Annotated in this window: 55 protein-coding genes and 2 pseudogenes (1 of these 57 cut by a window edge); 29 read left to right on the forward strand and 28 right to left on the reverse strand. The window is 73.6% G+C overall.

All coding sequences use genetic code 11. From position 1 onward, the window contains the following. From JNW98_RS12160 to JNW98_RS12170, 3 genes are all read right to left on the reverse strand, one after another. On the reverse strand, window positions 1-1866 hold a 1866-nt coding region (locus JNW98_RS12160; protein ID WP_223768176.1), incomplete at its 3' end, for an ATP-binding protein. 22 nt (window positions 1867-1888) lie between these two features. After that, window positions 1889-3487, reverse strand: a complete 1599-nt coding sequence (locus tag JNW98_RS12165) for an acyl-CoA carboxylase subunit beta (RefSeq protein WP_223768177.1) — start codon at window positions 3485-3487, stop codon at window positions 1889-1891. Further along, entirely contained in the window at window positions 3484-5115 is a 1632-nt protein-coding gene (locus JNW98_RS12170) for an acyclic terpene utilization AtuA family protein (RefSeq protein WP_372459225.1), read from the reverse strand. The genes JNW98_RS12165 and JNW98_RS12170 overlap by 4 nt, the downstream gene beginning before the upstream one ends. A 420-nt stretch (window positions 5116-5535) precedes the next feature. On the opposite strand from JNW98_RS12170, the gene JNW98_RS12175 reads away from it, so the two are divergent. The 5 genes from JNW98_RS12175 to JNW98_RS12195 all read left to right on the forward strand — a co-directional run bounded on the left by JNW98_RS12175 (window position 5536) and on the right by JNW98_RS12195 (window position 8671). After that, window positions 5536-5730, forward strand: a complete 195-nt coding sequence (locus tag JNW98_RS12175) for a DUF397 domain-containing protein (RefSeq protein ID WP_223768179.1) — start codon at window positions 5536-5538, stop codon at window positions 5728-5730. A gap of 431 nt (window positions 5731-6161) precedes the next feature. Next, window positions 6162-7013 (forward strand): Scr1 family TA system antitoxin-like transcriptional regulator, encoded by an 852-nt coding sequence (locus JNW98_RS12180; RefSeq protein ID WP_223768180.1) that lies wholly within the window; start codon window positions 6162-6164, stop codon window positions 7011-7013. Between the two features lie 11 nt (window positions 7014-7024). Beyond that, on the forward strand, window positions 7025-7222 hold the full coding sequence (locus JNW98_RS12185; RefSeq protein ID WP_223768181.1) for a DUF397 domain-containing protein: 198 nt from the start codon (window positions 7025-7027) through the stop codon (window positions 7220-7222). A gap of 303 nt (window positions 7223-7525) precedes the next feature. Further along, window positions 7526-7969 carry an NUDIX hydrolase gene (locus tag JNW98_RS12190; RefSeq protein ID WP_223768182.1) on the forward strand — a complete coding sequence of 148 codons (444 nt, stop codon included), beginning with the start codon at window positions 7526-7528 and terminating at the stop codon, window positions 7967-7969. A gap of 405 nt (window positions 7970-8374) precedes the next feature. Continuing rightward, window positions 8375-8671, forward strand: coding sequence for a hypothetical protein (locus tag JNW98_RS12195; protein WP_223768253.1), 297 nt, complete (start codon window positions 8375-8377; stop codon window positions 8669-8671). A 103-nt stretch (window positions 8672-8774) separates the two neighbouring features. Here JNW98_RS12195 and JNW98_RS12200 read toward each other — a convergent pair. Continuing rightward, window positions 8775-8873, reverse strand: a pseudogene (locus tag JNW98_RS12200) (IS5/IS1182 family transposase); the annotation flags it as partial. 134 nt (window positions 8874-9007) lie between these two features. Here JNW98_RS12200 and JNW98_RS12205 point away from each other — a divergent pair. Then, window positions 9008-9505, forward strand: a complete 498-nt coding sequence (locus JNW98_RS12205; protein ID WP_223768183.1) for a hypothetical protein — start codon at window positions 9008-9010, stop codon at window positions 9503-9505. 181 nt (window positions 9506-9686) lie between these two features. On the opposite strand, the gene JNW98_RS12210 is transcribed toward JNW98_RS12205, so the two are convergent. Both JNW98_RS12210 and JNW98_RS12215 read right to left on the reverse strand, forming a co-directional pair. Continuing rightward, the gene (locus JNW98_RS12210; RefSeq protein ID WP_223768184.1) at window positions 9687-10844 is read right to left on the reverse strand and encodes an ABC transporter substrate-binding protein; all 1158 of its coding nucleotides are present in this window, start codon (window positions 10842-10844) and stop codon (window positions 9687-9689) included. A 169-nt stretch (window positions 10845-11013) separates the two neighbouring features. Beyond that, window positions 11014-11193: pseudogene (locus JNW98_RS12215) on the reverse strand (VOC family protein); the annotation flags it as partial. A 135-nt stretch (window positions 11194-11328) separates the two neighbouring features. Between JNW98_RS12215 and JNW98_RS12220 the strand changes: the two are divergent. After that, a complete protein-coding gene (locus tag JNW98_RS12220) occupies window positions 11329-11802 on the forward strand; it encodes a carboxymuconolactone decarboxylase family protein (protein WP_223768185.1) in 474 nt (157 codons plus the stop codon). Window positions 11803-11855: 53 nt separating this feature from the next. Here the strand turns inward: JNW98_RS12220 and JNW98_RS12225 are convergent, their stop codons facing one another. Continuing rightward, window positions 11856-12308: a winged helix-turn-helix transcriptional regulator gene (locus tag JNW98_RS12225; protein WP_223768186.1), complete on the reverse strand. Its 453-nt coding sequence runs from the start codon at window positions 12306-12308 to the stop codon at window positions 11856-11858. A gap of 97 nt (window positions 12309-12405) precedes the next feature. Between JNW98_RS12225 and JNW98_RS12230 the strand changes: the two genes are divergently transcribed. Further along, complete coding sequence (locus JNW98_RS12230; protein ID WP_223768187.1) at window positions 12406-13671, forward strand: MFS transporter; 1266 nt, start codon at window positions 12406-12408, stop codon at window positions 13669-13671. A 97-nt stretch (window positions 13672-13768) separates the two neighbouring features. On the opposite strand, the gene JNW98_RS12235 is transcribed toward JNW98_RS12230, so the two are convergent. The 5 genes from JNW98_RS12235 to JNW98_RS12255 form a co-directional block, all read right to left on the reverse strand. Then, a complete protein-coding gene (locus JNW98_RS12235) occupies window positions 13769-14050 on the reverse strand; it encodes a peptidylprolyl isomerase (RefSeq protein ID WP_223768188.1) in 282 nt (93 codons plus the stop codon). Window positions 14051-14139: 89 nt separating this feature from the next. Beyond that, window positions 14140-16482 (reverse strand): NACHT domain-containing protein, encoded by a 2343-nt coding sequence (locus tag JNW98_RS12240; protein ID WP_223768189.1) that lies wholly within the window; start codon window positions 16480-16482, stop codon window positions 14140-14142. 63 nt (window positions 16483-16545) lie between these two features. Next, entirely contained in the window at window positions 16546-17562 is a 1017-nt protein-coding gene (locus JNW98_RS12245; RefSeq protein WP_223768190.1) for a hypothetical protein, read from the reverse strand. Further along, window positions 17559-17924 (reverse strand): PadR family transcriptional regulator, encoded by a 366-nt coding sequence (locus JNW98_RS12250; protein ID WP_223768248.1) that lies wholly within the window; start codon window positions 17922-17924, stop codon window positions 17559-17561. The genes JNW98_RS12245 and JNW98_RS12250 overlap by 4 nt, the downstream gene beginning before the upstream one ends. Before the next feature lie 59 nt (window positions 17925-17983). After that, a complete protein-coding gene (locus tag JNW98_RS12255; protein ID WP_223768191.1) occupies window positions 17984-18127 on the reverse strand; it encodes a hypothetical protein in 144 nt (47 codons plus the stop codon). A gap of 361 nt (window positions 18128-18488) precedes the next feature. Between JNW98_RS12255 and serC the strand changes: the two genes are divergently transcribed. Beyond that, entirely contained in the window at window positions 18489-19610 is a 1122-nt protein-coding gene (serC, locus tag JNW98_RS12260; protein ID WP_223768249.1) for a phosphoserine transaminase, read from the forward strand. Between the two features lie 67 nt (window positions 19611-19677). Continuing rightward, complete coding sequence (locus tag JNW98_RS12265) at window positions 19678-20202, forward strand: DinB family protein (RefSeq protein WP_223768192.1); 525 nt, start codon at window positions 19678-19680, stop codon at window positions 20200-20202. 88 nt (window positions 20203-20290) lie between these two features. Here the strand turns inward: JNW98_RS12265 and JNW98_RS12270 are convergent, their stop codons facing one another. The 3 genes from JNW98_RS12270 to JNW98_RS12280 all read right to left on the reverse strand — a co-directional run bounded on the left by JNW98_RS12270 (window position 20291) and on the right by JNW98_RS12280 (window position 22743). Next, window positions 20291-21739 carry an amino acid permease gene (locus JNW98_RS12270; protein ID WP_372459226.1) on the reverse strand — a complete coding sequence of 483 codons (1449 nt, stop codon included), beginning with the start codon at window positions 21737-21739 and terminating at the stop codon, window positions 20291-20293. A 199-nt stretch (window positions 21740-21938) separates the two neighbouring features. After that, entirely contained in the window at window positions 21939-22259 is a 321-nt protein-coding gene (locus tag JNW98_RS12275; protein ID WP_223768194.1) for a DMT family transporter, read from the reverse strand. An 85-nt stretch (window positions 22260-22344) separates the two neighbouring features. Continuing rightward, a complete protein-coding gene (locus JNW98_RS12280; RefSeq protein WP_223768195.1) occupies window positions 22345-22743 on the reverse strand; it encodes a DMT family transporter in 399 nt (132 codons plus the stop codon). A 139-nt stretch (window positions 22744-22882) separates the two neighbouring features. On the opposite strand from JNW98_RS12280, the gene JNW98_RS12285 reads away from it, so the two are divergent. The 4 genes from JNW98_RS12285 to JNW98_RS12300 all read left to right on the forward strand — a co-directional run bounded on the left by JNW98_RS12285 (window position 22883) and on the right by JNW98_RS12300 (window position 25326). Next, the gene (locus JNW98_RS12285) at window positions 22883-23350 is read left to right on the forward strand and encodes a MarR family winged helix-turn-helix transcriptional regulator (protein ID WP_223768196.1); all 468 of its coding nucleotides are present in this window, start codon (window positions 22883-22885) and stop codon (window positions 23348-23350) included. Between the two features lie 145 nt (window positions 23351-23495). Further along, window positions 23496-23834 carry a deoxyxylulose-5-phosphate synthase gene (locus JNW98_RS12290; RefSeq protein WP_223768197.1) on the forward strand — a complete coding sequence of 113 codons (339 nt, stop codon included), beginning with the start codon at window positions 23496-23498 and terminating at the stop codon, window positions 23832-23834. 214 nt (window positions 23835-24048) lie between these two features. Next, complete coding sequence (locus JNW98_RS12295) at window positions 24049-24858, forward strand: putative protein N(5)-glutamine methyltransferase (RefSeq protein ID WP_223768198.1); 810 nt, start codon at window positions 24049-24051, stop codon at window positions 24856-24858. A 162-nt stretch (window positions 24859-25020) separates the two neighbouring features. Continuing rightward, entirely contained in the window at window positions 25021-25326 is a 306-nt protein-coding gene (locus tag JNW98_RS12300) for a cupin domain-containing protein (protein WP_223768199.1), read from the forward strand. Window positions 25327-25359: 33 nt separating this feature from the next. Here the strand turns inward: JNW98_RS12300 and JNW98_RS12305 are convergent, their stop codons facing one another. After that, window positions 25360-26376 (reverse strand): helix-turn-helix domain-containing protein, encoded by a 1017-nt coding sequence (locus JNW98_RS12305; protein ID WP_223768200.1) that lies wholly within the window; start codon window positions 26374-26376, stop codon window positions 25360-25362. Between the two features lie 444 nt (window positions 26377-26820). Between JNW98_RS12305 and JNW98_RS12310 the strand changes: the two genes are divergently transcribed. Then, window positions 26821-27468: a DinB family protein gene (locus JNW98_RS12310; protein ID WP_223768201.1), complete on the forward strand. Its 648-nt coding sequence runs from the start codon at window positions 26821-26823 to the stop codon at window positions 27466-27468. On the opposite strand, the gene JNW98_RS12315 is transcribed toward JNW98_RS12310, so the two are convergent. Both JNW98_RS12315 and JNW98_RS12320 read right to left on the reverse strand, forming a co-directional pair. Continuing rightward, window positions 27431-28540 (reverse strand): RNA polymerase sigma-70 factor, encoded by a 1110-nt coding sequence (locus tag JNW98_RS12315; RefSeq protein ID WP_223768202.1) that lies wholly within the window; start codon window positions 28538-28540, stop codon window positions 27431-27433. The genes JNW98_RS12310 and JNW98_RS12315 overlap by 38 nt on opposite strands. Before the next feature lie 80 nt (window positions 28541-28620). Continuing rightward, window positions 28621-29343 carry an ArsR/SmtB family transcription factor gene (locus tag JNW98_RS12320; RefSeq protein WP_223768203.1) on the reverse strand — a complete coding sequence of 241 codons (723 nt, stop codon included), beginning with the start codon at window positions 29341-29343 and terminating at the stop codon, window positions 28621-28623. 64 nt (window positions 29344-29407) lie between these two features. Between JNW98_RS12320 and JNW98_RS12325 the strand changes: the two genes are divergently transcribed. Continuing rightward, a complete protein-coding gene (locus tag JNW98_RS12325) occupies window positions 29408-31105 on the forward strand; it encodes an isocitrate lyase/phosphoenolpyruvate mutase family protein (protein WP_223768204.1) in 1698 nt (565 codons plus the stop codon). Window positions 31106-31167: 62 nt separating this feature from the next. Here JNW98_RS12325 and JNW98_RS12330 read toward each other — a convergent pair whose 3' ends face one another. After that, window positions 31168-32541 carry a glycosyltransferase family 2 protein gene (locus JNW98_RS12330; protein WP_223768205.1) on the reverse strand — a complete coding sequence of 458 codons (1374 nt, stop codon included), beginning with the start codon at window positions 32539-32541 and terminating at the stop codon, window positions 31168-31170. A gap of 240 nt (window positions 32542-32781) precedes the next feature. On the opposite strand from JNW98_RS12330, the gene JNW98_RS12335 reads away from it, so the two are divergent. Beyond that, window positions 32782-33759 (forward strand): aldo/keto reductase, encoded by a 978-nt coding sequence (locus JNW98_RS12335; protein ID WP_223768206.1) that lies wholly within the window; start codon window positions 32782-32784, stop codon window positions 33757-33759. Window positions 33760-34104: 345 nt separating this feature from the next. On the opposite strand, the gene thpR is transcribed toward JNW98_RS12335, so the two are convergent. After that, window positions 34105-34671, reverse strand: coding sequence for an RNA 2',3'-cyclic phosphodiesterase (gene thpR / locus JNW98_RS12340; protein ID WP_223768207.1), 567 nt, complete (start codon window positions 34669-34671; stop codon window positions 34105-34107). Between the two features lie 19 nt (window positions 34672-34690). Here thpR and JNW98_RS12345 point away from each other — a divergent pair, with 19 nt between their 5' ends. Further along, a complete protein-coding gene (locus JNW98_RS12345) occupies window positions 34691-35227 on the forward strand; it encodes a GNAT family N-acetyltransferase (protein WP_223768208.1) in 537 nt (178 codons plus the stop codon). Window positions 35228-35274: 47 nt separating this feature from the next. Here JNW98_RS12345 and JNW98_RS12350 read toward each other — a convergent pair whose 3' ends face one another. Both JNW98_RS12350 and JNW98_RS12355 read right to left on the reverse strand, forming a co-directional pair. Then, the gene (locus JNW98_RS12350) at window positions 35275-36654 is read right to left on the reverse strand and encodes an MFS transporter (RefSeq protein WP_223768209.1); all 1380 of its coding nucleotides are present in this window, start codon (window positions 36652-36654) and stop codon (window positions 35275-35277) included. Between the two features lie 24 nt (window positions 36655-36678). Then, complete coding sequence (locus JNW98_RS12355) at window positions 36679-37185, reverse strand: MarR family winged helix-turn-helix transcriptional regulator (protein WP_372459224.1); 507 nt, start codon at window positions 37183-37185, stop codon at window positions 36679-36681. A 209-nt stretch (window positions 37186-37394) separates the two neighbouring features. Between JNW98_RS12355 and JNW98_RS12360 the strand changes: the two genes are divergently transcribed. Both JNW98_RS12360 and JNW98_RS12365 read left to right on the forward strand, forming a co-directional pair. Further along, window positions 37395-37676, forward strand: coding sequence for a hypothetical protein (locus JNW98_RS12360; protein WP_223768210.1), 282 nt, complete (start codon window positions 37395-37397; stop codon window positions 37674-37676). Further along, window positions 37673-38065, forward strand: coding sequence for a type II toxin-antitoxin system VapC family toxin (locus JNW98_RS12365; RefSeq protein WP_223768211.1), 393 nt, complete (start codon window positions 37673-37675; stop codon window positions 38063-38065). Before JNW98_RS12360 ends, JNW98_RS12365 begins: the two co-directional genes overlap by 4 nt. 76 nt (window positions 38066-38141) lie before the next feature. On the opposite strand, the gene JNW98_RS12370 is transcribed toward JNW98_RS12365, so the two are convergent. Then, a complete protein-coding gene (locus JNW98_RS12370) occupies window positions 38142-39608 on the reverse strand; it encodes an NCS2 family permease (RefSeq protein ID WP_223768212.1) in 1467 nt (488 codons plus the stop codon). Window positions 39609-39844: 236 nt separating this feature from the next. On the opposite strand from JNW98_RS12370, the gene JNW98_RS12375 reads away from it, so the two are divergent. Together JNW98_RS12375 and JNW98_RS12380 are read left to right on the forward strand one after the other, a co-directional pair. Beyond that, window positions 39845-40147: a DUF2530 domain-containing protein gene (locus tag JNW98_RS12375; RefSeq protein WP_223768213.1), complete on the forward strand. Its 303-nt coding sequence runs from the start codon at window positions 39845-39847 to the stop codon at window positions 40145-40147. Between the two features lie 20 nt (window positions 40148-40167). Further along, on the forward strand, window positions 40168-42651 hold the full coding sequence (locus JNW98_RS12380; protein WP_223768214.1) for an HAD-IC family P-type ATPase: 2484 nt from the start codon (window positions 40168-40170) through the stop codon (window positions 42649-42651). A 61-nt stretch (window positions 42652-42712) separates the two neighbouring features. Here JNW98_RS12380 and JNW98_RS12385 read toward each other — a convergent pair whose 3' ends face one another. From JNW98_RS12385 to JNW98_RS12405, 4 genes are all read right to left on the reverse strand, one after another. After that, a complete protein-coding gene (locus JNW98_RS12385) occupies window positions 42713-42907 on the reverse strand; it encodes a DUF1059 domain-containing protein (protein ID WP_223768215.1) in 195 nt (64 codons plus the stop codon). Window positions 42908-43247: 340 nt separating this feature from the next. Further along, a complete protein-coding gene (locus JNW98_RS12395) occupies window positions 43248-44168 on the reverse strand; it encodes a trypsin-like serine peptidase (protein WP_223768216.1) in 921 nt (306 codons plus the stop codon). Window positions 44169-44555: 387 nt separating this feature from the next. After that, window positions 44556-45236 (reverse strand): DUF6585 family protein, encoded by a 681-nt coding sequence (locus JNW98_RS12400; RefSeq protein ID WP_223768217.1) that lies wholly within the window; start codon window positions 45234-45236, stop codon window positions 44556-44558. Window positions 45237-45475: 239 nt separating this feature from the next. Next, window positions 45476-48604, reverse strand: a complete 3129-nt coding sequence (locus tag JNW98_RS12405) for a sacsin N-terminal ATP-binding-like domain-containing protein (RefSeq protein WP_223768218.1) — start codon at window positions 48602-48604, stop codon at window positions 45476-45478. A gap of 295 nt (window positions 48605-48899) precedes the next feature. On the opposite strand from JNW98_RS12405, the gene JNW98_RS12410 reads away from it, so the two are divergent. The 3 genes from JNW98_RS12410 (at window position 48900) to JNW98_RS12420 (ending at window position 49958) form a co-directional block, all read left to right on the forward strand. After that, a complete protein-coding gene (locus tag JNW98_RS12410) occupies window positions 48900-49199 on the forward strand; it encodes a hypothetical protein (protein WP_223768219.1) in 300 nt (99 codons plus the stop codon). A gap of 133 nt (window positions 49200-49332) precedes the next feature. Then, window positions 49333-49587: a ribbon-helix-helix protein gene (locus tag JNW98_RS12415; protein ID WP_223768220.1), complete on the forward strand. Its 255-nt coding sequence runs from the start codon at window positions 49333-49335 to the stop codon at window positions 49585-49587. After that, window positions 49584-49958: a PIN domain-containing protein gene (locus JNW98_RS12420; RefSeq protein WP_223768221.1), complete on the forward strand. Its 375-nt coding sequence runs from the start codon at window positions 49584-49586 to the stop codon at window positions 49956-49958. The genes JNW98_RS12415 and JNW98_RS12420 overlap by 4 nt, the downstream gene beginning before the upstream one ends. Before the next feature lie 159 nt (window positions 49959-50117). Here JNW98_RS12420 and JNW98_RS12425 read toward each other — a convergent pair whose 3' ends face one another. Then, on the reverse strand, window positions 50118-51014 hold the full coding sequence (locus JNW98_RS12425) for a DUF3027 domain-containing protein (RefSeq protein ID WP_223768222.1): 897 nt from the start codon (window positions 51012-51014) through the stop codon (window positions 50118-50120). A 478-nt stretch (window positions 51015-51492) separates the two neighbouring features. Between JNW98_RS12425 and JNW98_RS12430 the strand changes: the two genes are divergently transcribed. The 4 genes from JNW98_RS12430 to JNW98_RS12445 form a co-directional block, all read left to right on the forward strand. Next, window positions 51493-52956 (forward strand): MFS transporter, encoded by a 1464-nt coding sequence (locus tag JNW98_RS12430; protein ID WP_223768223.1) that lies wholly within the window; start codon window positions 51493-51495, stop codon window positions 52954-52956. 108 nt (window positions 52957-53064) lie between these two features. Continuing rightward, the gene (locus tag JNW98_RS12435) at window positions 53065-53520 is read left to right on the forward strand and encodes a DUF2771 domain-containing protein (protein WP_223768224.1); all 456 of its coding nucleotides are present in this window, start codon (window positions 53065-53067) and stop codon (window positions 53518-53520) included. A gap of 2 nt (window positions 53521-53522) precedes the next feature. Beyond that, on the forward strand, window positions 53523-54350 hold the full coding sequence (locus JNW98_RS12440; protein WP_223768225.1) for a futalosine hydrolase: 828 nt from the start codon (window positions 53523-53525) through the stop codon (window positions 54348-54350). Continuing rightward, window positions 54350-55126 carry the 5' portion of a 1,4-dihydroxy-6-naphtoate synthase gene (locus JNW98_RS12445; protein ID WP_223768226.1) on the forward strand. The gene runs 78 nt beyond the window's last position, so the window shows 777 of its 855 coding nt (coding positions 1-777); it begins with the start codon at window positions 54350-54352; its stop codon lies beyond the right edge, outside the window. Before JNW98_RS12440 ends, JNW98_RS12445 begins: the two co-directional genes overlap by 1 nt.

Genomic DNA, 55126 nt, shown 5'->3' on the forward strand with positions numbered 1-55126 from the left:
GGCCAGGGCGGCGGCGAGGGCCGCGAGCCGGGCGCCGGCGTCGTGCGCGGCACCGCCGGTGGCGGTGAGGGCGGCGAGCCGGCGGTCGTAGAAGTCCGTCCCGGCGCCGCCGGCGGCGAACTCCGGGTCCCGGAGCGTGCGGACGAGGAGGCCGCGGTTGGTGACCGGGCCGTGGATCCGGGCACGTTCGAGGGAGCGGGCGAGCAGCCGGAGGGCCGCGGGCCGGTCGGCGGCATGGGCGACGACCTTGGCGAGCAGGGCGTCGTAGTACGGACTGACGACGTCACCGGCCCCGACGCCGAGGTCGACGCGCAGCAGACCACTGCCGCCCCGGAACGCCACACCCGCATCCGCGCGCAGCCCGTTGCCTGCCCCAGGCCCCACACGGCCGTCCGCGCGCGGACCACCGCCACCCACGGAACCGACGCCGACGCCCCCGTCCTGACCACTGCCCCGCCCGGAGCCCGCACTCGCCTGCGCGCGCATCCCGCTGCCGCCCCCGAAACCGACGCCGCCACCCACCCCGACACCAGCACCCTCGTCCGGACCGCTGACCCGCCCGGGGCCCGCACCCGCCTCCGAGCGGAGCCCGCTGCTGCCCCCGGAACCCGCACCGGAATCCGCACCGGCATCCGCGCGCGGGCCTCCGCCGGGCGCGCCGCTCGCATCCGCCGCCCATGCCCCGCCCCCAGCCCCGACGCTGCCTGCCTCCACACGGCGCCCCGCAGCGCGGCCACCCCCCAGACCGACGCACAGTCCACCCCCGCCCCCGAGCCCGTCGCTCGACCCACCCCCGACGGCCTCCCCCGCCACCCCCTCGAAAGCCACCCCATGCACCCTCCCAACCCACGGCCGCCACTCCCGCGCCGGGTCCTCGGCGTACAGCCGGGCCTCGACGGCGTGGCCGCGCGGTGCCGGAGGGGGGCCCTCCAGCCGGCCGCCCTCCGCGATCCGCACCTGTAGGGCGACCAGGTCGACGCCGTACACGCACTCCGTGACCGGATGCTCCACCTGGAGCCGGGTGTTCATCTCCAGGAACCACGGCCGCCCGTCACCCCCGACCAGGAACTCCACCGTCCCCGCCCCCTCGTACCCGACGGCTCGGGCGAGCCCGGACGCGTACGCGCACAGCGCGTCCTCCAGGCCGGCGGGCAGACCGGGCGCCGGAGCCTCCTCGATGATCTTCTGGTGGCGGCGCTGGAGGGAGCAGTCGCGCGTCCCCAGGGTCCACACCGTGCCGTGCGCGTCGGCCAGGACCTGCACTTCCACGTGCCGTCCGCCCACCACGTACGGCTCCACGAACACGGTCCCGTCGCCGAACGCGGCCGAAGCCTCCGCCCGTGCCGCCTCCAACGCCACGGCCAGTTCGGCCCGTTCCCGGACCACCCGCATGCCGCGCCCGCCCCCGCCCGCCGCCGCCTTGACGAGGACGGGCAGGTCGGCGGGGCGGACGACGGACGGGTCGAGGGGCGCGAGGACGGGGACGCCGGCGTCGGCCGCGATCTCCTTGGCGCGGGTCTTCGACGCCATGGCCTCCATCGCCTCGGGAGGCGGCCCGATCCACACCAGCCCCGCCGCCCGCACCTCCCGCGCGAACGCGGCGCTCTCCGACAGGAACCCGTACCCCGGATGCACCGCGTCCGCCCCCGCCGCGACGGCGGCCCGGACGAGCAGGTCGCCCCGCAGGTACGTGTCGGCGGACGCGCTGCCCGGCAGGCGGACGGCCGTGTCGGCCGCGCGGACGTGCGCCGCCCCGGCGTCCGCGTCCGAGTGGACGGCCACCGTCGCGACGCCGAGCGCGCGGCAGGTGCGGACGACGCGGCAGGCGATCTCGCCCCGGTTGGCGACGAGCACGGTCTCGATCACGGTCACCCTTTCCCAGAACGGGTCACATGCGGAAGACCCCGAAGCCGCCCCGGACCCCCTCCACCGGCGCGCCGTACACCGCCTCCAGGCACAGGCCGAGGACGGTCCGGGTGTCGCGGGGGTCGATGACCCCGTCGTCGTACAGCCGCCCGGAGAGGAACATCGGCAGCGATTCCGCCTCCACCTGCCGTTCCACCGCCTCCCGCAGCCCGGCGTCGGCCTCCTCGTCGTACGGCAGCCCCTTCACGGCCGCCGACGCGCGGGCGACGATCGAGAGGACGCCGGCGAGCTGCTTGGGGCCCATGACGGCGGCGCGGGCGCTGGGCCAGGTGAAGAGGAACCGGGGGTCGTACGCGCGCCCGCACATCCCGTAGTGCCCGGCGCCGTAGGACGCGCCGAGGAGGACGGACAGGTGCGGCACCCGGGAGTTCGCCACCGCGTTGATCATCATCGCGCCGTGCTTGATGATGCCGCCGCGTTCGTAGGCGCGGCCGACCATGTAGCCGGTGGTGTTGTGCAGGAAGAGGAGCGGGATGTCCCGTTGGTTGGCGAGCTGGATGAACTGCGCGGCCTTCTGTGACTCGGCGCTGAACAGGACGCCCTGCGCGTTGGCCAGGATCCCGACCGGCCGGCCGTACAGCCGGGCCCAGCCGACGGTCAGCCCGGCGCCGTACAGCGGCTTGAACTCGTCGAAGTCCGAGCCGTCGACGACGCGCGCGATCACCTCACGCGGGTCGAAGGGCACGCGGAGGTCCCCGGGGACGATGCCGAGCAGCTCCTCCGCGTCGTGAAGGGGCGGCTCGGACGGCCAGGGGGCGGCGGGCGCGGGCGGGTGGTGCAGGCGCGCGACGATGCGGCGCGCCTGCCGGAGGGCGTCGTGCTCGTCGACGGCGTAGTGGTCGGCGAGGCCGGACTCGCGCGCGTGCAGGTCCGCGCCGCCCAGCGACTCGTCGTCGGCCTCCTCCCCGGTCGCCATCCGCACCAGCGGCGGGCCGCCGAGGAACACCTTGGCGCGTTCCTTGACCATGACGACGTGGTCGGACATGCCTGGGACGTACGCGCCGCCGGCCGTGGAGTTGCCGAAGACGACGGCGACGGTCGGGATGCCGGCGGCGGAGAGGCGGGTGAGGTCGCGGAACAGGGCGCCGCCCGGAACGAAGATCTCCTTCTGCCCGGTGAGGTCCGCGCCGCCCGACTCCACCAGGCTGATCACCGGCAGCCGGTCGGCGCGGGCGATCTCGTGCGCGCGGAGCGCCTTCCGCAGCGTCCACGGGTTGCTCGCCCCGCCGCGTACGGTCGGGTCGTTGGCGCTGATCAGGCAGGTGACGCCGGAGACCGTGCCGATGCCGGTGACGAGCGAGGCGCCCACCGCGTACTCGGTGCCCCAGGCGGCCAGCGGGGAGAGCTCCAGGAACGGCGTGTCCGGATCGAGCAGCAACTCGACGCGCTCGCGCGGCAGGAGCTTCCCCCGGGCGCGGTGCCGGGCCGCGTACTTCTCGCCGCCGCCCGCCACCGCCTGCGCGTGCGCGGCCTCGACCTCGGCGAGCCGGTCGAGCATGGCGGCGCGGTTGGCCGCGTAGCCGGGCCCGGCGGTGTCGAGCCGGGAGGTCAGGACGGTCACAGCAGCACCTCCGGTATCTCCACGTACCGGGCGCGCAGCCACTCGCCCACGCCCTTGCCCTGCGGGTCGAAGCGCACGTTCTCCGCGACGCCGCGTCCGAGGAGGCCGTCGATGACGAAGTTGAGGGCGCGAAGGTTGGGGAGGACATGCCGGGTGATACGCATCTCGGCGGCCTCAGGCAGGAGTTGCCGGACCCGGTTGACGGTGAGCGCGTGGGCCAGCCACCGCCACCCCGCCTCGTCCCGCGCCCAGACGCCGACGTTGACACTCCCGCCCTTGTCGCCGCTGCGGGCACCCGCGACGCGCCCGAGGGGCGCGAGGCGCACGGGCCCGGCGGGCAGCGGCTCGGGGAGCGCGAGGTCGGGCGGCGGGGGCACGCCGTCGGTCCGTACGGGCGGCGGGAGGACGGGGACGCGCGTCCCGTCGGGCAGGACGGCGACGTGCCGTACGGTCTCGGGGTCCACCGGCACCGCCTCGAACGTCCCGTAGGGGGAACCCGGCCCCGGCGGCGCGGTGAGGTGCAACCCCGGGACGCTCGCCAGGGCCAGCTCGACGGCCGCGGCGCCGACCGCCCGGCCGACGGTCTCGGGGTCCGGGTCGTGCACCACCAGGCGCAGAAGCGCGCTCGCCTCCTCCTGGACGCCCGCGTCGGGGTGGTCCGTACGAGCCAGGGTCCAGCGGACGGAGGCAGGCCGGCGGCGGGCGAGCGCGTCCTCCATCTGCGCGCGGACCAGGCGCGCCTTGGCCTCGATGTCCAGGCCGGTGAGGACGAACACGACCTCGTTGCGCAGCCCGCCCAGGCGAGTCAGCCCCGCCTTGAGCGCGGCCGGCGGCGGCTCGCCCCGGACGCCGCCGATCCGTACCCGGTCCGGGCCGTCCTGCGTCAGCCGGACGGTGTCGAGCCGGGCCGTTACGTCCGGGCCGGGGTAGCGGGCGCCGTGCGTCTCGTACAGCAGCTGCGCGGTGACGGTCCCGACGGTGACGGCGCCGCCGGTGCCCGGGTGCTTGGTGATCACCGAGCCGCCGTCCGCGTCCAGTTCGGCGATCGGGAAGCCGGGCCGTCGGACGTCGTGCTCGCCGAAGAAGGCGTAGTTCCCGCCGGTCGCCTGCGCCCCGCACTCCAGCACGTGCCCGGCGACGACCGCCCCCGCGAGGGCGTCGTACTTCCGCGGCTCCCACCCGTAGTGCGCCGCCCCCACCCCGCTTACCAGCGCCGCATCCGTCACCCTGCCGGTCACGACGACGTCCGCCCCGCCCCGCAGGCAGGCGGCGATCCCGCCGCCGCCGAGGTAGGCGTTGGCGGTGAGCACGCCGGGCCCCCAGTCACGGGCGGGGAGCAGGTCGTCGCCGGTGACGTAGGCGACACGGGTGTCGATACGCAGCCGCTCCGCCAACTCTCTGATGTCGTCCGCTAGTCCGGCCGGATTGAGCCCGCCCGCGTTGGCGACGATCCGCACCCGGCGGTCGGCGGCCGTCCCGAGGCACGCCTCCAACTGGCGCAGAAACGTCCGGGCGTACCCGCGCTCCGGGTCCTTCAGCCGATCCCGGCCGAGGACGAGCATGGTCAGTTCGGCGAGGTAGTCCCCGGTGAGCACGTCCAGGGGGCCGCCGGTGAGCATCTCCTCCATCGCGTCGAAACGGTCACCGTAGAAGCCGGAGGCGTTCCCGATCCTCAGCACGTTCGGGAGCGTGACAGCGGCTCGCGAAACAAGCAAGCGTGCTTGCTCGCTTTCCGGCCGGTCCGGGACCGGAGTTCGCGGCCCTCCCCGTGGACCTGTGTGCCGGTGAGCGGGCACCGGCCCAACGTGTGCGGACTCCGCGCCTGGCGTGAGAACGTCCGGTTCAGCACCTCCGACTGGGTCGGCGGGCCGGCATCAGCCGTGTCCCACGCCATCCGGAGCACTCACAGCGCTTTGTTCCTTGGCGCAGAAACTCAACCGAGCGGACGCCCGACGCCGCTGTAAGCAGTGAGGAGACCTAGCCTGAGCGGGGGTGGACTGCCGGGTCTCATCGGTTGAAGTCCCATACATCTCGCAAAGGAGGAGAGGATGCCGGGAACGGATTGGCAGAGGTCATCATTCTGCGGTGGCGGCGGCAACAACTGCGTGGAGGCACGCCTCGTGAACGATGCGGTGCATCTGAGAGAGTCGAGTGAGCCCGACACGGTGGTAGCCATGACTCGCGAGCAACTCGCCGCCTTCGTCGCGGGGGTCAAAGCAGGCGAGTTCGATCACTTGCTCTAGCGCGCGACCGGTCGGCGGCGCGCTCCAGGTGAGTGACGTGACCAGGCGGCCTTAACGACTGCCCTATACAGCCTGTTGGTGGCCGGCAGCGAGCTTGGCCGATACCGCCGACGGCGGAGCGGCGCCCGAGCGGGTGCTGCGGTGTGGGCCCTCTGGTCATACAGGGGTTGAACGGGGCTGCGCTCACGAGCTCACCTCTCTCGGATCGGTCCTGCGCACACCCGACGCCATCCGTGGCTCGACCACCTCGCGGGATGCCCCAAGGGGCAAGCGGGCGGCTGCACTTCGGCTCTTCCAGGCGCTGTGAGCGGTGCCGGGAGGACAGTAGCCGACCCGTATCACTAGTTGTACTCAAGTAGCTCAATCGGGTGACGAGGTGGACCCCCATAGGGACACCGGACAAACTGTGGCGCGACAGGGAGGGGAGGCGGATGCCACCAAGGAAGGCCCCAACGGCGCGGCAGCGCCGGCTGGGTTCGGAGCTGCGGAAGCTGCGCGAGCACGCGGGGCTGTCGCTGGTCGAGGCCGCGACGTTGCTCAGCACGGACCGGACCAGCATCAGCAACACCGAGAGCGGACGATTCGGCGTCAGCGCACAGCGCGTTCGCACGTGGGCGAGCCATTACGGATGTCCGGACGCCGCGTACGTCGACGCCCTCGCCGCCATGGCCGAGGAACGCGGGAAGGGATGGTGGGAGGATTACCGGAACGACCTGTCTGCAGGCGTCCTGGACCTCGCCGAGCTGGAACACCACGCCGTCTCGCTCCGCGCGGTGCAGATCATGCACATGCCCGGGCTGCTCCAGACCGAGGACTACGCTCGCGCGGTTTTCGAAGAAGCGGTACCTCCCGTCAGCCCGATGCTTCTCCGCCGCCGTCTCTCGCATCGATTGCGACGGCGCGACGTCCTCGACACACACAATCCGCCGGTCTGCACATTCCTGATCCACGAAGCCGCACTCCGTCTGCGGTTCGGCGATCGAAAGGTCGCACTGGCCCAACTGCGCTACCTGGCCGATCAGTCGGAACGTGACAACGTGACCGTCAGGATCATTCCGTTCAGCGCAGGTGGTTTCACGAACGCGGGAAGTTCGACACTCTACGTGGGAGGGCCCGTGCCGCAGCTCGACACGGTGCAGACGGACAGCCCGAACGGGAGCGCGTTCCTGGACGCGGAAACGCGTCTCGCGAATTACAGGGCCGCCCTGGATCGGATCGAAGACAGGTCACTCGACCCTGGGCGGTCGCGCGACTTCATCCTCGAAACGGCACGACAACTGTGAAGGCGTGAGACGTGGAAAACACCATCGCATGGCGGAAGTCCTCGCAGTCGACGGACGCCGAGGGCAATTGCCTGGAAGTGGCCAGACTCGGGGAGGACATCCTCATACGGGAAAGCGATGACCCTGAGGTCGTCATCAGGACAAGCCCTGCCAAACTCCGGGCCTTCCTCGCAGGGGTGGCCCAGGGCGAGTTCGACGACCTCGCCTGAACGTCAACAATCGAAGCCCTCTCACTCTCGCGAGCGAGAGGGCTTCGCCGTACCCAGAGGTGGCATATGCCAGTCTCACTCGTTAGACGTCCAATGGTTGGTACAGGTTCGTATCTAGCGCTATGTTCGCTGCGCGCCGCCGCTTCCAGCGAGCAGGCGGCTCATCGCTACGCGCCTGCCAGAGCAATCCGGCGCACCCGCCCGGCCGTTGGCGCCCGTTGGGCGCACCCGCATCCGCGCTGCCGTCGCGTGCCACGCCGCACCTACGGCCCCCATCCGCCCTCTACCCTCAGGAAGAGAGCCATGCCGTCGACCCCCCACATCACCGGCCTCGCGCACATCACCGACGCCGACGGGCGTCTCCTCATGCTGAAGGGCAGCGACAACAGCTGGCGCCTGCCGGGCGGGCCGGCCCTCCGGGAGGAGTCGGCCCGGAACGCCATGGCGTACTACGTCCGCCGCGACCTGCACATCCGCGTCGAACCGCGGTTCGTCCTCGGCATGGAGCCGATTCACGAAAGCCGCTCCACCGCCTACCTGTTCGCGTGTGAACCACTGCACCCGGACGACATCGCACGCATCAAGCTGCCGCCCGTCCGCACGGACATCACGGCGTTCGCGTTCGTGGACTACCCGGGCATCACCGAGGGCGTCAGCGCACACGAACACCGCCTGATCACCGAGGCGGCCCGAGCGCTGCGGGGACCCGGCCCGGAAGGTGTTCCGGCTACCGGACCGCGCTCCTGAGGAACGTGCGGAGTTCGACGGCGAGGTCGCCCGCCGCAGTCCCCACTGTGAGGGCGATATGTGAGCACGTCGAAGCAGCACCGGCCCATCGCGGTTCGCCCCGCCATGACAAGCGCGACCATCTCTTCTGAGGCACGCAAGCCGGCCGCAGCCGCCATCGCCATGCGGCAGGCGCCGCGACTTCGCCGAAGAGTCGTCGGCCGCTGCCTACGGCTTGCCCCGGATAAACAGGTGAGCTGGGGCTTTGCCTGAGGGTACGGTCGTCGGGTGGAGTCGGAAGAGTGGGATGGGTGCCCGCTGCACGGGGCCCGTGTGCGCCCTGATTACCTCGTGGGGCGGCGTCTCGAGGAGGTAGTCGCTTCGTGGCACGTGTACGGCTCGGAGGCCCCGCCCGACCCGTTGGACGTGTGGCTGATCGACAGCGAAGGGGCCTCCACCCACGTGACGGCCGGGTCGGACTGGTGCCTGGTGGTGGACAGTTCGGCGCCCCGCGCGGGCTACGACATGGCGGAGTGGGGTCGTGTCGAGGTGGCTCCGATCCGCAGTGAGACCCCGTTCGCCGACCACCTCGGCGAGACGGTGTCAGCCGTCGGCGAGGAGAGGGACCCGGACACCGGACGGATCGCGCTGGAGATCACCTTCGCCTCTGGCCGCGTCCGATGCGATGCCCGGTCCGGGGATCTCCGCCTGTCCGGCACGTGATCTGCGCGACCGTGTCGACGGAAGTCGTGTGAGGATCGCGCACACCCACTTGCCGCCGCAAGGTCGGAGCCCACGTCGAGCATGGCTTCGCCAGTATGAAGAGCTTGGCTCCGAGCTCGTCCAGGACCAGGCGCTTCGGTTCCGCCCACACTCGTCCCTCGGGCCACTCGGCCAATCGTCGGAAGGCGGTGGTGGCCGAAAGGCGGCGCGAGACCGCCGCCGGGCGCACCCATCACACGCCTTCACCACCCGCCCTCCTCGCAACTTGTCCGGAAGACGCCGACGTCCGTTGTGGCATCTGCAGCCGATCGGCCGCAGCTGTGGAAGGGGGACCCCATGAAGGCAACGATGATGAGGCGTCAGGTGCTGTTCAGTGCGCTGGCCCTGGCTACCGGCGCTGGGGTGGCACTGGCCGCGATGCCGGGCACAGCACAGAGCGCGCCACCCGGAGCAGCGGCCGTCTTCAGCGGCTACAAGGACTCCTACAAGCTCAACACCGGGGCCAACGGCCTGGCAGAGGTCGGCAGGCTCTCCCTGCCGGAGGGCTCCTACACGATCTCCGCGAAACTGAACCTGGACGTGCCCGACGGCGGTCACCACCAGACGATCCGTTGCTTCCTCCGGGCCGGCAACGACTTCGACCGGCTCTACGCCAACCACGACGGGACCCTCGCGCACGTCCCGATGTCGCTGAACGTGGTCCACACCTTCACCGCGTCCGGCAACGCGGTGCTGACGTGCGGCCACTCCTACACGGCAGGCGGCACGGACATATCGTTCGTCAAGATCACCGCCGTCAAGGCGTCCTCCCTGTCGAACCACCGCATGCCATAACCGACTGGCACACCGGCACCGGCGACCGAGGCGGCCGGGGGGTCTCACCCCTCCGGCCGCTCTTCCGTATCCGGTGGCGGGTATACGCACCGCCCGCGAACCCCGCGGCTGCCACGCTCGGTACACCGGCGTCTGTCCGCGGGGTCCGGCTGGGGCGATCCGCCGGACGAAACGACGTCTTTCAGCCCTGCGTGCCGTTCTGGTCCACCGGGTACAGACCCAGCTTCCCCTCCGGGTCCGCCGGGTTCGCGCCCTTCACGTCACCCACGAAGAGGTTGATCTTCGCCTTGAAGCGGTCGAGCCCCGCACGGTCGCCCATGAACCGGCCGAGGCCGAGGGGGTTCATGTTGTCGTAGTCGAAGATCCCCTTGCGGCCGGCCGGCGCGGGGACGTCCGTGCGGGCGCTCCAGCCGTACGACTTCTCCTGGTAGCCCTTCGACAGGATCCAGCTCAGGTACAGCTTGGCCGCCGCCTTGTGCGGCGCGTCCTTGAGGATCGCGCCGGTCTGCGGCCAGGCGACCCACGGCGACTTCTCGGGGATGCTCGTCTTCGACAGGCCGCTGGAACTGCCGGAGCTGCCGAAGTTGGCGACGTAACCGTCCTTGCCGACGGCCGCGGACGCGTCCGCCGTGCCGCGCACGAACTTCGGGTTCTGCGCCATGAGCTTCTTCAGGTAACCGGTGCCGTACTTGTCGGTCAGCTGCTTGAAGTAGTAGAGAACGGCGTCGTCGTCGTTCGGGTACGTGAAGACGAGCTTGTTCTTGAACTCGGGCTTCAGGAAGTCCCCGGCCTCGACGGGCGCCTTGTCGCCGAGCGTCGTGGCGGTGACGTTGGCGAAGCCGATGAAGAACAGGCCGGTGTAGTACCCGTCCTTGTCCTTGACCTTGTCGTAGACCTTGTTCCAGCCGACGGGCTTGTACTTCTCCAGCGCGCCTTCCTTCTTCCAGCGCGGGAAGTCGTCGAGGGTCTGGAGGTGGACGACGTCGGCGACGACCTTGTGCTCGGCTATCTGCTGGTCGAGGCGCGCGTCGTGGTTCTTGCTGAAGTCGACGACCGTGTCGACCTTCATCTTCGGGAACTGCTTGAGGAAGGCGTTCTTGAGGTAGTCGGCCTGGCCCGGCTTGTCGCCGCCGGCGTAGACCACCAGCCGGCCGCCCTCGGCCAGCGCCTCCTTGTAGAGCTTCTGCAACTGCGCGTCCTCGCTCGCCGCGGCGGCCTTCGAGGCGCGCGGGGAAGCGGCGGGAGAGGCGGACGGGGCAGCGGCGGCGACGGTGGCACCGCTCGCGGCGAGAACGCCGAGGGTGGCGGCCGCGGCCCAGACCTTCCGGGTGGACTTCACGAGGACTCCTTCGTGGGGGGCGCATGGGGAACGCATGTGGGGATGCGATGCGGCGAGTCACGTTTGAACTTTCAAGGACTTGCCGAGCCCACCCTAGGCCCTGAGTACTTAAACTTTCAATAAACTCGGGCCCTGAGTGCCCGGGCCCCAGACCTCGAGCCGGACGCGCTTACGAAGCCCAGCCGCCGTACGGCACGGTGATCAGTTCCATGGCGTGGCCCGCCGGGTCCATGAAGTAGACGCCCCGGCCGCCGTCGTTGTGGTTGATCGTGCCGGGCCGCTGCTTGCGCGGATCGGCGTAGTGCTCGATGCCGCGCCGCCTGATCCGTGCGTACGCCGCGTCGAACTCCAGACGCGCGTCTCATCCGGCCGCGGCCGCGTCACAGGCGGCGGGGCCGCCTCGTCTCAAGGGCGTACCCAGTGACGAGCACTGATGACCACTGCCAACCACTGCCGACCACTGACGACCACGAAGGAGCCCACCATGGACGCGCGACTGAACTACTTCGCCGACCCGGCCGCCGGCAAGATCATGAAGCACCTCATGTCGGCGGGCAAGGCGCTCAAGGAAATGCCGCTGCCGGCCGTGACGCAGGAGCTGGTGGCCCTGCGCGTGAGCCAGATCAACGGCTGTGCCGTCTGCATCGACATGCACACCAAGGAGGCCGCAGCCGCCGGTGAGAGCCCGGTGCGGCTGAACCTGGTCGCGGCGTGGCGGGAGGCCACGGTCTTCACCGAGGCCGAGCGGGCGGCGCTGGAGTTCGCGGAGGCGGGGACCCGGGTCGCGGACGGGGCCGGGGGCATCGGCGACGCGGTGTGGGCGGACGCCGCCGAGCACTACGACGAGGAGCAGCTCACCGCCCTGGCGGTCCTGGTCTCCATCATGAACTCGGTGAACCGGCTGAACATCATCGCCCGGCAGCCGGCCGGCGACTACGTGGCCGGGCAGTTCCACTGAGCGGGAGCGTCCACTGAGCGGGAGCGCCCCCGGCGGCCGGCGCGCGGCTCGGGTCACCGGGCCGGAAGCTTGTGGACGACCGTGTCGTCCGGGTCCACCCGCCGCCCGTCGGCCGACAGGACTTCCAGCGGACGGAGGGGCCGCTCGCGGCGGCGGTCGACCAGTTCGGAGTGGGGTTCGCCGGGCGTGAAGGCGTGCTGCTCACCCCACTGGCGCAGGGCCACGATGACGGGGAAGAGCGCCTTCCCCTTCGGGGTCAGGACGTACTCGCGGTAGGCGCTGCCGTCCGAGGCGGGGACGGACTCCAGGACGCCGCCGGCGACCAGGGTGCGCAGCCGCGCGGTGAGGATGTTCTTGGCGACGCCGAGGCTCCGCTGGAACTCGCCAAAGCGCCGGCTTCCGTCGAAGGCGTCGCGCACGATCAGCAGGGACCACCAGTCGCCGATCGCGTCCACCGACCGGGCGACGGGGCATTCGCTGTCGTCGAAGCGGGTCCTGGTCACCATGGCGTCCCTCACTCTCATTTTGGTTGCAACATGCTACCAACGCGGACTACCGTCCCGATCGGTAGCAAGTTGCAACCGAATGGGTGGGAGGGGTTTCATGCCCTGCAGCAGTGACGCCACGGCACGACCGAACGAGGCCCGGGGCGAAGGGGATCGCGAAGGGGGGCGCGAAGGGGATCCGCCCTTCGTCCTGTCGCGCCGCCTCGTCGTCCTCTTCGCCGTGGCCTGCGGCGCCGCCGTGGCCAACGTCTACTTCTCGCAGCCCCTCCTGGTGACCATGGGCCACGACCTCGCCATGAGCCCGGCGCTCGTCGGCAGCGTCGTCACCCTCACCCAGGCCGGCTACGGGCTGGGACTCTTCTTCCTCGTGCCGCTGGGCGACATCGCCGACCGCCGACGGCTCGTCGTCGTCCAACTGCTGCTCCTGGTCGGGGCGCTGGCCGTGGTGGCCGCCGCCCGTTCGGCGGCGGTGCTGCTCGCGGGCATGGCCGCGACGGGGCTCCTCGCGGTCGTCACGCAGACGCTGGTGGCGTTCGCGGCGTCGCTGGCGCCTCCCGCCGGGCGCGGGCGGGTCGTCGGCCTGGTGACCAGCGGCGTCGTCACCGGCATCCTGCTCGCCCGCACCGTGTCCGGCCTCCTCGCCGACCTCGCGGGCTGGCGCTCCGTCTACGTCGCCTCGGCGTCGCTCACCGCGCTGCTCGCGCTCATCCTGTACCGCGTCCTGCCCCGCCGTACCCCCGCCCGGCCGGCGCCCCTGCCCTACGGGCAGCTCCTGCGCTCGACCCTCACCCTCTTCGCGCGGGAACGGCTCCTGCGGCTCCGCGCCGCGTTCTGCCTGCTGGTCTTCGCTTCCTTCAGCACCCTGTGGAGCAGCGTCGCGCTGCCGCTCAGCGAGGCGCCTTACGGGTTCTCCCACAGCGCGATCGGGGCGCTGGGCCTGTTCGGCGTCGCCGGCGCCCTCGCCGCGACCGTCGCGGGCCGGCTGAACGACCGCGGCCTCTCGCAGCGCACCACCGGCATCGCGCTGGCCCTGCTCACCGTCTCCTGGCTGCCCCTGGCCTTCACCCGCGACTCGCTCTGGGCCCTGGTCGTCGGGGTGGTCCTGCTCGACCTGGCCGTGCAGGCGGTACACGTCACCAACCAGACGCTGATCTACGCGCTGCACCCGGACGCGGGCAGCCGGCTGATCGGCGGGTACATGGTCTTCTACTCGCTCGGCAGCGCCGTCGGCGCCCTCGCCGCGACCGCCCTCTACACGGCCGCCGGCTGGGGCGCGGTCTGCGCGCTGGGCGCCGGGTTCGGCTCCCTGGGATTCGTCCTGTGGGTGTGCACGCGCCGCGGCGGCACCCCACCGACCGCCTAGGAGCCGTCCGGCCGCCCACGGCGCGGTGTGCGCAGCGCGATCACGCCGGTCAGTGCGCGGGGACTGTCCCGGCCGTGATCACCTGCGCGAGCCCTGCCTAGTCCCGCCGGCTGGTGACCTCGACGAGGTGCATGCCGAACTGCGTCTTCACCGGGCCCTGGACCTCGCCGACCGGCGCGCTGAAGACGACCTGGTCGAACTCGGGAACCATCTGTCCCGGACCGAACTCGCCGAGGTTGCCCCCGTCACGAGAGGAGGGGCACGACGAGTGCTTCTTGGCGAGCTCGGCGAAGTCGGCGCCGCCCTCGATCTGCTCCTTCAGCTGCAGCGCTTCGGATTCCGTCTTCACCAGGATGTGGCGAGCAGTGGCCCGGGCCATCGCTTTTCCCTTCGATTGAACCGATTGAACCGATCACGAAATGAAACCGACTCGAATGCTACAGAGCGCTGCCCCGGCGCCGTTCCGTCCTAGCCGGAGGCGGAGCCGGAGCGGCGAGGAGACGCCCGGCGCGTGGTCCGCGTGGTCCGCGGAGCCGGACGCGTCTGAGGGCCGGCGGCGAGGCGGTTCCGCAGCCGGGCGTGGCGGAACTGGTAGACGGGGCCGACCCGGCGCAGGATGCCGAGGCGGTGCGCCTCGGCCAGGAACGCCTGGAGCCGCCAGGGGAGTTCACCGCGCAGCGCGAGGAGCAGCCGGGCGAGGGTGTAGTGGGGCCAGGCATGGGCGGCGAGAGCGATGACCGTGCCGATGAAGCCGCCGGTGAACAGCCCTTCGGCGACCAGGAGCAGGCTGCCCGCCAGCGGACGGGAGGGGAACCAGACGGCCGCCTTCAGGGCGGCGTCGGGCAGGACGAAGACGAACGTGCAGGCGATGCCGCTGACGAGGGAGATCAGGCGGTCCGCGCGGAGGGAGGAGACCGGAGTGGCGGGTTCGTCCGGGGCCGAGGGGACCCGCAACCAGTCCAGGACGGCCAGTCCGACGCCAAGGCCCCCGCCGACGAGCAGGCCGCGCGGCACGACGCCAGGCACCGACACCCGCAGATCTCCGATCACGGCGTAGCAGATGTACGCCCCCTGGCTGCCCATGGTGACCCCGGCGACGACGGCGAGGGCCCGGGCCAGTCGCCGACGCCACTGCCGGAGTGACGGGCGGCCGCGGCTCGGTATGGAAGGCGGAGTCGGCATCCCTGTGCCCAGCAGGACGATCCAGAGGCTGAAGCCGAAGAAGACAGCGGCCGCTGTGAGCACGGCCGGGTGCCGGAAATCGGCCGAGAACACGAAGGCCGCCGGCAGCGCTGTGAGAACACCGGATACGGCAACCACCGCGGCACGAGCTCCCCCGCGCCCCAAGGTGGCGAGCAAGCCGCCGACCGCGACAGTGGGAAGGATCGCCACCGCTTCCAGCGCCGGCCTGAGGTACTGGGACAAGTCGGAAGCCCCGGCCCAGGGAACGATGCCGGCTGGGGCCACCCAAAGCGCCGTGGTGACAATGACGCCCACCGCCGCGATCAGCGTCCAGCTCAGGGCCCGCCGCCACGTCCCCGCCAGCGCCGGGGTCCAGCGGTGCATCCGCCACCACGCCAGGTCGTGCGTCCCCTCCGCCCGCATCCCCGCCGCGATCCGCACCAGGTAGCGCACGGCCCGCTCGGGGTCCCAGCCGCCGCCCGGCCGCTGCCGCCGGGCGCGCGCGTACAGCGTCGGCACCAGCGCGTCGAGCAGGTGCCGCTCGATGGCGGAGGCCGTCGGGAAGCGGACGGTGTCCGCCAGTTCGGCGGGGTCGTTGTCCGCGTCCGCGTAGACGGAACGCGCCAGGGCGACCATCAGCGGGCTCGCCAGCGCCAGGGCCGCGGGGGCCTCCGGACGCCGGGCGACGTGCCGGGCCACCGCTTCCCAGCCGTGGTGCCGGGGGCCGGGCGGGGTGGCGAGCCGCAGGAGGGCGAGGGCGTCGTCGAAGGCCACCGGCGCCGGCTCCAGGACCGCGGCGCCGGTCAGCACGCCGCTTTCCGACACGGCGCGCACGTAGTCGTCCGTACGGCAGGTGAGGACGAGCGGGGCGTGCGAGGGGAGCGTGTCGTTGAGCGCGCGCAGCACCGCCGCCCGGCCGGGGGCGGGGAGTTCGTCGAGTCCGTCGAGGACGGGGATCAGGCGGTGTTCGCAGAGCAGTTCCTCGACCGCGGTGGCGCCGTACCGCTCGGCGTCGGCCAGCAGCGGGTAGTCGGCCGTGATCCGGCACCGCAGCCAGTCCCACGCGCTGTGCCGCGCGGGATCGAAGGACGACAGCGAGCACAGCACGGGGACGGGGTCCCCGGCGGTCCGCGTCCGCAGCAGTGCCAGCATCAGCAGGACGGCGAACGTCGTCTTGCCCGAGCCGCCCGGCCCCAGCAGCACCAGCCTGCGCCGGGTGAGCCCCCGGTAGGCGTCGGCGAGTTCCACGGCCGCGTCGGCCCGGCACACCACGGCCACGCCCACCAGCCGCCGGTGGTCGGACACGCCCGCCAGGTCGGAGTCCGCCCAGACGACGGGCAGCGGCGCCGGGTCGAACAGCTGCCGGAGGACCGCCTCGTTCTCCCACTGCCTGCGCACCGCGCGGGCCAGCGCCTCGCCGGCCTCGGTGATCTGGTCGCCGGTGGACTGGCCGCGCCGCCCCCGGCCCCGCCAGGCCCACATGGACAGGACGGCGAAGAGGCCGAAGGCCGTCCCGAGCACCGACGCCACGGTGGACGCCTGCTCGTGGTCCCCGCGCAGCCCGACGACCGACAGGCCGCAGACCAGCACCGCGCACAGAACCCACGTCGCGATCCACCGCCACCGCATACCCGGCCAACGATACGCCGCCGAGACCGTCACGGGGCCCAACGCCGCCGTACTGTCGGCGACTTATGAGCGGACGGCTCCGCGCAGCGGCCGGACGACCTCCACGACCGCGAACCCCAGCGCCGCCGCCGTCAGCCAGAACCAGAACGACGTCAGGTCGGCCGCGCGCAGCCTGTCGAAGCCCGCGACGCCGACGGCCAGGGCGAAGCCGGCGGCGCCGAGGGCCTTGCGCCGTTCGGCGCGGCGGGTGCGCCGCGGGCCGGCGGCGAGGCCCGCGGCGTACGTCTCGACGTCCCCGAAGTCGACCAGGGCTTGCGGGTCTTCGCGGACGTGGGAGCGCGCCTCGGCCACGTGCTCGTACGCCTCCTTGCGGGACATGCCGTGCCGTCCGCGCAGCAGCCCCTCCAGGCGCCGCAGCCACGCCTCGGCGTTCCGCGGCCGGGGCGGGTCGAACCAGGCGTCGACGGTGTCGGCGGACAGGCGGTGCGCGCCGGCCGCCAGGGCGGCGCAGGCCGCCATGAGCAGCGGCGCGGGCAGCGCGAACAGGCGCTGTCCGGGGAGGACGGACATGACGAAGGACCCGCCCGCGACGGCCGCCGCGGCCGCGCCGAGGGACGCCCACACGGCCCGCACCCGGCCCGCCGTGCGGAGCGCGACCGCGCCGCAGACGAGCAGGACGGCGGTGACGACCGTGGCGAGGGCCGTCAGCGACACCCAGGAGAAGGCGAGCCACAGCCCGTCCTGGAACCAGTGCAGCGCGGCGAGGCCGCCACCGATGAGGGCGGCCACCAGCAGGGTGTGGGCGAAGCGTTCGCCCGCGGTCACGCCGTCGACCCCGGCCTTGGCCGCGTGCTTCTCATCCGTCGCCTCCGCCGCGACGGCATCGGCGTACGCGGCCGGGTCGCCGAACAGGTCCCGCGCCGAGCCGCCCGCAGCCGTGACCGCCTCGTGGACCTCGGCGAGGGCCCGTTCGGTCACCTCACGGGGCGGGAGGTGCCGCATCACGAGGTGGAACTCGAAGGCGGCGGCCCACTCCTCGTCGGCCTTCCGCTGCCACCGGATGCCCGCGGCCGTCGTCATGTGCCCTCCCCTTCCTCTTCCGCTTGCGCTTCCGTTTCCTTCGCCGCTCCCGCCAGTTCCGTCACCGTGGCGTGGAACTCCGCCCACGCCGCGCGCTGTTCGGCGAGGCGATGCCGGCCTTCCGCGGTGAGGGCGTAGTACTTGCGGCCGGGGCCCTGCTCGCCCGCCTGCCACCGCACGTCGACGGCACCTTCCTCCGCCAGCCGGGTCAGCGCCGGGTAGAGGGTGGCCGGCTTCACCGCGTCGAGGCCGGCCGCGTGCAGCCGGCCGAGCAGCGCGTAGCCGTAGCTCGGCCCCTCGGCGTCCAGGACACCCAGCAGGCACAGGGTCAGCACCGCGCGGGCCCACGCCGCCTGCGGCATCGTCAACGGGACCGGCCTCCTCGGCGCGTATCGACTCTCCGACTATTACGAGACTCAGACTAGTCCGTCGGCCGGCAGCTCGGCCAGGGGCCCGGCGCGTTCCCGGAGGCGGCGGCCGGGCCGTCGCCGGAGGCGGCGTGCCGGTGGCAGTGGGGCCGGCCGACGACCGGACGGACGAGGCGGACGACGAGCGCTGCGGCCACGTCGTCCGCGGCGCGACGACAGCCGGCGGGACGCGGCGGTGGTTCGAGGCGTCCGCGGTCACGGTGGTCACGAGCGCGCGGGCGCCGGAGGAGACGTCGACGCGCCCGCGCACCGCCCGGCCCGACGCCTCGGCCGGTTCCCCGGCCGGTTCCCCGGCCGGTTCCCCGGCCGGTTCCCCGGCCGGTTCCCCGGGGCGGTGGACCGTCGGGGGTCACCCCCGCCCCCGACCCCGTACGCGCCCCCGCCCACCCCCTCGGCACGCCCAACCGTGCGTCCCCGCCTGCCCGAACGCACGTCTCATCCGCTGGACATTCCTCCACCGGCGGCCGTCCGACGGATTAGGCTGCCCCCGTGGCTGACATCCAGGCTGATATCCAGATCCCCGCCGACATCAAGCCCGCCGACGGCCGTTTCGGCGCCGGCCCGTCCAAGGTGCGCCCCGAGGCGCTCGCCGCCCTGGCGGCGACCGGATCCTCCCTGCTCGGCACGTCCCACCGCCAGGCGCCGGTGAAGAACCTGGTCGGATCGGTCCGCGAGGGCATCCGCGCGCTGTTCTCCCTCCCCGACGGCTACGAGGTGATCCTCGGCAACGGCGGGTCCACCGCGTTCTGGGACGTCGCCACGCACGGCCTGATCGAGTCGAAGTCTCAGCACCTCTCCTTCGGCGAGTTCTCCTCGAAGTTCGCCAAGGCCGCGAAGCTCGCGCCCTGGCTCCAGGAGCCCACGGTCGTCGCCGCCGACCCCGGCACCCATCCCGAGGCGCACGCCGAGGCGGGCACCGACGTCTACGCGCTGACCCACAACGAGACGTCCACCGGCGTCGCCATGCCGATCCGGCGTGTCGCGGGCGCGGACGAGGGGGCGCTCGTCCTCGTCGACGCCACCTCCGGCGCGGGCGGTCTGCCCGTGGACATCGCCGAGACGGACGTCTACTACTTCGCGCCGCAGAAGTCCTTCGCCTCCGACGGCGGCCTGTGGATCGGCGTCTTCTCCCCCGCCGCGCTGGAGCGCGCGGCCCGGGTGCACGCCTCCGGCCGGCACGTCCCCGAGTTCTTCTCGCTGCCCACCGCGATCGACAACTCGCTGAAGAACCAGACCTACAACACCCCGGCGCTCAGCACCCTGTTCCTCCTCGACGAGCAGCTGAAGTGGCTGAACGGGCAGGGCGGTCTGGACTTCGCCGTCGGCCGGACCGCCGCCTCGGCCCGCGCCCTGTACGGCTGGGCGGAGGCGTCCAAGCACGCCACCCCGTTCGTCACCGACCCTGCCAAGCGGTCGCAGGTCGTCGGCACGATCGACTTCTCGGACGACGTCGACGCGGCGGCGGTGGCCAAGGTGCTGCGCGCCAACGGGATCGTCGACACCGAGCCGTACCGCAAGCTGGGCCGCAACCAGCTGCGCGTGGCCATGTTCCCGGCGATCGACCCGGCGGACGTCGAGGCGCTGACGGTGTGCGTGGACTACGTGGTGGAGCGACTGTAGGACCCCGGCTCGCCCAAGGGGCCGACGGCCGGAGGCGATTGTCAGTGGTGCGTGGGAAGGTGGCCGCATGACGACGACACCCGACGGCCGTCCCGTCCCGCCCCCGCTCGCCGGCGAGCGCGAGGCGCTGGAGAGCTGGCTCGACTTCCAGCGCGCGACGCTGGAACTGAAGTGCAGGGGGCTCGACGACGAGCAGCTGCGCCGCACCTCCGTGTCCCCTTCCACGATGTCCCTGCTGGGCCTGGTACGGCACATGGCGATAGTGGAACGCAACTGGTTCCAGCGGGTCTTCGCCGGCCGGACGGTGCCGGAGGTCCCCGAGCACGCCGGCTTCGACGTCGGCCTCGACCCCGAGCAGGGGCTGGACGAGGCCCTGGCCGCCTGGCGGGCCGAGGTCGCGCTCGGGCGGGAGCTGATCGCCGGCGCGTCGCTGGACGACGTGGGCCGGCTGTCGCCTGAGGAAGGCAAGTGGCTGGGCTCGGAGGAGGTGGCCCTGCGCTGGATCCTCCTCCACCTGATAGAGGAGTACGCCCGGCACAACGGGCACGCGGACCTGCTCCGGGAGGCGGTGGACGGGACCACGGGCTTCTAGTTCGCCGGTCGGAGACGCACGTGCGCCCCGGCACGGCAGGTGCCGGGGCGCACGGCGGGCTGGCCCGCGTCCTTACCGGGCGGCCCGGTCAGGCGCGGGCCGCGCTCCGGCGGCGGAGGACCGCCCAGCCGAGGAGCAGCAGCACGACCCAGACGCCCATCACGTACAGGGCGATCCGGGTGTCCGCGCTCCAGGCGATGAGGACGGTCACGAACGCGAAGAAGCCCAGCGCCAGGAGGTTGGTGTAGGGCGCGCCCGGGAGGCGGTACGGGGAGGCTTCCGCCGCGCCCCGCGCGACCGCCCGGCGGTAGCGGAGGTGGGTGACGAGGATGACGCTCCAGACGAGGATCGCGCCGCCCGTCGACACGGAGGTGATGTAGGCGAACGCGTGCTCCGGGTCGAGGGCGTTGATGAGCACGCCGAGCCCCATGACGACCGCCGACACCCAGAGCGCGGGGGCGGGGACGCCGCGGCCGGTGAGCCGGGAGAGGGCCTTGGGGGCGTGGCCGTTGACGGAGGCGGTGCGCAGCATGCGGGCCGTCGAGTAGAGGCCGCCCGCGTTGCAGGAGGACAGCGCGGAGGTGAGGACGATGAAGTTGACGATGCCCGCGGCGGCCGGGATGCCGATCTTGGCGAAGGCCGCGACGAAAGGGCTGACGCCTGGGCTGAACTCGGCCCAGCTGACGACGGACAGGATGACGATGAGGGTGCCGATGTAGAAGAGGCCGAAGCGCACCGGGAGGCTGTTGATCGCCCGGGGGATGTTCTTCTGCGGGTCCTCCGCCTCGCCCGCGGTGACGCCGACGAGTTCGACGCCCAGGTAGGCGAAGAGGACGATCTGGAGCGTCATCAGCGAGTCGTGCACGCCGTGCGGCGCGATCCCGCCGTCCTTCCACAGGTGGGTCACCGAGGCGGTGTCACCGACGTCGCCGAAGCCGATCACCAGGACGGCGACGCCGACGAGGATCATCGCGACGATGGCCACGACCTTGATGAGCGCGAACCAGAACTCCAGCTCGCCGAAGGCCTTCACGGAGATCATGTTCACGGCCAGCAGCACCACCAGGGACACCAGGGCCGTCTGCCACTGCTCCACCCCGGGGAACCAGTACTTGACGTACTGCCCCGCCGCCGTGATCTCGGCCATGCCGGTGGTGACCCACATGATCCAGTAGGTCCAGGCGGTGGCGTACCCCCAGAAGGGGCCGAGGAACTCCCGGGCGTACTCGGCGAAGCTGCCGGACACCGGCCGGTGGGTGAGCAGTTCGCCCAGCGCGCGCATCACCAGGAACAGGACGGCGCCGGCCGCCGCGTACCAGATGATCAGGCTCGGCCCGGCCTGGGATATGGCCGTCCCGGCGCCCAGGAACAGGCCCGTGCCGATGGTGCCGCCGATGGCGATCATCTGGATCTGCCGGGTGCCGAGCCCGCGCTTGTAGCCCTCCGCGGTCGCGGTCCCGCCGTCCCCTCCGCCGTCGCCGGCCGGCCCGGCCTGCCCGGCGATCCCCGCGCTCCCCTTGCCGGGAACGGCGTCCATGGGCTCGACGGGCGTCGTCCCGCCCGTTGTCGGTGGCTGCATGCAACAGAACCCTTCTCGATCCGTGCCGACGAGCCGTGCCGCCTCTTCGGCACGGAGCTCGGTTCCGCGACCCTAGGTACGCTTTTCGGCCATCGACAAGTGTTTTCGAGATCTTCATACAGCACAGGGGCGCAGGTCACACCCCGTACGCCGGGGCTCAGGCGCCGGCCGCCAGCTTGAGCGTGACGGCCCCCGCGATGATCGCGGCGAAGGAGAGCACCTTGGGCAGCGTGATCTTCTCCTTGTAGAGGACGGCGCCGAATACGACCGTGCCGATGGAGCCGATGCCCGTCCAGATCGTGTAGCCGACGCCCACGTCGAGGGTCTTGAGGGCCTGGCTGAGGGTGAAGATGCCGGCCGCGGCGGCGAGGAGGGTGAAGACGGACGGCCAGAGGCGGGTGAAGCCCTTGGTGGCGTTGGTGCCGAGCGCGAAGGCGATCTCGAAGACGATGGCGACGGCGAGGTAGGCCCAGGCCATGACGGTGCTCCTTTGCGGGAAATGGCGAGTTCGCGGGGAGTGACGAGAACGGGAAGTGACGAGAAGGGGTGCGGGGTCGGGCGGATCAGGCGGAGGCCGGGGTACGGCGCCGGTCGGCGGCCGCGTCCCCGTCGGCTCCCGCCGCGTCCGGCTCCCCGGATCCGCCGAACCCGTCGGCGACCTTGAGCCCGAGCACCCCACCGATGATCAGGACGAAGGCGAGCACCTTCCAGGCGTTGACCGGCTCGTCGAAGATCACGGAGCCGAGGACGACCGTGCCGACGGAGCCGATGCCCGTCCAGACGGTGTAGCCGACGCCGACGTCCAGCGTCCTGAGCGCCAGGCTCAGGAAGAAGATGCCGCCGGCGGCGGCCCCGGCGGTCAGCAGCGAGGGCCCCAACCGGGTGAACCCGTCGGTGGCGTTGGTGGCGAGGGCGAAGACGACCTCGAAGACGGAAGCGATCAGCAGGTAGATCCAAGCCATGGTTCCGGCTCCTCCGGGCGATTGCCAGATAGTTGCATGTACGTGCATGCTCTTGATGACGGACAGAAGCATGCACGTGCAAGTAACCTTGTGTCAACGCCGCCCCAAAAGACCCGCCCCGAGCCGCCCGGAGCCGCAGATGTCCTCCCCTTCCGCCGCACCCGTACCACCGCCCGCACCGGCCTCCCCTGACGTCCGGATGTGGCACCGCTTCCTCGCCCTCCACGCACACGTCGAGCACCGGCTGAGCGCCGCCCTCCAGCGTCGGCACGGCCTCGGCCTGTCCGAGTACCGGGCGTTGGGCTTCCTGGCCGCCGCGCCCCGCAGCGAGCTGCGCATGCAGGAACTGGCCGACCGGCTGGGCCTCAACCAGAGCTCCGTGACTCGCCTGGTCGGACGGCTGCACGCGGCCGACCTCACGTACCGCGACGTCTGCGCGGACGACAAGCGCGGCGTCTACACCGTCCTCAAGGACGCCGGCCGCGAACGGCACGCCGCGGCCACCGCCACGTACGAGGCCACCCTCACCGCCGCGCTGGAGGAGGCGGCCGAGAGCGACGGCGGCGCGGCGGCGACGGTGGCGGCCCTGCGCGCCACCCTCGGCTGAACCCCGCCGTCCCGCCCCGACACGCGCCGCCCTCGGCTGCCCCCGCCACCCCGCCCCAAACACGCGCCGCCCACGGCTGAACCCCAACGTCGCGGCTCGGCAAATGCGTTGGCCGCCGGCCCGCACCCCCGCCTACCCTTCTCCCATGCCTCCCGCCAAGACCTCGCACGTCTGCCTCCCCTGCCGCGCCTCCTACAAGCAGGCGCGGCTCGGGCCGGGCGAGCCGGCGCGGCGCTGCCCGCGGTGCGCGGAGCCGCTGATCGAGGCGGGGGCCGCGTTCCAGCCGCCGCGCCGCCGGGACGCGGCGGGCTGGCGCACCCTCTCCGTCCTCCTGAGGGCGGGCGTCCGTTTCCACACGGACTGCTGCGACGAGGGCCCGGGTTACCGGCCCCGGACGCTCTTCGAGGTCCGCGAGCGCATGACGTACGCCCGCCGGACCGGGGAGCCCTTCGCGCGGGCGCTCATCCGGCCCGAACTCCCCTGAACCGCCGGACGGGCGTGCGGAGCGCCCGGCCTCGGCCGGTCACCGGACGGCGGGTCAGGTACAGTGACGCCGGCAAGGACCGCACACGCCCCGAGGAGGTGAGACCGATCAACGCAGTGGCAGGTCGGGTGCTCCCCCCTCGGAAGGCCGCGTTCGCCGCGTAGCGACGCGCCGCCGTCCGGGAGCGCCCTTCGGTTTCCCCGGAAGGCTTCTCATGTCGGCAACATCCTCGCTTCTCCCCTCCCTCGCGTCCGTCGTCTCCAGGCTGCGTGCCGCGGGCTGCGTCTTCGCCGAGGAGGAGGCCGAACTGCTCGTCGAGGCGGCGGACTCGCCCTCGGCGCTCGACGTCCTCGTGGAGCGGCGCGTCTCCGGCGTCCCCCTGGAACACGTGGTGGGCTGGGCCGCGTTCGGCGGCCTGCGGGTCGCGGTCGGATCGGGGGTCTTCGTCCCCCGCCGCCGCACCGAGTTCCTCGTCGAACAGGCCGTCGCGACGGCCCGCCCGGACGCGGTCGTCCTGGACCTGTGCTGCGGCTCCGGCGCGGTGGGCGCGGCGGTGGCCGCCGCCCTGGGCGCCGCCGAACTGCACGCCGCCGACGTCGAACCGGCCGCCGTCCGCTACGCCCGGCGCAACCTCGGCCCGGCGGCGCGGGTGTACGAGGGCGACCTCTACGCCCCGCTCCCCGCGGACCTCCGGGGCCGGGTGAACGTCCTGGTGGCCAACGCCCCGTACGTCCCCACCGGCGAGATCGCCCTGCTGCCGCCGGAGGCGCGCGACCACGAGCCCCTGGTGACGCTCGACGGCGGTGCGGACGGCCTGGACGTACAGCGCCGCGTGGCCGCGGAGGCGGTCCGGTGGCTGGCGCCGGGCGGCCGGCTGCTGATGGAGACGAGCGAGCGCCAAGCGGTGCGCTCGATGGCCCTGTTCGCCGCCGCCGGGCTCATACCGCGGCTGGCCATCTGCGACGAGCGGGACGCCACGGTCGTCGTCGGCACGCGCCCGGGACGCGGCACCGGCCGCCCCTGACGCCCCTCACATCCCTGGCGCCGCTGATATCCCCGACTCCGCGTCATCCTTTGCCGAACGGTCGACCACCCGTCGGCATCGTGCGCATACGCTCCCGTCATCCCTGATCACCACAGTGGCGGCCGGCGTTTTCCCCGCCGGCCGCGGAGGAGACGTGCGCCCATGCACCCGACGGTTCTGACCGATGTGTCCGCCCGACTGACCGATGTGTGGCAGTCGGCGGTGATGAGTCAGGTGGGGGACGTGCGCGTCAAAGTGCTGCGGATGGACGGGCGTCCGGTGCCGGAGGAGCGGCACGAGACGGCAGAGGCGCTGCTCGTCCTCGACGGCCTGCTGCGGCTGGCCGTCGAGGGGCGCCCGGTGGACGTCGGGCCGGGTGCGCTGTACACGGTCCCGGCGGGGGCTCCGCACGCGGTGCTGCCGGGCAGCCACGGGACGCTGGTGATCGTGGAACGGGAGGACGGCTGAAGGGCGCCCGAGGACTCCGGGCGCGGGCCAGGGCTACCCCGGCCCGTTCTCCAGCAGCGCGCGTCCCAGCGGGGTCAGCACGTGCCGCACCGAAGTACCGGTACGGCGCGTCGAGATGAGGCCCGCCGTCCGTAGCACGGTGGCGTGTTCGCTGGCGGAGGCCGGGGAGACGCCGGCGGCGCGGGCGAGTTCGGCGGTGCTGCCGCCGGCCGCGGCGGCGGCGAGGACGTGCGCCCGGGTGCGGCCCATCAGAGCTTCCAGGTGGGCGAGTTCGCCGTGCCGCCGGGCGCCGGCGGGCGGCGCGAGGACGGAGAGGTGGGCGGCCGGTTCGCGGGCGATCGGGTAGCGGATCTCCAGGGGCGCGTCGGGGTCGGCGCTGTCCAGGCGGAGTACCGGCGCCGTGAGGAAGAAGGTCGGGGTGAGCAGCACGCCCCGGCCGCCGAGCCGCAGGTCGATGTCCAGCGTGCAGGGCGCGTGCAGGACCGGCGACTCCCAGCGCAGGGTGGGGTGCAGGTCGGCGAGCAGCCGCTCGACGCCGTGGTCGGCGAGCACGCGGGCGCGGCGGGTCCGGTCCGCGTGGGCAGCGGCGGCGAGCTGGGGCCAGTAGGGCGCGATCACGGCGTCGTAGTAGGCGCGGAAGCCCCGGTCGACGAGGCGCGCGGCCTCGCGGTCGCCGGTGTGCAGGTCGCCGATCCAGCGGGGGACGGTGGGCCGCCACTCCTCGGCGACGGACAGGTCCGCCGTCCAGATCCGGCGCGGCATGCTCCAGGTGGCCCGCAGGCTGTCTTCCAGCGAGGCCGAGCCCCGGACCCGGATGAACGCCTCGGGCACGTACTCGTCCAGTCCGGCGGGGGCCAGTTCGAGCAGCGGCCGGACGGCCGGGGTCAGCCGCCGCAGCGACCGCTCCCGCCAGCCGTCGAAGGCGGCCGCGCCCAGGCCGGGGGTCTGCAGCAGCGGCAGGCTGAACGTGGCCTCCGCGAGCGGGTCGGGCACGGGGTTGACGCGCACCCGGGCGAGGTCTTCCGCCTCGAAGTGCAGACGCAGGGTCATGACGGGCCGGCCTCCCTCCGGTCGCCGCGCGGGAACACGGGCGCGGGCACTCCCCATAGCGGCACGCATGGGTACGTACCGGACGAAGGGGTTCGTTGTTCCGCTCATGGTAAGCGCGGCCGGAAGCCGGTGGCCGGGCAGGTATTCGGCCAGGGCCGAAGACCTTTGCGGGCGCGGTTCCCGCTGCCTCACACTCCCCGGGCGGGCCGCCTCCACATCGGCCCGCGCGCCGCCGTCGCGGCGCGGTCCGGGCGGCTCTGCCGACTGTTGGGGGGACGGCAGGGCTCGCTGGGGGGCATGCCCGGACGAACGGAAGGGCACCGCCCCGCGTGGGGGCGGGGCGGCGCCCTCCGCTTCCGCTTTCCCTCCGGTCTTCTTCTGACTCTGATTCACTTTCGCGAAATGCGCTGTCGAGGGGTACGGGCGGGGCAGTACGTTCGCCGCATGGTGAACCCCCCGCGCACACCCGCCTCCTCGGCGGCGGACGACCTGGCCCTCGTCGTACGGCTGTCGTCGGACACCCTCCGGCAGGCCGACCCCGCCGCCTGGGACCACCCGGCGGGCGGCCTGGAGTGGACGTGCTGGGAGACCGTCGAGCACCTGAGCGACGACTTCTTCGCCTACGCGGCCCAACTGGGCCCGCGGCGGCCCCCGCAGGACGGAGAGGTCCCGTTCGTGTGGTGGAGCCGCCGCCCGGACGGGCCCGCGAACGTCACCCACGCGGACCGCGCGGCGGGCCCCGACGGGCTCCTCCAGGTGCTGGAGGCGTGCGGCGCCCTGCTGGTCGCCATGGTCCGGACGACCTCGCCGGACGTCCGGGCGCACCACTGCTTCGGCGCGTCCGACCCGGCCGGCTTCGCCGCCATGGGCACCGTCGAGGCGCTCCTCCACACCCACGACCTCGCGGCCGGCCTCGGCCTGGCCTGGGACCCGCCGGCCGACGCCTGCGCCCGCGTGCGCGCCCGGCTGTTCCCCGACGCGCCCGCGGACACCGACCCGTGGGCCACCCTGCTGTGGGCCACGGGCCGGGGCGACCTCCCGGGCCGGGAGCGGGTCACGAAGTGGCGGTGGGACGGGCGTCCGCGGGAGTAGCCGGGCCGGGGATAGCCGGGCCGGGGGTAGGCAGGCCGCGAGTAGCCGGGCCGGGGGTGTCGGCCGTGCCCGAAGCGGCCGGACGCCGGCCGCGCAGCTCGCGGTGGATCGCCCAGGCGTCCGCCACCGGGCCGAGGTGGCCGAGCTTGTCCGGGTTGAGCACGATGCGGACGGCGTGGATCCGCCCGTCGAGGATGTCGAGCGCCAGGGCCTGGAGCACCTTGCCGTCCCGGTCGTGGAAGACCGCGCCCGCCTGGCCGTTGACCTCGCGGCGCTCGAACGTGACGTCGGCCAGGGCCAGTCGCGGGACGAAGGCGGCGAGCAGCCGGGCCACGTTCCCGTCGCCGACGACGACCCTGGGCAGCTGCGGGGTCTTGCCGCCGCCGTCCCCGGTCACCGACGCGTCGGTGGCGAGGAGGTCGCGCAGGCCGGTGACGTCCCCTTCGCGCAGGGCGCCGAAGAACCGGGACGCCAGCTCCTCCCGCTCCTCGCGGGCCGCCGCGAAGCGCGGGCGGCCGTCGGCCATGTGGCGCCGCGCCCGGACGGCGAGCTGGCGGCAGGCCGCCTCCGAGCGGCCCACGGCCGCCGCCACCTCGGGGAAGCCGAAGTCGAACACCTCCCGCAGCACGAACACCGCCCGCTCCGCCGGGCTCAGCCGTTCGAGCAGCAGCAAGGCGGCCATCGAGACGGAGTCGGCCAGCTCCGCCGAGCGCTCCGGGTCCTCGTAGGGGTCGGCGAGCAGCGGCTCGGGGAACCACGGCCCGGCGTACGTCTCCCGCCGGACGCGCGCCGAGCGCAGGACGTCGATGGCGATCCGGGTGACCGTGGTCGAGAGGAAGGCCCGTGCCGAGCGGGGCCGGACCGGAGTGGCGGCGAAGCGCAGCCAGGCTTCCTGGACGGCGTCCTCGGCCTCGGTCACGCTGCTCAGGATGCGGTAGGCGATCGAGAAGAGCAGGGGACGGAGTTCCTGGAAGTCGTCAGCCCTGCCGCTTTCTTCCGCTGCTGTAACTTCTTCCACCGCTGCCGCTGCTGCCACCGCCGTGCCCCCGGACACGTGATCACCGCTCCCCATGATCGAGATGCTCCGCTCCCCCATACGACGAGACGGCGCCGCCGTCTGTGACATCCGCGGTGCGCGGGCGTCGGGGCAGCCTATGCCGCCACCCCGGCCTCCACTCCCAGCAGTGTGCGGAATGCCTCCGTCCCGTCCGGGGTCACCTTCACCGCGCGCCCGGAACCGACGCGCCGTACCCAGGCCCGGTCGAGCGCCGCGGCGCAGAGGGCGGCGCCCAGGGCGCCGGCGAGGTGGGGGCGGCGCTCGGTCCAGTCGAGGCAGCTCCGGACCAGGGGGCGGCGGGTGCCCGGCGGGTGGTCGTAGGCGAGGACGTCGGCCAGCCAGGCGCGGCCCGCCGGGGTGACGGCGAGTCCGGCGTCGGCGGCCGGCCCGTCGTCTGCGTCTGACCCGCCGCCGGCGACCACCAGGCCGCGGGCGAGCATCGCCTCGGCCAGGGCGACGCCCAGCCGGCCGGCCAGGTGGTCGTAGCAGGTTCGGGCCCGGGCCTCGGCACCCAGCCGTACGGACGCGCGCAGGTTCTCCGGGCGCGGCGTGCCCGGGGCGTACGAGGCGAGCGCCTCGACCAGCCCCGCCGCCTCCGGCCCCGCCAGCCGGACGTAGCGGTGCCGCCCCTGCCGCTCCTCGGCCAGCAGGCCGCCCTCGACGAGGCGGGACAGCTGCTCGCTTGCGGTCGAGGGCCGCACCCCCGCGTGCCGGGCGAGCTCACCCGCCGTCCAGGCACGGCCGTCCAGCAGGGCCAGGCAGAAGGCGGCCCGGGTACGGTCGGCGAGCAGCGCGGCGGTCTCGGCGAGAGGTGACATGACGCCATGATGGCGCGCGCACGGTTCGGCGGGCGCCGAACCGTCCCGGCCGTAGCGTCGGGGCATGACGCCGCACACGCACGTCCTCGACACCGCCGACGACATCCGCGCCGCCCTCGCCGACCCCGCCCTCGTCCCCGAACGCCCGCCCGGCGCCCCCGGCCCCGCCGGAGCGAGCGTCGCCTGGCTGCGGGCCACCGTCACCCGCTTCTCCTCCGGCGAGACGCACCGCCGGCGGCGGGCCCTGGTGGAGGCGGAGCTGGCCCGGGTCGAGCCCGACGCTCTGCGGGGGGCGGTGGGGAGCGGAGGGGACGTGCGGCTCCGGGTGGTGCGCGCGCTGGCCGAGGCTCTGGGGATGCCGGAGCCCGGCGCGGTCGCCGCGGATGTGGTGCTCGTGGCCGGGGTGTACTTCGGCGGGGAGGATCCGGCGGCGGATGAGGCGGTGGGGCGGCTGGTGGCGTTGTTGGGGCCCCGGTCCCACCCTTTCACCGTTTCTTGCGGGGGCGAGCCTCCGCACCCCCCTGGGCGGGCCGATTCAGCCCGTCCGGCGTTTGAGGACGAGCGGCGAAGCCGCGACAAGGGGGGTCTGGGGGCGCAGCCCCCAGGAAGCGGCGAAGTGGGGGTCCCCCCTCTGGGGGAGGGACTGGGGCACACCCCCAACGCGGAGAAGGTCGCCAACCTCATCGGCCTCCTCGTACAAGCCTGCGCGACCAGCGCGCTGGTGGAGGCAGCGACGGGCAGCGACAAACCGCTGGCGCAGGTCATACGGGAGGACACCCCCCTGCGCAGCATGCGGCGCGTGGCCGCCCGAGCCACCCACGTCGCCGGGCGAGAGGTCGCCGAGGGCGACGTGATCGTCCTGGACGTCGCCGCCGCCCACCGCCCCCACCCCGTACCGCTCACCTTCGGGGCGGAGCCCCGGGTGTGCCCCGGCCGAGCACACGCCCTGGCCCTGGCCGAGGGCCTGCTGGGCCGCCGCCCGCCGACCCCTTTCGCCGCGCTGCACCACCGCACCGAGCCCCTCCTCCTGCCGAACGCCTGGGACCACGCCTCCGCCGCCGCGCTCGCGGCGGAGGGGTTCCCGGCGGTCGGCACCACGAGCCTGGGCGTCGCCGCCGCGGCCGGGCTGCCCGACGGGGCCGCCGCGACCGCCGGGGCGACCCTCGCGCTGGCCCGGCGGCTCGGGCGCGGTCCCTTCCTGCTCAGCGTCGACGCCGAGGGCGGGTTCAGCGACGACCCGGAGGAGGTGGCCCGGCTGGCCCGGGAGCTGTACGCGGCCGGGGCCGCCGGGATCAACCTGGAGGACGGCCGTCCGGACGGCACCCTCGCCCCCGCCGAGCTGCACGCCGCCAAGGTCGCCGCCGTGAAGGCCGCCGTCCCGGACCTGTTCGTGAACGCCCGCACCGACACCCACTGGCTCGGCGTCCGCCCGGAGGAGACGGCGGCGCGCCTGGCACTCTACGAACAGGCGGGCGCCGACGGCGTGTTCGTGCCGGGGCTGACGGACCCGGACGGCATCGCCGCCCTCGTCGCCGGTCTGCTCGTCCCGCTGAACGTCCTGCACACGCCGGACGGCCCCACCCTCGCCGAGCTCGCGGCCCTGGGCGTACGCCGGGTGAGCCTCGGTTCGCTGCCCTACCGGACGGCGCTGGCGGCGGCGGTGGCCGTCGCGACCGCCGTCCGCGACGGGCGGCCGGCGGACGGCCGCCTTCCGGCGCCCTCCTACGCGGACGTGCAGGCGCTGGCGGATCCCGGACGGTGAGGCGTCCCGCTGCCCCCGTACGTCCCACTGCCCCCGTACGTCCCGCAGCCCCGTACGTCCCCCTACCCGTACTCCGCGGCCCGAGCGCCCTCGGCCGCCCGTTCTCCGGGAGCGGGCGGCCCGCCCGCGACAGGCGCCTCCACCGCGCGTTCGGTCTTGGTCCAGTGCCCGCGCCGGGTGGCGATCTGCCACAGGGCGCGCCAGCCGGCCGCGAAGCTCAGGTACAGGCTCACCACGACGACGGGAGACCAGCAGACCGCCTTCCAGAGCGGCAGGTCGTCCGTCCGGCGCCAGTAGAGCAGCGCCGTCGCCAGGTAGGCGGCGAACGGGAGTGACTGCCAGGCCAGGACGTTCGCCCACACCGGGCCGGACACGAGGACGGGCAGGCCGGCGCCGTGGCCGCACAGCGCGCGGAAGAGCGCGTAGGGCTGGACGACCGAGGCGGGCAGCGTGGCGACGTACGGGCCGAGCAGGTAGCCGGTGAGCTCGGCGCGGCCGAGGAAGCCGGAGGCGGGGCGTGCCCAGAGTTCCGGCAGACGCGTGATGGCGCTCATGTGACCGTGGAACCAGCGCGTGCGCTGGCGGAGCAGCCGGCGCGGGCTGGTCAGCCCCTGCTGGGAGACGTACGCCGTGGTGGTGGAGGTGACCGTCCAGCCCCGGACGGCGAGGCTGATGCCCAGGTCGAGGTCCTCGGTCAGGGAGTCCGACCAGGGGCGGGTCCCGACGCCGTCGAGCGCGGACAGCCTGCTGAACTGGCCGTTGCCGCCCATGCTCACCGAGCCGGTGGAGACGCGGCCGAACTGGGTCAGCGCGCTCAGGGCCCAGAACTCCAGGTCCTGCAACCGCAGCAGCAGGCGGTGCCTGCCGCGGACGCGCACCGCCAACTGGACCGCGCCCACGCCCGGTTCCGCGAACAGCCGCGCCACCCGGCTCGCGGCGCCCGGCGTCATCCGGCCGTCGGCGTCCAGCACGCACACCAGGACCCGCGACGCGTCGAGGCCCTCCTTCCCCGCCCGCTCGCGTACCGCCCGCAGACCGGCGTTGAGGGCCGCGCCCTTGCCCTGCCGCGCGGCCGGCGGCGTCCTGCGGAGGAGGGTCACGCGGTCGTCGCCGACGGCGGCCGCGATGCGGGACGTGGCGTCGTCGCTGCCGTCGTCGACGACGACGGCGCGCACGCCCGGCTGCCCGTCGAGCAGGCACCGCAGGGTGTTGCCGACGACGCGTTCCTCGTTCAGGCACGGGACGAGGACGAAGACGCTCCAGCCGGCGGGGAGCGGGGCGGGCCGCTCGTGCGCCGCCCCCAGCTGACCGCGCAGGGAGCCGTCGGCGCGGCGGGCGTGGGCGATGCCCCGGAGGAGGAGCGGGATGGCGTACGCGACCGTGTACACGGCGATGACCAGGGCGACGTACTGGGTGATCCTGTCCAGTGCGGCCACGGGATCCTTTCCGCGGGCGTTCTCTTCTCGGCGCCGGCCTCTGGGTTACCGGCTACCCAGGCGGGATGCCGGTTCCACCCCGATGCGTCCTGATTCCGCATACGTGCCGGTACCACCTACGTACTCGTCCGCGCCCCGGCCCACGTGGCGCGCCCCGGCGCGGAGACGGCAAGGCCGCCCGCCGCGCCCTCGAAAGGGTCACCCTTGATTCCGGCCCTCCGCAGGGCGTTGGCTGGGCACATGGAGTACACGCAGCTCGGGCGCACGGGACTCAGCGTCAGCCGGATCGTTCTCGGGACGATGAACTTCGGACCGCGGACCGACGAGGCCGACAGCCACGCGATCATGGACGCCGCCCTCACCGCGGGCGTCAACTTCTTCGACACGGCCAACACCTACGGTGCCCGCGAGGACCGCGGCCGGACGGAGATCATCATCGGCGACTGGTTCGCCAAGGGCGGCGGCCGCCGGGACAAGGTGGTGCTGGCCACCAAGGGGTTCGGCGCGACGGAACCGGGGGCGGAGGGCGAGTGGCCCAACCGGTCGCGGCTGTCCGCGCTGAACATCCGCCGGTCGGTGGAGGCCAGCCTCCGGCGGCTCCGCACCGACCACATCGACCTCTACCAGTTCCACCACGTGGACCGGGAGACGCCCTGGGAGGAGATCTGGCAGGCGGTCGACGTCCTGGTCCAGCAGGGCAAGATCCTCTACGCCGGTTCGTCCAACCACGCCGGCTGGCACATCGCCCAGGCCAACGAGACCGCGCGCCGGATCGGCTCGTACGGGCTCGTCAGCGAGCAGTGTCTCTACAACCTGGTCGAGCGGCGGGCCGAGATGGAGGTCCTCCCGGCGGCCCGGGCCTACGGCCTCGGCATCATCCCCTGGTCGCCCCTGGGCGGCGGCCTGCTCGGCGGCGCGATCCGGCGCGCGGCGGAGACGGGACGGACGGCGGAGGCGCTCGCGAGCACGTCCGTGCGGGACCGGATCCAGGCGTACGAGGACGTCGTCGACGCGCATGGGCTCGTGCCCGGGGAGGTGGCTCTGGCCTGGCTGCTCGCCCAGCCGGGGGTCACCGGGCCGATCGTCGGGCCTCGGACGGTGGAGCAGTTGGGCTCCGCCCTCAAGGCGGTGGAGTTGGAGCTGCCGGAGGAGCTCCTGGCCTCTCTGGACGAGATCTTCCCTGGGCCGGGGGAGACGCCGGAGGCTTTCGCCTGGTAGGGGGGTGCCCCGGTCCCGCCCCTTCGCCGATTCCTGGGGCTACCGCCCCCGACCCCGAAACCGCGCTCCGCGCGGTTGTCCTCAAACGCCGGACGGGCTGAACGTGCCACCTCAGGCACCATCCAACCCGTCCGGCGCTAGAGGACGAGCGGCGCAGCCGCGACTAGCGGGGTCTGGGGCGCAGCCCCAGGAAACGGCGAAAGGGCGGGACCGGGGAACAGCCCGCCGCAGGCGGATCAGCGCACAGCCGCCACCACAGCCACAATGACGAGCATCAGCGCAAGCGCCCCGGTCATGATCCGGTTCCTGGTCTTCGGGTCCACCCAGGAAGGGTAACGAACCCCCTCACTCCCCAAGGCCCCAGGCCCGCACCGTCTCGTACCGAGGCCGCTCCCCCGGGACCCCCGACGCGGGCAGCCGGCTGCGGACGAGCTCCAGCCGCTCGGCCGGCCAGGGCGAGCCTCGGAAGCCCGCGAGCGCCTCCGCGTACGGCCGGAGGGCGACGTGGCCGGTCGCCGCGCGGGCGAGGGTGAGGTGGGCGTGGAAGGGGCGGGACTCGTCCACGGCCACGCCCGCGCGCCGGGCCGCCGCGCCGGCGGAGCGGGCGAGGGCGCGGAGGGTCGGGACGTCGCCGTCCGCGCCGGCCCAGAGGACGCGGTCGCCGAACCGCCCGCCGCCCGCGAGCCGGAGCTCGTGGGCGGGGTGCCGGTGGGCGGCCCGGGCGAGGCGTTCGGTGAGGTCCGGCAGCACCGCCTCGTCCGTCTCGCCCAGGAAGGCGAGGGTGAAGTGCCAGGTCGCGGGGGAGGACCAGCGCAGCCGCGCACTGTCGGGGAGGGCGTGCAACTCGGCCGCCGCCTCGCCCAGTTCGGACAGGGCGGAGGGCGGGGGAACGACGGCGACAAAGAGGCGCATGGTGGCTAGTGTCGCGCGGATGGAGATCACGAAGCGGGAAGACGACCGGCCGGCCGTCAGGAGGGGCGGGGTCGAGGACCTCGCCGCGGTCCTCGCGATGCTCGACAGCGCCGTCGAGTGGCTGACGGCACACGGCCGTACGGGCCAGTGGGGCGCCGAACCGTTCTCGACGCGGCCGTCGAGCGTCGAGAAGATCCGGGAGAACCTGGAATCGACCTCTGTCTGGATCGCCGAGGACGAGGACGGGATACCGGTCGGCGCGCTGACACTGTCGCCCCGCCCCTCCTCGTACGTCGAACCGGCCGGTGAGCCGGAGGTGTTCGTCCGCTTCCTCGTCACCGACCGCCGCCGCGCGGTCCGGGGCGTCGGCGCGGCGCTCCTCGCGCACGCCGCCCGGGAGGCGCGGCGGCAGGGCGTGGACCTGCTCCGGGTGGACTGCTACGCGGGCGGGGACGGCGCGTTGGTGGCGTACTACCGCGGCCAGGGGTTCGTTCCCGCGGAGACGTTCACCGTGGGCGACTGGCCGGGACAGGTGCTGGAGCGGCGGCTGGGGTGAAGTCGAAGGGCTCCCGGGGCGGCACCGCCCCGGGACGCCCCGCCGCCTCACCCCACGGTCGTCAGCGCGGCCGCCTCCGGTCGTTCCTCCGCCGGCCGGCGCGGCACGAAGCGCACGGGCTGCCGCCCGCGCCGCAGGTCGACCTGGAGCCGGAGCCCGGCGGCGCGGGCCAGGCCGAGGCCGATGCCGGCCGCCGCGAGGACGGAGATCACCCCGCCGGCCGCGAAGCCGACGCGGGCGCCGTAGGCGTCGGTGATCCAGCCGACGAGGGGCGCGCCGATCGGGGTGCCGCCCATGAAGACCATCATGTAGAGGCTGAGCACCCGGCCACGCATGGCGGGGGCGACGGCCAGCTGCACGCTGGAGTTGGCGGTGACGTTGATCGTCAGGCCGAACATCCCGATGGGCACCAGGAGCACGGCGAACAGCCAGAACGTCGGCGACAGCGCGGCGGCGACCTCCAGCAACCCGAAGGCGAGGGCCGCGCCGACCATGACGCGCCGCCGCGAGCTGCCGCGCCGGGCGGAGAGCAGCGCGCCGGCCAGCGAACCGGCCGCCATCAGGGTGTTGAGCAGGCCGTAGGTGCCGGCGCCGGCGTGGTGGACGTCGTTGACGAACGCCGTGAGCCAGATGGGGAAGTTGTAGCCGAAGGTGCCGACGAAGCCGATGAGGATGATCGGCCAGAGCAGGTCGGGCTGCTCCCTGACGTGCCGCAGCCCTTCCCTGAGCTGGCCCTTGCCGCGCGGGGCGGTCTCGGCCTTGTGCAGTTCCCCGGTGCGCATCATCAGCAGACCGGCGATCGGGGCGATGTAGGAGAGCCCGTTGAAGAGGAAGGCGGCGCCGCTGCCGACGGCGGTGATCATGACACCGGCGACGGCGGGGCCGACGAGCCGGGCTGTCTGGAAGTTGGCGGAGTTGAGGCTGACGGCGTTGCCGAGGTCGGCGGGGCCGACCATTTCGTGGACGAACGCCTGCCGGGCGGGGTTGTCGACGACGGTGACGAGGCCGAGGGCCAGGGCGGTGAGGTAGACGTGCCACACCTGGACGTGGCCGGAAAGGGTGAGGACCGCGAGCGCGAGGCCCGTCAGTCCGCTCGCCGCCTGGGTGACGAGGAGCAGGAGGCGCTTGGGGCACCGGTCGGCGATGACGCCGCCGTACAGGCCGAGGAACAGCATCGGCAGGAACTGCAGGGCGGTGGTGATGCCCACCGCGGCGGAGGAACCCGTGAGGCCGAGGACCAGCCAGTCCTGGGCTATTCGCTGCATCCAGGTGCCGGTGTTCGACACGACCTGGCCGGCGGCGAAGAGCCGGTAGTTGCGGATCCTGAGTGAGCTGAACATGCCCCCCTTGCGGGTCAGGGGGGTGGTGCGTGCGTCGTCGTGGCGGTTCGGTGCGGGTGCGGAGTCTGCTCCGGGTCCCGTACTCAAGTGGGTTCGCCTCCTTTGCTCGGGCTACAAGTGCGCGAGTTTCTCCAGTACCGGTGCGGCGGCGCGCAGCGTCGCCCACTCGTCCTCGTCCAGTCGCCCGGCCAGTTCGGCCAGCCAGGCGTTGCGCTTGCGCCGGCTCTCTTCGAGCATGGCCTCGGCCCGCTCGGTCTGTGTGACCACCTTCTGCCGGCGGTCCTCGGGGTGTGGTTCCAGCCTGACCAGTTCCTTGCTCTCCAGCAGCGCGACGATGCGGGTCATCGACGGCGGCTGGACGTGCTCCTTGCGGGCCAGCTCCCCCGGGGTGGCCGAACCGCACCGGGCCAAGGTGCCCAGGACGGACATCTCGGCCGGGCTGAGCGATTCGTCGACCCGCTGGTGCTTGAGCCTCCGGGACAGCCGCATGACACCCGAACGCAACGCGTTGACGGCGTCCGTGTCGGGGTCCGTGCCGGTACTGACGGCGGCGGCGTCCGAGGGCTGCTGAGCGGGATCGGGGACCTCGGGGGAAGAGGTGCGGGACAGGTCCGGCATGTTCATTAGATTAACTCATTATTTCACCTAAGGAAAGTGTGCACGGACGGGCGCACGGGAGCAGCGGGGGCCCAGGGACGGGCCGCGAAGGGGAGCACGGCGACGGGTGCGCGCCCTTGACGCCTTGCGCGACTCGCCGACCCCCAGCGCTTCGCAGCAGTTCCCCGTGGTTCCTAGCAGTTTCATACACGGCTTATTACACTCGGTCCATGACCCCAGCTCGCCGTGGCAGGACCAGCGTCACCAGCGTCTCCCTGCAGACCGAGACCCTGGAAGCCATCCGTGCCCGCGCAGGCCGTCAAGGCGTGTCCGCATATGTGGAGGAGGCTGTTCAGCGGCAGCTCCAGCGGGAGGCGATCGACGACTTCATCGCGTCCGCCGAAGCCGAGCACGGACCGGTCGACCAGGCCGAGGTCGATGCCCGAGTGGAGCGTCTGCGCGCCTTCCACGCTGCCCGCCGGAGCGGATCGGCCCCGGAGAACGCCGCGTGAGCGGCACGCTGGTCCTCGACAGCGAAGCGCTCTCGAAGCTGTGCCGCCGGCACCGCACGATGACCATGTGGCTGGACGTCGCCCGAAGGCTGGACCTCGTGGTGGTGACCAGTGCCGCGACGCTCGTCGAAGCGCGCGACCCCAAAGCGCCACAGGCCGCGTTCGACCACGCGGTATCCCTGACCAAGGTGCGTCCCGTCACCGAGGAGATCGCCCGCGCGGCTGGAAAGCTGCTGACGGCCGAGGGTCTGCACGGCCACAAGTACGCCATCGACGCGATGCTCGCGGCCACCGCGCATGCGGAGCACGGGAACGTCACGGTGATCACCAGCGACGTCGACGATCTGCGTCGGCTCTGCCGGCCCCACATCGCGGTCGAGGCGGTCTGACGCCGGACGGCACGACGGCCGGGGCAGCCGTCGTTCGGCTGTCCCGGCCGTCGTCGTGGCCGCGTTCGGGGAGGGGCTACTTCACGCCCAGCGCGCGCTCGATCGGGTCGAGGAGGAAGTAGACGAGGAAGCAGGCGCCGACGACGTTGAGGAGCCAGGGGATCTCGCGGGCGCGGCGGTCGGCGACGCGGAGGAGGATGAAGGCGAGGACGCCCATGCCGATGCCGTTGGTGATGGAGTAGGTGAACGGCATGGAGACGATCGTCAGGAACGCGGGGATCGCGATCGTGAAGTCGCTCCAGTCGATCTCCCTGACGTTGGCCGCCATGATCAGGAAGCCGACGACGAGGAGGGCCGGGGTCGCCGCCTGGGAGGGGACGACGGTCGCCAGCGGGGTGAAGATCAGGGCGAGCAGGAAGAGGCCGCCGGTCATGAGGTTGGCGAGGCCGGTGCGGGCGCCCTCGCCGACGCCGGCGGTGGACTCGACGAAGCAGGTGTTGGCGGAGGCGGAGCCGAAGCCGCCGGCGGCGACGGCGACGCCGTCCACCATCAGGATCTTGCCCATGTTGGGCAGCTGGCCGTTCTCGTCGGTGAGCCCGGCCTCCTCGCCGACGCCGATGATCGTGCCCATCGCGTCGAAGAACCCGGACAGCAGCACGGTGAAGACGAAGAGGCAGCCGGTGAGCAGGCCCACTTCATGGAAGCCGCCGAAGAGGCTGATGTTCCCGACGAGGCCGAAGTCGGGCGTGGCGACGACGCTGTCGGGGATGCGGGGGATGCTGAGGCCCCAGTTGGCGTCCGGGATCACGGCCAGCTCGTTGATCAGGATCGCCACGAAGGTCATCACGACGATGCCGATCAGGATCGCCCCGGGCGCCTTGCGGACGACCAGGATGAAGGTCAGCGCCAGCCCCGCGGCGAAGACCAGCACCGGCCAGCCGTGCAGCTGCCCGCCCTGACCGAGGCCCAGCGGGACGGTGGTGTGGGCGGCGTCCGGGTTGCGGGTGACGAAGCCCGAGTCGACCAGGCCGATCAGCGAGATGAACAGGCCGATGCCGATGGCGATCGCGCGGCGGAGGCCGTTGGGGATGGCGTCCATGACCCGCTGGCGGAGGCCGGAGGCGACCAGCAGCATCAGGACGAGGCCGGCCAGGACGACCATGCCCATCGCGTCCGGCCAGCTCATCTTGGGGGCCAGCTGGAGCGAGACGACGGCGTTGATGCCGAGGCCGGCGGCGCAGGCGATGGGGACGTTGCCGATGGCGCCCATGAGGACGGTGCTGAGGCCGGCCATCAGAGCGGTGGCCGTGACCAGTTGGGCGTTGTCGAGCTGGTGCCCGAACTTGTCCTGGCCGGCCCCGAGGATGATCGGGTTCAGGATGATGATGTACGCCATCGCGAAGAACGTGGCGAGACCGCCGCGCAGTTCGCGGGCGACGGACGAGCCCCGCTCGGTGATCCGGAACCAGCGGTCGAGCGGACCGCCGGTCGGCGTCGGGGACGGTTGCTGGGCGTCGACCGGTGCGGTGGCCGAGGAGGGCATGCGGGACCTCAGACGTACGGGACGGGGGCCGAGGCCCACGGAGCGGTTATCAGGGCGGTGTGGTGAGGGGGCCGGATCGGAGCGCGGCTTGTACGTTCATATGAAAGCAACCGATCGGATCCGACTCGTTTCAGTATGAATAAACAAGCCGTGAATTGCTATCTCCGCGCGTAGACCCCTATAGGGCCGGGGATCCGGCCAAGATCACCGCGCCCGGACGGACTAGGCTGGCCGCCATGACGAAGTGGACACCCAGGCACGAGGCGCCGGAGCCCCTCGAGGGCAATGTCGTCGCCACCATCACCGGCGGCACGATCGTGTGGTTCGTCCTCTTCGTCGTCCAGCTGCCCTTCTACGGCCGGCTCTCCGACGGCGGCCACCTGTGGTGGCTGTGGACCTGCCTGGCCGGCGGCGGGCTCGGGCTCGTCGGCGTCTGGTACGTCAGGAAGCGGGACGCCGCGATCAAGCGGCACGCGGCGGCGAAGGAGAACGGGCGCAAGACGGCCGAAAGCGTTCCTTCGGAAGGTGAAACGGGCTGAACGCCCGTACCGTCGGATGCATGAGCGATCCGGCGCAGACCGCGGGCAAGGCCGCGGAAGGGGCCACGGACGGGGCCACGGACGGAGCCGCACGCGACGCTCCCGCCCGCTCGTCGTCCCGACACCCCGAGCCGGCCGCGCAGCACCGCGAGCCGGCCGCGCACCCCGGCCTGACCGCCGCCGAGGTCTCCGAGCGCGTCTCCCGGGGCGAGGTCAACGACGTCCCGGTGCGCTCCTCGCGGTCCGTGGGCGAGATCGTCCGGGCCAACGTCTTCACCCGCTTCAACGCGATCATCGGCGTCCTCTTCCTGATCATCCTGGTGGTCGGCCCGCTCCAGGACGGCCTCTTCGGCTTCGTCATCGTCGCCAACACCGCGATCGGCATCCTCCAGGAGCTGCGCGCCAAGAAGACCCTCGACTCGCTCGCCGTCATCGGCGAGTCCAAGCCGACCGTCCGCCGCGACGGCAAGCCCGTCGCCCTCGCCACCGGCGAGATCGTCCTCGGCGACGTGATCGAACTCGGCCCCGGCGACAAGTGCGTCGTCGACGGCGAGGTGCTGGAGAGCGACGGCCTGGAGATCGACGAGTCGTTGCTGACCGGCGAGGCCGACCCGGTGCTGAAGAAGCCCGGCGACCAGGTCATGTCGGGCTCGTTCGTGGTCGCGGGCGGCGGCGCGTTCGCCGCCACCAAGGTGGGCCGCGAGGCGTACGCGGCGCAGCTCGCCGAGGAGGCGTCCCGCTTCACCCTCGTCCACTCCGAACTGCGCACCGGCATCAGCCGGATCCTCAAGTACGTGACGTGGATGATGATCCCCACCGCCGTCGGCCTGATCATCAGCCAGCTGGTGGTCCAGGACCACGACTGGCGGGAGGCGGTCCGGCGGATGATCGCCGGGATCGTGCCGATGGTCCCCGAGGGGCTGGTGCTGCTGACGTCCGTCGCCTTCGCGATCGGCGTCATCCGGCTGGGCAACAAGCAGTGCCTGGTCCAGGAGCTGCCCGCGATCGAGGGCCTGGCCCGCGTGGACGTCGTCTGCCTCGACAAGACCGGCACCCTCACCGAGGGCGGCATGGACGTCTCCGACCTGCGGCTGCTCGCCGACATGGAGGAGGCGTACGTCCGCCAGGTGCTCGGCGCCCTCGGCGACTCCGACCCGCGCCCCAACGCCAGCCTCCAGGCGATCGTCGACGCCTACCCCGACGGCGAGGGCTGGCGCTGCGCCGAGGCGCTCCCCTTCTCCTCCGCCCGCAAGTACAGCGGCGCCGAACTCCACTCCCCCGACGGCGAGTCCGGCACCTGGCTGCTCGGTGCGCCCGACGTGCTCCTGCGGGAGGGCGACCGGGCGCTCGGCGAGGTCGAGGAGCTCAACTCGCAGGGCATGCGCGTCCTCCTGCTCGCCCGCGCCGCCGACGGCCGCGCCCTGGACGACCCGCGCGTCACCGAGGACGTCAGCCCGGCCGCCCTCGTCGTCCTCGAACAGCGGCTGCGGCCCGACGCGGCCGACACCCTGCGCTACTTCGACGAACAGAAGGTCGCCGCCAAGGTCATCTCCGGCGACAACGCGGTGTCCGTCGGCGCGGTCGCCGCCAAGCTCGGGCTGCCCCGCGCGGAGTCGCCCGTCGACGCGCGCAAGCTGCCCTCCGGGCGCGAGGACATGGGCAAGGCGCTCGACGAGGGGTCGGTTTTCGGCCGCGTCACGCCGCGGCAGAAGCGGGACATGGTCGGCGCGCTCCAGGCGCGCGGGCACACGGTCGCGATGACCGGCGACGGCGTCAACGACGTGCTGGCGCTGAAGGACGCGGACATCGGCGTCGCCATGGGCGCCGGTTCGGAGGCGACGCGGGCCGTCGCGCAGATCGTGCTGCTCAACAACAGCTTCGCCTCGCTGCCCTCGGTGGTCGCCGAGGGGCGCAGGGTCATCGGCAACATCACGCGGGTGGCCACGCTCTTCCTGACCAAGACCGTCTACTCGGTGCTGCTGGCCATCCTCGTCGTCTGCACCCGGGTGCCGTACCCCTTCCTGCCCCGGCACCTGACGCTGCTGTCCACCCTGACGATCGGTGTCCCCGCCTTCTTCCTGGCCCTGGCGCCCAACAAGGAACGCGCCAAGCCGAACTTCGTCCGGCGGGTGATGCGGTACTCCGTCCCGGCCGGGCTCATCGCGGGCCTCGCCACCTTCGCCACCTACCTGCTGGCCCGCCACCACTACTCGGGCGCCGGCGCGCTCGACGCGGAGACCAGCGCGGCGACGCTCACCCTGTTCCTGATCTCGATGTGGGTGCTGGCGATCATCGCCCGGCCGTACACGTGGTGGCGGGTGCTGCTGGTCGCGGCGATGGGGGTGGCTTTCCTGGTGGTGCTGGGGGTGCCGTGGCTCCAGCGGTTCTTCGCGCTGAAGCTGGTGGGGACGACGCTGCCGTGGGCGGCGGTGGGGATCGCGGCGGTGGCGGCGGCGGTGCTGGAGGCGGCGTGGCGGTGGGTGGGGCGGCGGTTCCCGGCGTGAAACGGCGGTAGCGCGGCGGGCGACCGGAAGCGGTGCCCGCCGACCACCTTCAGCAGTGAACTCACCCGGATGGAGGCCGCTCGTCCTCCAGGAAGTCCCGCAGCTTCTCGCGCAGCTCCGGCGTGTCCTCGTGCTGATGCACGGAGACGGCGTGCTCGGCCGCGGCCCGCAGGACCTCGTCCTCCTCGCCGGAGATGGTGAGCGTGCAGTGCGACTCGCTGGGGTACTTGCGGCAGTCCGCCACTTTCCTGGTCATCTCTGCCTCCCGGATCCCGGACCGGATCGGTACTTCCAGCGTAGGACGGGAGCCACGCCGCCTCAGTCGCCGAGCACCCGCCGCACGTGCGCGGCCAGCGCCGCGCGCAGCCGCTCCGGATCCTGGCCGCGCTCGCCGACGAGGTGCTCGACGAGGTCGGCGCGGACGGCGGCGAGGAGCGCGTAGGCGGTGAAGGACGCGTCGTCGTCGGATCCGCCGGGCAGCCGCCCCCGCCCCCCGACGGGACCGTGCGGTCAGGGGGCGCCCCGCGGCCGGCCCCGGTCCGGCGCGCGCCCGGGTCCCGTCGGCGGATCCACCGACGCCCCGCGCGCGGCGCGGCTCAGCGGCGCTGCGCCCGCTCGTAGACGGCCTTCGCGACCGCACCGAAGCGGGGGCCGGACATCGTCCGGCTGCCGTCCGGGGAGTCGCCGTGGCTGTTGACCGACACCAGCGTCCCCAGGCCGGACTTGGCGTCGAAACCGGCCAGCCAGGGGCCGCCGCTCGACCCGCCCGCCATGTCGCAGGGCATGACCAGCTCGTCGTCGGGCCCCGCCTTCGTCGTCCCCGCGCAGGTCAGCAGCTCCTCGCCGCGCTGCGGGCGGGACGCCGGGTAGCCGAAGGACGTCACCTTCACGCCCGGCTTCCGGTCGAACGCGATCGACTGGCCGCCGACCGCGTCCGTCAGTTTCTTCCCCTTGACCGGGTCGACGGTCAGCGCGGCAACGTCGCCGACGGCGTCCTTGGCCCAGGAGGCGGGCGTCACGGTCCCGGAGACCGGGAAGACGCCGTACGGGCGCTTCCCCTTGTCGTAACCCGGCACGAACACGAGGTCCGTGTACGTGTTGACGGGCGAGGCCGGGCGGCGGACGCAGTGTGCGGCCGCCATCACCACGGAACGGTTGCCGCTGCGAACGGCGGTGGCGGTGCACCAGGTGTCCTCACCACTGGCGTTGACGAAGAACAGCCGGCCGACGGTCTTCATCCGCACGCCCTTCCAGGGCTTCGCCAGCGGGCCGGTCTTCCCCAGGTCCACGGCCTGGCCGGTCTTCCGTATCCGCTCCGGCGTCCAGTAGGCGAGCGCCTCCTTGCGCTCCTTCGCCGTGTACGTGACCTCGGCGACGGCCGGCGCGGCGGCGGTCCGGCCGGCAGGGGCCGGGCCGGCGGCGGAGGCCGCCGAGGCGGCGGGAGCGGCGCCGAACGTCGCGGCGGCGGCCAGGACGGCGGCTGCGAGCCTGCGGTGGGCGGGGCGGGGAGCGCGCATGGGGGGTGGTGTCTCCTGACGGGGCGTTAGGGACGGCTGTGTCGGGCGGGGAGACGAGCGGGGGAGCGATGCGGTTCCCGGGGCGGCGCCCCTGCGCGCGGGCCCGCCGGGCCGGGCTCTTCCGGGCGGACCCCTCCGCACCGGAGTGCTTCCGCGCCGGGCCCTTCCCGCGACGCCCACGCCGGGCGGCGACCCGCGTCCGGATCTCCCTGCCGGCGGGCCGGCCCATGCCCGTCGGACCGGCCCATGCCCGTCGGGCCAGCCCATGCCCGTCGGGCCAGCCCATGCCCGTCGGGCGTCGAAGGCCATCAGGACCCGTCAGGACCCGTCAAAATCCGTCAGGCACCCGCCCGGGGCCCACCCCCGCCCCACCGCGCCTCCTCCCCCTCAGCCTATGCGCGGCAACGGATCCCGCAGCTCGGCGAAGAGGGCCAGGAACACCTCGTAGTCCGGCACGTCCCCCATCTCCCGGGTGCACTTCCTGGTCCAGCCGCCGGCCAGTTCCACCGTCACCCAGCCCTCCTTCACCCGCGCCGGCCCGACGCGCTCCCACGGAACCGGCTTCTTCCCCTTCCAGATCAGGCCGCCGGGGGCGAGGCCGAAGTCCCCGAAGAAGACCTCGTGCCCCTGCCGGAGCCGTTCCCGGTCGGCCGGCAGCCGCCGGGCGGCGACGTGCTTGCGGAGCGCCTCGCCCAGCCCGTAGTACCGGTGCCCGTGGTCACCCTCGCGCTTGTAGTAGGCGTCGAGCTTCAGCGAAGCGCCCTTCGCGCAGGCGACCGTGAAGGTGAAGTACATGGCGTCGTGCTGGCCGTTGTACGTGCGGTGGGTGACCCTCGCGGCCACCTCCGTCATGTCGTCGAGATGGAACGCCAGCGCCGGCTTCCCGTGGTTGTGGCGGACGACGCCCCGCGCGAACTCATAGACCCGGTTGGGTCTTTTGTGCGACACGCCGTTCGTCAGCGCGTACACCTCGAGCAGCTCGCCCAGGTCTCGGCGTTCGGCGGCCTCCCGGGCCTCCGGCGTGAAGACGCGCCAGTCGCCTTCCCTCGGCAGCAGTATTTCCGGCATGCGGCACCCCCGTGCGTCCGATCGGATACCGGGCAGCGTAGCGCCGGAGGGGCGCACCCGTCCCGCCGTGCTCCGGATTCGCACCACCCGGGCGGGCGGGCCCAGAGAGCGCGCCCCGCCACGCCACCGCGTGCGGCCTCACCCGCGGCAAGGCCGCCTCGTCGTACCGCCGTTGAACGACGTACCACCGTTGAACGACGTACCGCCGTTGAACGACGTCCCGCCGTCGAGCGCGGGCCTCAGTCGAACCACCGGTCCCGCGCCAGCTCGGCCGTCCGCGACGGGTCCTCCAGTAGCGCCGCGGCCTCGAAGCGGCGGGACCAGTGGCCGGCGGCCCAGGCGAGGCCGGCGGCCACGCCCTCCAGGGTGGTGGCGTGCAGGACGCCGTCCGGGCCGTACCGCCAGTCCAACTCCACGCCGTCGACGACCAGTTCCTCGTGCTCGACGTACGTCGTCGGCGCGGTCGGCAGCAGGACGCGGACGCCGTCGGGGACTTCGCGCGTCTCCCCGGCGCTCGCCTCCACCACCGCGGGCACCGCCTCGCTCAGCCGTCGCACCTGCAACAGCTCGGCCAGGTCCGCGGCGCGGTCCGGGCGGACGGGGAGCAGCGGCAGTCCGGCGGCGAGCGGGAGGAGGTCGGGGGCGTCGGCGACGAGCGCGTCCGCCGCGTCGACGACGCGCACCTCGCCGTCGACGACGGCCCGCAGTTCGTCGGGGAGGGTCACGTCCTCCGGGTCGAGCGCGGCCAGCAGGCCGTAGAGGGCGTGCAGGCGGTCGGCGCGCACCGGACGCTCGGGGTCGGCGAGGCGGGCCAGCAGCTCGGCGGCGCCGCCCGGTTCGTCGAGCAGGGCCGCGGCGGTGGTGCGGACGCCGAGGGCGCGCAGCACCTGCTCGTCGGCGAAGCCGGACGCGTCCGCCTCCTCGTACAGCCCCTCCAGCAGCGGGTCGCCGCCGGCCGCGCGCAGCCCGGCGGGGCGGCGGCCGTCCAGGACCGGGTGGCCGCGCAGCCACCAGGCGGTGTACGGGCGGACGCTCTCCGTCGTGCCGTCCGGCAGCAGGACGCGCACGGGCGCGGTGAGCGCGTCCCGCAGCGGCGGCCTGGCCAGCATGGCGAGGGCCCGCGGCCAGGCGTCGTCGTCGACGAGGTCGAGGTCGCGGACGGCGGTGAGCTCCGTGGCCACGGGCGGCACGGGCGTCTCGGGGAGCCCGTCGAGGACGTCCTCGCACCACACGTCGACGGCGTCGAGCAGCCCGGCGTCGTCGGGCTCGGGGAAGTCGCCGTCGCGCGGCTCCAGTTCGTCCGGGTCGAGGACGACGTCGGTCGCCCGGACGAGGGCGAAGTCGGCGAGGACGCCGACGGCGGTGAGCGGCTGGGCGCCCCAGCGCTCGGCGAGGTCGGCGTCGCAGGCGGCGAGTTCGCCGGGGCGGATGACACTCTCGAACGGGCTGCCCGGGAGGACGAGTTCGCCGGCGGGGGCGAGTTCGCCGTCCTCGTCGGGGAGGGCGAGCGCGGCGAGCCACGGCTCGTCGCCGGGGGCGAGGTTGGCGTCGCGGACGAGCGCGAGGACGGTGTCGGCCAGCTCGTCGGGGTCGAGGGCGTCCTCGTCCCAGACCTCCGCCGCGTCGAGCGAGCGCGCCACCGCGGCCCGCACCTGCGGGGTGGTGAGCACCGCGCGCGGCGAGGACGGCGTGGCGCCGAGCTTCTCCAGCAGCGGGTGGGCCGCCGCCGGGTGGGCGATCTTCAGGCCGAGGCGGGACAGCCGTTCCGCGCCGGACGCCGCCTCGGCGTCGGCGGGCGGCAGCAGCACCTGGCGGGGGCCGACCGTGGTGCGGTTGCCGTCGGCGAGGGGGACGGGGAGGCCGCTCAGCCGGTCGGGGTCGACCCCGGCGAGGCTGTCGTACAGCCGCCACCACCACTCCGCCGTCCGCTCGACGCCCGCGAGCCGGTCGATCGTCTCCCCCAGCGACACCCGCGCCACACCGAGCGCGCGCAGCTCGTGGCGGCGCTCCAGCCCCGCCGGCAGCAGGCTGCGGAACAGCTCGCCGAGCACGGCGACGGTCCCCGCGCCCGCGCCCTCCACGACCTCGGCCTCGTCGGGGCGCAGCGCGTACGCCTCCTCGTCCTCGGGCGCGTTCGGCACGGCGGCGGACGCGCTCGGCAGGAACGCCACCCTCGGCAGCCGCTCCAGCACCAGGCTGCGCAGCTCCGCGTCGAGCGGGCTCTGCGCCAGCGGCGACGGGACGAGGTCGAGGATGCCGGCCGACACCGGCCGCCAGTCGCGCAGCAGCGCCGTGTACGCCTCGGCGGCGCGGCCCACGAGGAAGTCGGTGAGCGGGCCGGGCGCGGCGTGCCGGCGCGTCGGGTCCATCGGGAACGTGGCGATCAGCAGGGCGGGCAGGCCCAGCGGCTCGTCCGTCGGGGTCGGCGCGTGCAGCACCGGCGCGGTACGGGGGCGGACCGGCGCGCCGTCCGCGCCCACCGGGACGGCCCAGGTCAGCGCCCAGTTCGGGCGCAGCCGTTCCTCGATCGGGCGGTCGGCGAGCAGCGCCGGGTCCACCCGCCCGCCGGCCCGCTCGACGCGCCAGCGGGTGGTCTCCCCCGCGCTGTCCTCGACGATGACGTGCCCGGCCTCCTGACGTGTCGTCAGCGTCCGGGGGGCCGCGCCGGGCAGCTCGACGACCACCTCCCGCAGCCCGGGGAGGGCGAGCAGCAGCGCGTCGTCCACGCCGGCGAGCAGCCGCTCGGCGAGGTCCTGGGCGGCGCCGTCGCGCAGCGGCAGCACGACCACGGTGTCGTAGCCCTCGGGGGCCGCGCCCTCGGCCGGCAGCGGCAGCCGGAGCAGCGGGACGTGGCCCTCGCGGCGGCGCAGCTCGTCGCCGAGCGCGGGCGCGCCGGCCGCGGCCTGCTCCGCGAGCCCACGCGCCTCGGCCAGCGACCAGCGGACACCGCCCGAACGGCTGAGGACGGCGGGCTCGTCGCTGACGGCCAGGACGGCCGCGAAGCCGACGCCGAAGCGGCCCGCCGCGTCCGTCTCCTCCCGCTTGGCCGACGCCCGCAGCGTCGACAGCGACTCCACGCCCACCGGGTCCAGGGCCGCCCCGGTGTTCGCCGCCGCGAGCACGGCCGGACCGTCGCCCTCGGCCGGGTGCAGCGTCAGCCGCAGCCGGCCGGACACCCCCGCCCGCGCGGCCGCGTCGGACGCGTTCTGCGCCAGCTCGACGACGAGACGGTCCCGGTAGCCGCCGAGCGCCAGGTCCTCCTCGGCGTTGGCGTCCTCCCTGAACCGGGCCGCCGACGCGGTCCAGGCGTCCAGCACCCCCCGGCGGAGGCGGCCGGTACCGAACGGGTCCGTCGCTGTGCCGCTCACGTCGTCTCGTCTCCTCTGCGTACACCTTTGCCCACAGGGTGAGCCTTGCAAGGGTGAACGTACCGTGCGGGTGTTCGCGGGGTGGCGGGATGGGGCGGCCGGGGGCGACCGGACGGGGCCCCCTCGGCCCGCACCCGCACGGATCGCCCGGAAACGCGCACGGCGCGGTCGAGGCCGCCTCCGGCAGGCCGATCTATGGTCAGGTCCCTCAAGTGCGCCGGAAGAGGCGCACACTGACGCGCGAGGAGTTGACGTGGGGTACAGGTCGCACGGATGGAAGCGCACGCTCGCTTCGATGGCCGTCGGGTTCAGCGTGCTGGCGGGCGGCATGGTGCTCGCGCCGAGCGCGCACGCCGCCGCCGCGCGGTGCACGGGCGCGATGGCCGCCCCCGATTCCTGGGCCGACCGCTGCACGGTGACCAGCGGCCGGTCCGGCGCGTGGACCAAGTGCGCCGACGGCACGGAGATCTTCGGTCCGCTGCAGCGCAAAGGACGGTACATATTCGCCGGTGAATGCGGCCGCCACGGGCGGTACGTGAGCCACGGGACCTACGACGAGCACCGGAAGATCCACCGGCACCGGCGCGGACACTGACGGCCGCCGGCCCGCGTCCGAAGTGACCGGCCCGCACCCGGAAGGGTGACGGCCGGGCGGAACGCGGCCCGGCTGCCCGCCGGCCTCTTCCGAAAGCCGGACACCGCGACTCTACCGGCGGTAGAATCGCGGTATGGGCAACCCAACGAGCATCAAGACCACCGAAGAGGTCCGCGACCGGTTGCGGGTCCTGGCGGCCGAGCGCGGAACCACCATCACCGAGCTGCTGGCGGAACTCGCGGCGCGCGAGCTCACGGAGGCGGAGCGGGAGCAGCGCGCCGTGGAGGCCGCTCACGAGCTCGGCGTCGAGTACACCGACACGGTGCGCCGAGCCGGCCGGGACGCCTGGGCCGCCATCCGTGCCCACCAGGGGACGGCCGCCGCGTGAACCTCACCGCCGTACTGGACCACACGGCCCTGGCCGCCCTGTACCGGGCCGACCCGTTCTTCACCGGCCTGTACATCGAGACGTCCCGCGGCACCGGCCGCATCCTCGTCCCGTCGCTGGCCGTCGTCGCCGCCGAGCGACGGGTCGCGGGCGCCGGCAAGCACGCCGCTTCCCTGCGCTTCACGGAGTCCGTCCCGTTCACGGAGGCTCACTCCGTGGACGCCCTGCGCTGGCCAGGCGCGGACTGGCCGGTGGCTCACACCGCCGCCATCGCCTGGCAGGCCGTCACGGCGGGAGAGCCCGTCACCGTCCTGTCCCTGCAGCCCGACCTGTACGCGGAGACCGGGATCACCCCGCTGAACCCCCACTGACCCGCAGGCTGCCGCGCGCGCCTCGCAACCTCCGCCGGGCCGCCGGGCCCTGGCCGGCGGCACGTCCGGCAGGACGGACGCCCCGGACACCCCGGACGGGTGACCGGCCGGGCGGTCCTCGGTTCCCGCCGTCCGCGTCCCCGCCCCGCCCGAGCGGGGCTAAGCGTGGCCGAGGTCCTCGTCGCCCGCCGTCGCGTCGTCCATGGGCAGCAGGTCGACGACGGTCTCGTCGATGACGGGGGCCGCCGGGCGCGGCGGCTTGGGCATGACGGCCGCTTCGGAGTGGCCGCCGCAGCCGTAGGAGAGGGAGACGACGTGGCCGTCGGCGGCGCCGAACTCGTTGCCGCAGACGCCGAAGGCCTGGCCGAGGGAGCCGCCGATGGGGACGAGGAAGCCGCAGCTCACGCAGGAGGCGGGGGCGGCCTGGGCCATCGGGGTCTTGGCGCCGTGGGACTCGTCCCAGCGGTCGGCGGCGATGTGCAGGCCGTAGCGGGACAGCACGCGGGCGCGGCGCATGCCGAGCTCTTCGGCGAGCGAGGTGAGGGAGCCGCGCGCGGGGGCGCTCGGCTGGGCGGCGGGCGAGCCGGCCGCCACCTCGGCGTCCTCCGCGTCGGCGAGGTCGGTCAGCTCGTGGGAGAGGACCTCCGGGGAGCGGACGGAGTTCGGCGGCGGCTCCTCGGCGCCCGTCCAGCCGGGCTCCAGCCGCAGGTCGTCGGCCTCGGTGGGGAGCAGGTCGCCGGGGCCGAGGTCGCCGGGGCGCAGCCGCTCGCTCCAGGGCACCCATTCGGGGGCCATGAGGGCGTCGGGGCCGGGCAGCAGGACCGTCTCGTCGAGCGTGACGTTCTTGGCGCGGGAGGCGCGGGCGACGGTGACGGCCCAGCGCCAGCCGCGGTAGCCGGGGTCGAGGCAGCGGAAGTAGTGCGTGACGACGCGGTCCCCGTCGGCGGAGACCTCGACGTGGTCACCGACCTGCCCGGGGTGCGCGGCCTCCTCGGCCGCCGTACGGGCCAGTTCGACCGCCTCGGCGCACAGGCGGTCCGGGGTACGGCTTCGCATCGCAGCACTCACAAGAATCGATTCTCTCTTCCACGCCGTCTCACGAGTGCGCCAGCCGAGCGGCCGGGTCGGCGGACGGAGCGGACCGGAGGACCGCGTCGACGTCCGCGCCCGAACGGCCTCGGGCGCACCTGGTCATGTCCATTCTGCGGGATCGAGACTCGGCGCGCGGCCAAGAACGACCGCTGGTGGCGCGTGGGGCACGCTACCCCGGGTGACCACCCGGGCGGTACCCGGGTTTCGGTGAGCTCCCCGGGTCGCTCCGGTACGCCCCCGGGAGCGCGGTGCGCGGTCGCCCCCGGGAGCGCGGTGCGCGGTCGCCCCCGGGAGCGCGGTGCGCGGTCGCCCCCGGGAGCGCGGTGCGCGGTCGCCGCCGGGAGCGTGGTGCGCGGTCGCCGCCGGGCCGGGCGCGCGCGTCCGCCGAAAGCGACCGTGCCGGGAGTGCCGTACTCCGCTCCTGGTGGGGCAAGATGACGTGGTGGGTGTCATCCGGTCAGCACATGGCGGTCCGCTCCGCCGGGGCGGCCGGAGCGTCGGGCGTGCCCTGCGCGCGCCCGTCACGTTCGCCGCCCGCGGCATCCGCAAGGCGACGAACGCGCACGGGGCGGGCGAGTCGGGCCTGGCCAAGCTGATCGAGCTGCACGCGGTGCACTCCGCGGGCGACATGCTCATCACCATCGCGCTGGCCTCCACCGTCTTCTTCTCCGTCCCCACCGACCAGGCCCGCGGCCGGGTGGCGCTGTACCTGGCGATCACCATGGCCCCGTTCACCCTGCTGGCCCCGGTGATCGGGCCGCTGCTGGACCGGCTCCCGCACGGGCGCCGGGCCGCGATGGCCGCGGCGATGATCACCCGGGTGGTCCTGGCGCTGACCATGACCGGCGCGGTCGCCACCGGCGGCCTGGAGCTCTATCCGGCGGCCCTCGGCGTCCTGGTGGCGTCCAAGGCGTACGGGGTGGTGCGGTCGGCCGTCGTGCCACGGCTGCTGCCACCGCGGATCTCGCTGGTGAAGGCGAATTCCCGGGTGACACTCGGGGGGCTGCTGGCCACAGGACTGGCGGCCCCGCTCGGAGCGGGGCTGCACCAGCTGGGGCCGGCCTGGCCGCTGTACGGCGCGTGCGTCGTGTTCCTGCTCGGCGCCTACCTGTCGCTGTCGCTGCCGCACGCGGTCGACTCGGCGAAGGGCGAGGCCCGCGCCCGCCTGGCGTCGAACGAACACCGGCACCACCGTCCCCACCTCCCGCAGCGCAGCCGGCGCCCCCGGCCCGCCCCGGGCCGGCGCGGCGACCCCGGCGTGTGGCGGGCGTGGCGGGAGCGACGGGCGGTCCGGGACCGCCGGCCCAAGCCGGGGCTCCGTACCGTCGGCCGCTCGGTGCTGCACGCCCTCCAGGCGAACAGCGCGCTCCGCATGCTGTCCGGATTCCTCACCTTCTTCCTGGCGTTCCTGCTCCGCGTCCACCCGCTGAGCGGCCTGAGCCCGGCGTTCTCGCTGGGCATGGTCGCGGTGGCGGCCGGCGGCGGGAACGCCCTGGGCACCGCGATCGGCGCGCTGCTGCGCTCCCGCGGCCCGGAGAAGACGATCGCCGTCGTCCTCACCGCGGCGCTGGCCTCGACGGTCGTCGCGGCGGTGCTCACCAACGCGTTCTTCATCGTCCTCGTCGCGGCGGTCGCGGGCATCTCGCAGGCGCTGGGCAAGCAGTCGCTGGACTCGCTGATCCAGCGCGACGTCCCGGAGGAGGTCCGGACGTCCGCGTTCGCCCGGTCCGAGACGCTGCTCCAGATGTCGTGGGTGCTCGGCGGCGGCATCGGCATCCTGCTGCCGCTCAACGGAGTGCTCGGCATGGCGGTGGCCGCCGGGTTCCTCGCGCTGGGCGTGGCGACGGCCGTCCGGGGGCTGCTGACGGCGGCCCGGCGGGGGACGCCGCATCCGCGGGTGGCGTGACTCGGTCGCGTGATTCGCGAGGGCGTTCGCGACGGCATTCGCGACGGCGTGACGCGGCTCGCCGCACCCGCGCGTCACGGGATTGACGTGGCCATATAGCCTGCCCGCATGACCGCTGCGTTTTTCCGGGGCAGAAGCCGCCGCGCCGCTGCCGCTCTCGGGGCCGTGACCTTCGGGGTCGTCGCCCTCTCCGCCTGCGACAAGCCGACTCCGCTGACGACCCTGACCGTCGGCAAGTCCGAGGTCCACTCCGAGGCCGCCTGCTACAACGGCAAGGGCGGCCTCGACGAGGATGACTTCGGCGACTGCCTGAAGGAGAACGGCAAGACCATCAAGGCGACCATCGACGACAACCTGCACTTCGGCGTCGACCCCAAGGTCGCCAAGAAGGGCTGGACCGTCTTCGTCAACAACCAGCAGACCGGCCGGTCCACGAAGACGTACCGCACCCTCCCCGCCCGCACCTTCCTGCAGGGCGCCGAGGAGGCGAAGATCAGCATCGTCATGTTCGGCGACGGCAAGCCGTACGGCATCTGGAACTACACGCTGAAGAACGACAGCTGACGATGCGCGTCCTCGTCGTCACCGCCGTCGCCGCCGAGCGCTCGTCCGTGACGGCCGCCGCCGGTCCGGCGGAGCCCGAGGAGCTCGCGCTGCCCGGCGGCGCCGTCCTGCACCGGATACCGGCGGCCGGCGTGACGTACGACGTGCTGGCGGCCGGGGTGGGCCCCGCCGCGGCGGCGGCCGGCACGGCCACGGCCCTGACGACGGCGGCGCTCGCCGGCGCCCCGTACGACCTGGCGGTCTCGGCGGGCATCGGCGGCGGCTTCGCCCCCGGAGCGCCGCTCGGCGGGCTCGTCGTCGCGCGCCGGATCGTCGCCGCCGACCTGGGCGCGGCCACGGCGGACGGCTTCCTGCCCGTCACCGAGCTGGGCTTCGGCGTCGACGCGCACCCGGTGGACGACGCGCTGGTCCGCGCGGTCGGCGCGGCGACGGGCGCCGAGCCCGGGGCCGTACTGACCGTCTCCACCGTGACCGGCACGGCGGCCCGCGCCGCCGAACTGGCGGCCGCGCACCCGGACGCCCTGGCCGAGGCCATGGAGGGCTTCGGCGTGGCCGAGGCCGCGGCGGCACACGGGGTGCCGGTGCTGGAACTGCGGGCCGTCTCCAACGCGGTCGGCCCGCGCGACCGGGCCGCCTGGCGCATCGGGGACGCCCTCGCCGCGCTGACGGAGGCGTTCCGGGCGGTGGGGCCGGCGCTGGCGGAGGCCGTGATTCCGGCTGCGGAGGCCGTGCACCCTGCCGGGGAGGCCGTGCACCCTGCCGCGGAAGCCGCCGTGGAAACCTCCGTGGAAGCCCTCAGGGAACCAGCCGAGGAAGGTCACCGAGCCTGATGGACCAGCCGATCCGCATCGCCTACTCCCCCTGCCCCAACGACACGTTCGTCTTCGACGCCTGGGCACACGGCCGGGTCCCCGGCGCGCCGCCCCTGGACGTGACGTTCGCGGACATCGACGTCACCAACGGCATGGCCGAGCGCGGCGAGCTGGACGTGCTCAAGGTGTCGTACGCGGTGCTGCCCTGGGTGCTGGACGAGTACGCCCTGCTGCCCTGCGGCGGCGCGCTGGGGCGCGGTTGCGGGCCACTGGTGCTGACCGCCGGCGGGATCACCGACCCGGCGGAGCTGGCCGGCCGGACGGTCGCGGTGCCGAGCGAGCGCTCGACCGCCTACCTGCTGTTCCGCCTGTGGGCGGCGGCCGAGGTGCCGGGCGGCGTGGGCGAGATCGTCGTCCTGCCGTTCCACGAGATCATGCCGGCGGTGCGGGACGGCAAGGTGGACGCCGGTCTGGTCATCCACGAGGCCCGGTTCACGTACGCGAACTACGGGCTCACCCGCCTCGCCGACATGGGCGAGCACTGGGAGGCCACCACCGGCCTGCCCATCCCGCTCGGCGCGATCATCGCCAAACGCTCGCTGGGCGCGGAGACGCTGCGGCGGCTGGCGGAGGCGGCCCGGACGTCCGTGCGGATGGCCTGGGACGACCCGGAGGCGTCCCGGCCGTACGTCATGGAGCACGCGCAGGAGATGGACCCGGCCGTCGCCGACCAGCACATCGGGCTGTACGTCAACGAGTTCACCGCCGGCCTCGGGGAGAGCGGCTACGCGGCG

It is taken from the genome of Streptomyces huiliensis (assembly GCF_020037025.1).
Classification (GTDB): Bacteria; Actinomycetota; Actinomycetes; order Streptomycetales; family Streptomycetaceae; genus Streptomyces; species Streptomyces huiliensis.

Coding starts and splice junctions, on each gene's coding strand:
- JNW98_RS12170 (WP_372459225.1), bottom strand. CDS start 5,115: ATGGAGGAGATGCTCACCGGCGGCCCCCTGGACGTGCTCACCGGGGAC.
- JNW98_RS12225 (WP_223768186.1), bottom strand. CDS start 12,308: ATGGTGACCAGGACCCGCTTCGACGACAGCGAATGCCCCGTCGCCCGG.
- JNW98_RS12280 (WP_223768195.1), bottom strand. CDS start 22,743: ATGGCTTGGATCTACCTGCTGATCGCTTCCGTCTTCGAGGTCGTCTTC.
- JNW98_RS12285 (WP_223768196.1), top strand. CDS start 22,883: ATGTCCTCCCCTTCCGCCGCACCCGTACCACCGCCCGCACCGGCCTCC.
- JNW98_RS12400 (WP_223768217.1), bottom strand. CDS start 45,236: ATGCCGGAAATACTGCTGCCGAGGGAAGGCGACTGGCGCGTCTTCACG.
- JNW98_RS12375 (WP_223768213.1), top strand. CDS start 39,845: ATGACGAAGTGGACACCCAGGCACGAGGCGCCGGAGCCCCTCGAGGGC.
- JNW98_RS12395 (WP_223768216.1), bottom strand. CDS start 44,168: ATGCGCGCTCCCCGCCCCGCCCACCGCAGGCTCGCAGCCGCCGTCCTG.
- JNW98_RS12270 (WP_372459226.1), bottom strand. CDS start 21,739: ATGGACGCCGTTCCCGGCAAGGGGAGCGCGGGGATCGCCGGGCAGGCC.
- JNW98_RS12425 (WP_223768222.1), bottom strand. CDS start 51,014: ATGCGAAGCCGTACCCCGGACCGCCTGTGCGCCGAGGCGGTCGAACTG.
- JNW98_RS12310 (WP_223768201.1), top strand. CDS start 26,821: ATGGTGAACCCCCCGCGCACACCCGCCTCCTCGGCGGCGGACGACCTG.
- JNW98_RS12380 (WP_223768214.1), top strand. CDS start 40,168: ATGAGCGATCCGGCGCAGACCGCGGGCAAGGCCGCGGAAGGGGCCACG.
- JNW98_RS12250 (WP_223768248.1), bottom strand. CDS start 17,924: ATGCCGCAGGCGGCGTGGGCCCGCGCGGTGCTGACCCTGTGCCTGCTG.
- JNW98_RS12355 (WP_372459224.1), bottom strand. CDS start 37,185: ATGCCGGACCTGTCCCGCACCTCTTCCCCCGAGGTCCCCGATCCCGCT.
- thpR (WP_223768207.1), bottom strand. CDS start 34,671: ATGCGCCTCTTTGTCGCCGTCGTTCCCCCGCCCTCCGCCCTGTCCGAA.
- JNW98_RS12345 (WP_223768208.1), top strand. CDS start 34,691: ATGGAGATCACGAAGCGGGAAGACGACCGGCCGGCCGTCAGGAGGGGC.
- JNW98_RS12440 (WP_223768225.1), top strand. CDS start 53,523: ATGCGCGTCCTCGTCGTCACCGCCGTCGCCGCCGAGCGCTCGTCCGTG.
- JNW98_RS12435 (WP_223768224.1), top strand. CDS start 53,065: ATGACCGCTGCGTTTTTCCGGGGCAGAAGCCGCCGCGCCGCTGCCGCT.
- JNW98_RS12360 (WP_223768210.1), top strand. CDS start 37,395: ATGACCCCAGCTCGCCGTGGCAGGACCAGCGTCACCAGCGTCTCCCTG.
- JNW98_RS12320 (WP_223768203.1), bottom strand. CDS start 29,343: ATGTCACCTCTCGCCGAGACCGCCGCGCTGCTCGCCGACCGTACCCGG.
- JNW98_RS12190 (WP_223768182.1), top strand. CDS start 7,526: ATGCCGTCGACCCCCCACATCACCGGCCTCGCGCACATCACCGACGCC.
- JNW98_RS12370 (WP_223768212.1), bottom strand. CDS start 39,608: ATGCCCTCCTCGGCCACCGCACCGGTCGACGCCCAGCAACCGTCCCCG.
- JNW98_RS12235 (WP_223768188.1), bottom strand. CDS start 14,050: ATGGCCCGGGCCACTGCTCGCCACATCCTGGTGAAGACGGAATCCGAA.
- JNW98_RS12300 (WP_223768199.1), top strand. CDS start 25,021: ATGCACCCGACGGTTCTGACCGATGTGTCCGCCCGACTGACCGATGTG.
- JNW98_RS12275 (WP_223768194.1), bottom strand. CDS start 22,259: ATGGCCTGGGCCTACCTCGCCGTCGCCATCGTCTTCGAGATCGCCTTC.
- JNW98_RS12245 (WP_223768190.1), bottom strand. CDS start 17,562: ATGACGACGGCCGCGGGCATCCGGTGGCAGCGGAAGGCCGACGAGGAG.
- JNW98_RS12335 (WP_223768206.1), top strand. CDS start 32,782: ATGGAGTACACGCAGCTCGGGCGCACGGGACTCAGCGTCAGCCGGATC.
- JNW98_RS12265 (WP_223768192.1), top strand. CDS start 19,678: ATGACGACGACACCCGACGGCCGTCCCGTCCCGCCCCCGCTCGCCGGC.
- JNW98_RS12290 (WP_223768197.1), top strand. CDS start 23,496: ATGCCTCCCGCCAAGACCTCGCACGTCTGCCTCCCCTGCCGCGCCTCC.
- JNW98_RS12415 (WP_223768220.1), top strand. CDS start 49,333: ATGGGCAACCCAACGAGCATCAAGACCACCGAAGAGGTCCGCGACCGG.
- JNW98_RS12180 (WP_223768180.1), top strand. CDS start 6,162: ATGCCACCAAGGAAGGCCCCAACGGCGCGGCAGCGCCGGCTGGGTTCG.
- JNW98_RS12175 (WP_223768179.1), top strand. CDS start 5,536: ATGCCGGGAACGGATTGGCAGAGGTCATCATTCTGCGGTGGCGGCGGC.
- JNW98_RS12295 (WP_223768198.1), top strand. CDS start 24,049: ATGTCGGCAACATCCTCGCTTCTCCCCTCCCTCGCGTCCGTCGTCTCC.
- JNW98_RS12385 (WP_223768215.1), bottom strand. CDS start 42,907: ATGACCAGGAAAGTGGCGGACTGCCGCAAGTACCCCAGCGAGTCGCAC.
- JNW98_RS12240 (WP_223768189.1), bottom strand. CDS start 16,482: ATGCGGTGGCGGTGGATCGCGACGTGGGTTCTGTGCGCGGTGCTGGTC.
- JNW98_RS12305 (WP_223768200.1), bottom strand. CDS start 26,376: ATGACCCTGCGTCTGCACTTCGAGGCGGAAGACCTCGCCCGGGTGCGC.
- JNW98_RS12325 (WP_223768204.1), top strand. CDS start 29,408: ATGACGCCGCACACGCACGTCCTCGACACCGCCGACGACATCCGCGCC.
- JNW98_RS12410 (WP_223768219.1), top strand. CDS start 48,900: ATGGCCGTCGGGTTCAGCGTGCTGGCGGGCGGCATGGTGCTCGCGCCG.
- JNW98_RS12220 (WP_223768185.1), top strand. CDS start 11,329: ATGGACGCGCGACTGAACTACTTCGCCGACCCGGCCGCCGGCAAGATC.
- JNW98_RS12205 (WP_223768183.1), top strand. CDS start 9,008: ATGAAGGCAACGATGATGAGGCGTCAGGTGCTGTTCAGTGCGCTGGCC.
- JNW98_RS12315 (WP_223768202.1), bottom strand. CDS start 28,540: ATGGGGAGCGGTGATCACGTGTCCGGGGGCACGGCGGTGGCAGCAGCG.
- JNW98_RS12230 (WP_223768187.1), top strand. CDS start 12,406: ATGCCCTGCAGCAGTGACGCCACGGCACGACCGAACGAGGCCCGGGGC.